This window comes from Verrucomicrobiota bacterium (assembly GCA_021413925.1).
Taxonomy (GTDB): domain Bacteria; phylum Verrucomicrobiota; class Verrucomicrobiia; order Chthoniobacterales; family UBA6821; genus UBA6821.
Map to the genome: position 1 here is coordinate 113,474 of JAIOPL010000013.1, position 56,074 is coordinate 169,547.

Genomic DNA, 56,074 nt, shown 5'->3' on the forward strand with positions numbered 1-56,074 from the left:
GGAACGCCTCCCAATCCTACAAGCCAGTCACTTTCAGCCAGGCAATCCCCAACGCACCCAATGTCTCCGTGCCGAACAACCTCCAGCCCAGCATCGCCTGGAACTACGAGGGAGGATTCCGCGGGAACCCTCGTCCATGGCTTGCATGGCAGAGCAGCTACTTCGTCCTGAACTTCTACAATCAAATTGGCTCTGTCAATCCCACCCCGAGCACAACCATCATCCAGACTATTGGCAACTCCTCGACGATCGGGTGGGACAACATGCTCCAGCTCGATGCCATCGGCCTCGCCGACGATCTGCGCGGCATACGCTCCACGCTTAAGCAAACGGGACCTGGAGACATCAAGCAGGGCGGCACAGCCAACATCCACAGCCTTGTCGATACCTACGGGTCGATGCTTTTCACGGCGGGTTACACCCTGCAACAGGGGAGCTACACAAGCGGACAGTTCCAAGGGAAGACCCCCCAGTACACCCCCGACTACCTCTTGCGACTCGGAGCCCTCTACAATTGGCGCGACCGAGTGAAGATGGGGCTGCTGACCACCTTCAGTGCCGCTGCTTACGCTAACGATAACAACACGCAGCAGTATCTGATGCCCGGCTACAACGTCTGGGACTTCACCTATGAGGTGAATCTTCTCAAGGACCGACTCAGTGTCATCGGCGGTATCAACAACCTCTTCGACCTCAAGTACACGACACGTATCACCCAGACCGGCATCGACCCAGCCATGCCGCGCAACTGGTATGTCGGCGTTCAGGTCCAGTTCTAGGCCCTCTTCTGTCTGAATGATTGCAATTCAGGAATTCAGCGGCACGGATTGCCCAAAAATCTCGCGCAGGGACCCGGCGCGAGAAATTCTCTTCGATCACTCGAAACATAACGGGATTCTCCGTGCTGCGCCCGAAAGCGCGGAAGTTGGAGTTTTCGGTGGATGGAGTTCATGAGCAAAGCAGCCCGCCCCTTTTTGACTTCTGGCTTTCCCCGCGCACCGAAGCGGAGCAAGGTGATATTTCATGGACCAGCAATCCCTCAAAGCCATTCTTGGCCAGGCGCAGGCCTTCTTTGCCTCCAAGGGGCTCCGCTTCACGAAGCAACGCGAAGCGCTCGTCACGCTCATCTTCCGCAACCACGAGCACTTCCGTCCGGAAGACCTGATCCCGAAGCTCCGTAAGAGCGATGGAGCCGTCTCACGCGCGACCATCTACCGCACGATCCTCCTGCTCGTGGAGAGCGGCATGCTGCGGGAGATATCTCTTGGGGGAGGAGAGCGTCTCTACGATCCCAACTTCCTGAAGAGTCCGCATCACAATCACCTCATCTGCGTGGATTGCCGAGAGATCATCGAGTTCGAGGATCCCAACATCGATGTCATGCAGAACTGCATCACCCGGCGACTCGGCTTCTCCCCGACACAAAAGGCGCTTCGCATCGAAGCAAGCTGCGACCGGCTGCGATTGTTGGGATCCTGTAAGAACTTCAAGGCGGGCAAGGCAGCCAAGGGTGCACGGAAACGGCTACCAAAAGCGCGCCGCCCCCTCTGAAAATAAAAGGGTAATCAGCTGCCCAAGAAATACTGCTGGCCTTCAGTCAGGATGAAATTGATACTGCGTCTCAATCTCGCCGACGCTTTGTTCTGAAGCAACGGGCACGGCCGTCCATGTCATCACTTTCCACACTCAAGCCCGGCCAGAGCGCCGTCATTATAAAGCTACCCGCCGATGAGCAGTTGGCGACGCGTCTTCGCGAGATGGGTGTTCTGCGTGGGACGGAGATCACCTTAGTTCGGTGCGCCCCGCTAGGCGACCCCATGGAGTTCCGCCTTCGGGGTTTCGACCTCAGTATCAGACGGGCTGATGCAGCGCAGGTAATGATGAAGCGCGATCCCGCGTCGAGCGGTGAAGCGACGCTGCGGCCCGTACAGCCGATTCCTCCAGCGCATGTCGTATCGCCGGCTCCGACAAAGACCGTTCTCTCCATTTCACACGTTCAGACTTCGGAGCCAGTTAGGGGATCAGGGACGGAAGTGCATCCCAAATCCTACGCTGTTGTTGGCAACCCGAATTGTGGAAAGACCACCCTCTTCAATGCCATGACGGGACTTCGCCAGAAGGTGGCCAACTATCCGGGCGTCACAGTCGAGAAGAAGTCTGGGCAGTTCATCGGCCAACACGGAGAGAAGGTCGAGCTGCTCGACCTGCCAGGCAGCTACAGCCTAGGTGCCCATGCCCCCGACGAGAGGATCACACGGGACGTGCTTCTGGATCTCCGGCAAGACACGCCACGCCCCAAGCGTATCCTTTGCGTTGTGGATGCCTCACACCTCGAGCGCAATCTCTACTTCATCACTCAAGTCTTGGAACTGGGGCTGCCGACCATCATTGCGCTGAACATGATTGATGTCGCGCAGGCACAAGGGACGCCGGTGAATGCGGAGCGTCTCGCAGAGGAGCTCGGCGTCCCAGTGGTCCCCGTGCAGGCGACGCGCCGGGAGACGCTTCTCCCGCTGCGGTTAGCCTTGAGTCGCGCTGACATTCCACGCAGCGCCTGGAAGCCTGATTTCCCTTCAGCCTGGACTCGGGCAGCAGATAAGGTTGCAGCATGCTGGCCCGGTCAGGTGCGAGATAATGGCAGGGCGCTAGGTGAATCACAGGCTCGGATGAAGGCGGCGATATTACTTGCCGCCACGGATTCGGATACCGCCTCCGTGGCAGCAGAACTGGGAGCTGGCTCCGCATTGAGCGCTGCCATCGGCCAGCGCGCAGCTCTCGAAAGGGAGCTGCCGGAGTGGCGTGAGACCGTTGTGGCGGAGCGCTACGAGCAGATTGGCAAGCTCTGCCATGCCGCCCAAGGAGGAATGACCGCCATGAGCGACAAGCTCACCCAACGGCTCGATGACCTTCTGACGCACAAAGCATGGGGGTGGCTCATCTTCGTCGGGATGATGGTGCTGATGTTCGTCTCGATTTTCACCATCGCCTCCTATCCGATGGATTGGATCGAAGCTGGATTCGGAATGCTCTCGGGCGCCGTGCAGGAGGCCATGCCCCCCGGTGACCTCCGCGATCTCCTCACCGATGGAGTCATTGCGGGAGTCGGCGGTGTGGTGGTCTTCCTACCTCAAATCCTGATTTTATTCTTCTTCATCGGCCTGCTTGAAGACACCGGGTACATGGCGCGGGCTGCATTCCTCATGGACCGAGTGATGAGCAAGGTCGGCCTCCACGGAAAATCTTTCATCCCCCTTCTAAGCTCCTATGCGTGTGCGATTCCGGGGATCATGTCCGCGCGAACGATCGAGAATCCGAAGGACCGCCTTGTCACCATTCTGGTGGCGCCGCTCATGAGCTGTTCAGCCCGTCTCCCCGTCTACGCCTTGATGATCGCGGCCCTGCTTCCCTCTGAGTCCGTCTGGCTCAAGGGAGCCATCATGATGGGCCTCTACCTACTCGGTACCACGGCGGCGCTCTTCTTCGCATGGCTCTTCAAGAAGACCATCCTGCGGGGCGAAACCCCGATCTTCTTAATGGAGCTCCCATCTTACCGGCTTCCCTCCCTCCGGCAAATCGCGGCGCAGATGGTGCAGCGGGCCGGCCTCTTCCTGAAACGTGCCGGAACGGTCATCCTCGGTATAGCGATCATCCTGTGGTTCCTCGCTACCTTCCCAAAGATGAATTCCCCAGTGGGAATGCCAGAGCCAACCAAGACAGAGCAACTCCAACACAGTTATGCCGGCCGGATCGGCCATGCACTCGAGCCTGCGATTGCACCACTCGGTATGGATTGGAAGATCGGCATCGGACTCGTGGCCGCACAGGCCGCCCGCGAGGTGTTCGTCGGCACCATGTCGATCGTCTACAACGTCGAGGGGGGTGAGGATCAGCAGGATGGCACTCTGGTGGAAACCCTCCGGGAGGAGAAACGCCCCGATGGAACGCCGACATTCACGCCCCTTACATGTCTTTCGATTCTTGTTTTCTTCGTTCTCTCGATGCAGTGCGTCAGCACGCTGGCGGTTGTGCGCCGCGAGACGAACAGCTTCCGCTGGCCCCTCTTTCAGTTCTGCTACATGACGGGAACGGCCTATGCGCTTTCCTTCCTAGTCTACCAAGGCGGCCGTTTGATGGGCTTCCACTGAGCGAAAGCCGGGGATGGATCATCGGGAATAGCTGGATCGGGAAACCCTATAACCTATGCCCTATCTCCAATCCCCTACAGGTGCTAACCTGTAACTGTGACACCAGAACTCCAGACAGCATTAGCCCTCGGCATGGTCGCCGCCGCCGCCGCGTTTTTTGTCACCCGCTGGTTCAAGGCGCGCAAGAAGCCGGGGTGCGGCGGAGGCTGCGGGTGCGCCTCAAAGAAAATTTAGACCGGAGCTTTAGTCGATTTCTTAGCCGGTGCTTTTTTCTTAGCGGGAGCTTTCTTGGGCTTAGCTGCCTTCGTCGCCTTCTTCTCCACGGCCTCAGCCACGGCGTCAGTCGTGAGGTTGGGCTTGAGTGGTTTGCCGAAGCGACCGCGCTTTACGGTTGATCCTTCCCCTTCGGCACCCCCGGCTTTAGGAGCCTTTGGTTCCCTAGGCTCGAATTCGAAGCTAACCTTTTTCCCATCCAGTTTGAGGTAGGCGGCGAACTTGCGCCCTTTCTTGGAGACGAATCCAGCGATGAGGTTCGTTCTGCCGGTCTCGGCTAGCTTGACGATTTCCTCTCTTGGGATGGAGCGCTGGAGGATGGTCTTGCCGGTGCGGAACTCGCATGACTTCTCCGCGCCGATCGACTGGTCGCACACGTAACTGGTGACGCCTTCGCGGATGGTGCCTTTTTTGCAGACAGGGCACGGCGCGATGGCCTCGGAATTGCGGATGGCCGCCTCGGCAGCGGGATCTCCCTCGCGTTCGCCGAAGACGAACTTGAGCTTGAACTCCGGATCAAACTCCAGCTCTGCGGAGAAAGGTTTTCCGAAGCGGCTGCGGAAGCCGTCCAGCGGGCCGACGGCTTTTTTCGTGAGCAGCTCGGTGATCTCGGGGCGCTCCAGCGGCCGGCCTGCAAGAGACTTCCAGAGACTCAGGTCACAGTTTCGGCATTTGAACTGGCGTACGTTCTCTTTGAAGGGGCCCTTGCCGCACTTGGGGCAAACGACCTCCAGGTCAGGGAAGGCCCCCTCGGCATCGTCGGTGAAGCCCTGGGCCTTCGTGATGATGTCGCGCGTGAAGACGCGGATCTCCTCCATGAACTCGGGGCGCTGGAACTCTCCGGCCTCCATCTGCTTGAGCTTGTGCTCCCAATCGCCCGTCAGCTCCGGCGAAGTCAGGACAGCCACACCCATGTGCTTGAGCAGGTTGACTAGCGCCATGCCCTTACTGGTGGCGGTGAGGTCGCGTCCCTCGCGCAGGACATAGCCGTCGCCCAGGAGTCCCTCGATGATTGCGGCGCGCGTGGCCGGAGTGCCAAGGCCGCGCAGGCTCATGGCCTCGCGCAGTTCCTCATCCTCGACCAGCTTACCCGCGCCTTCCATGGCGCTGAGCAGGGTCGCTTCATTGTAGCGGGCCGGGGGACGCGTCTGTGTCTCATGCACCTGAACGGAGTCGGTACGGGCGGGCTCGAGCGCGCCAGATGCTCCATTGGCAGCTGCAACCGGAACTAGAGTCTTCGCATCTTCCTCGCCCTCGGCGACCGCATGCTTGCCATAGACGGCCTGCCATCCTGGATCAGTGAGCACCTTCCCCTCGCTCTTGAAAGGCTCTTCCTCCACGCGGGTGATCCGGGTGGTGACATCAAATCGGGCGGGAGGATAGAAGACCGCTACGAAGCGCTGAGCGACCATCTGGAAAAGCTTGGCCTCGACCTCGTCGAGGCCGGCGATGGAGGCGCCGGTCGGGATGATGGCATGGTGGTCGGAGACCTTCGCATTGTTGAAGACCTTGCCGGTCTTGATGACCCAGTTCTGGGTTAATGCATGCTCGGCGTGCTTGCGCAGTTCCTTGTCCTCGAACGACTTGAAGGCTGCTTTTACTGCAGGCATGCTATCCTCGGGGAGGTAGCGGGAGTCAGTTCGGGGATAGGTGAGCACCTTGTGATGCTCGTAGAGGCGCTGGGCCAGCTGGAGAGTGCGCTTGGCGCTGAAGCCAAAGCGGCCGTTGGCCTCGCGCTGGAGGGTGGTCAGATCGTAGAGGAGGGGTGAGGCCTGGCTGGTTGATTTTTTGGTCTCTTCGATGACACCCGGTTTGCCTTCGCACTTGGTGCGGATCGCCTCCGCAGCGGCGTGATCCCAGAGGCGTTCGGCCTTCTTGTCCGCAGAGTCGGCTTCCCCTTCGGATTTCTTGAAACTCTCGTCGAACCAGCGGCCGGGATAGTTTCCGGCAGCCACGGAAAAGACTCCGTGGACCTCAAAGTAGGTCTTCGGCACAAAGGCGCGGATCTTCTCCTCACGCTCGACTAGGATAGCGAGAGTCGGGGTCTGGACGCGTCCTACGGGCGTAAGCTGGAAGCCACCCTGTCCGGAGTTCACGGCGGTGAGTGCGCGGGTGCTGTTGATCCCGACAAGCCAGTCACTCTCGGAGCGGCAGACGGCTGCTGCGGCCAGCGGCTGCATCTCAGCATCATCGCGCAGATGGGCAAAGCCCTCCTGAATTGCTTCCTTGGTCATCGACTGGAGCCAGAGGCGCTTCACCGGCTTCTTGCAGCCGGTCAGTTGGATGATGTTGTGGAAGATGAGCTCTCCCTCGCGGCCGGCGTCGCAGGCATTGATGACCGAGGTGACCTCGGGCTTCTTGAGCAGTCGCTTGACCACGGCTAGGCGATCCGCGGAGCGCGCAATGGGTTGAAGCTCAAACTCCTCGGGAATGATAGGCAGGGACTCCAGTTTCCAAGAGAGGCCTTTGCCCCCTGTCATTTTGTTCGGAAGGCAGAGCTCCACTAGGTGACCGACCGCCGAGGTGATGATGTAGTCGTCCACCTCGAAGAACTCGGCCTTAGCTGCCTTTCCCCCCAAGGCTCTGGCCAGATCGGCGGCGACGCTGGGCTTCTCGGCGATGACTAGGGTTTTGGACATGGCTGGGTGCAGAAGTTAAAACGTTGAATGGTGAATCGTTAAAAGGGGAAGGCTGCGGAGTTGGGAGCAAAGCAGGAAAAATCGAATCGGGAAAAAGAAAATGAAGAGCCACGAAATCAGCAAGAGAACGACAGACCGGGCCTTTGTAACATTTTAACGGTTCAACTCCTGTAACGCGCAGTCCTTATTTATCAGATCAGTTTGATGAAGCGGTTGCCCGGTTGGGCCCGGACATGGCGTCCTAGCTCAAGGGCGAGCAACCTAGAAGAGACCGTCGCCGGTGGCAAACCGGATCTGGCAATGATCGTGTCCACGGGGGTCGGATCCTCTCCGATCGCCTCGTAAACCAGGAGCTCCTCGCCGGTCAGTTCCACCTTCGGACGGCTGCGGGAGAGCTCCGGAGGTACCGCAAAGATCATGGGAAGATCTGACAGTATGTCGGCTGCATCGATCACGAGCTTGGCCCCCTGCTGGATCAGACGGTTTGAGCCGAGCGTGCCAGGATGATCGATCCGACCCGGAACGGCATAGAGTGAACGGCCTTGATCCCCGGCCTCCCTGGCGCTGATCAGGGCGCCACTGTTCTGGCCTGCCTCCACGACCAGCAGGCCGAAGGAGCAGCCGCTGATGATCCGGTTCCGCTTGGGAAAGGTCTGCTTGGTTGGGGTGACACCCATGGGGAACTCACTGATCACAGCCCCGTGGTTCTCAACGATCTTCTCAACCAAGGGAATATTCTCCTCAGGATAGATATGGGAGAGGCCGCTGCCCAGAACCGCAACCGTGCGGCCATTAGCTGCTAGCGCTGCCTGATGGGCCGCCGTATCGATGCCGCGTGCCAGACCGCTGTAGACCGTCAGTCCTGAGTAGGCTAGCTGGTAGCCTAGCTTCTTGGCCGACTCCAAGGCGTAGTGGCTTGCCTTCCGCGTGCCGACGATGCCGATGCCATTCCGTTGGTCGCGTTCCTCCAGCTTGCCAAGGATGTAGAGGACGATTGGGGGATCATGGATCTCCTTGAGAAGTTCGGGATACTCGGAGTCGGCTTGGGTCAGGACCCGGGCTCCTGCCTTCTGAACCAAAGCAAGCTCGGCATCCAGATCGGCGTGTTCTTGCCAGGAGTTGATGACGGAAGAAACTTCAGGCCCTATCCCTTCCACACCGCGCAATTCCGAACCGGTGGCCCCGAGGATCGCGGAGAGGGACCCGAACCGGTCAGTCAGCCGCCGCACCCGTACGGGCCCCACCTGGGGAAGCATATTCAGGATGATCGCGGCCTCGGTGTCAGTCATTGGTGGAGAGAGGCTATTGGGTATTTGGGCTGTTGGACTATTGGCAATTCAGTACGCCTGCCAAGTTATGCGCAGACGTTCGTCTGAAACGAAAAATTCAAGGGACCAGACATGGTAGATTAATAAACCTGAGCCAACAGCCCAATAGTCCAACCTGCCAACAGGCTAACGCAGCTCCTTCAGGACGGTCGTGAGGTAGACTGGTTCGGGGTGGGTCTTGCGGTATTTCGTGATCTCGCTGCGGTTGAGCACCTGGAAGCCGTAGCGTTCGAAAACCCTAGCTCCACGCCGTGCTTCAAAGGTCACCACCTGACCATAGACCTGGCGCACGTTCTTGCAGCGCAGATGCTCCAGATAACTGTTCATGAGCTTTGTGCTATGGGCCAGTCCTTGCGCTTCTGGCAGAATATTGAAGTGGAAGTGGGCGCTACGACGGGGAGCCTTAGGAACTTCCTTCCACGAAGTGCGTAGGATCCAGCCGATGAAGTCACGCGTAGCCTTGTTGTAGAAGGGGTACTTGGCCATCCCGCGGGTGAAAAGGTGGATGTTGTTGAAGAAATTGAAGAGCTGCTGGCGGAAGGGACGGTAGGAACCGAGCAGATAGCCCTTCACAATGCCCTCCTGCTCAAGCACGAACGAGGACTCCGGCTCGATGTCCGTGTAGTACCGGGTCAGGTAGTCCGCGAAAATCTCGCGATCCTGGAAGACCGGGTCGATCGCCTTACCTAGAAATCCGGTCTCGCAGCAGAGATGGCGCACGGCCTCGCGATCACGTGACTCGTAACGGCGGATAGTCACTGCGGATTGACGTGCGGGTGAAGGGGGGGCGGTGACGGGCGATGCTACGGACACTCTAAGGGTTGTACGAGGCGATCACCTTCCGGTAAATCGCAAAGAGACGAGCAAAGACTTCCTTCCAGCAGTAGCGGCCTTTCACGAAGGCGGAGGCCCGCAGGCCCGAGGCCGCAAGATCCTGATCCGCAACCGTCCGAATCGCCCCGGCCAGTGCCTCCGCATTGTTGTCCACCGACCAGTTGTGCAGGCCGCTGAAGTTGATCGCGTCCATGTAGCTGCCGCGGATCCCGACCACGGGTGTTCCGCAGGCCTGACTCTCGAGGGTCACCAGTCCGAAGGTCTCTTTGACCCCGGGATGCACGAAGAGATCCGCCGCCCTGTAGATATCAGCCAGCTCCTGGGATCCGTTGCAGTAACGAATCCAGCTTACGGCCTGCGTCGCTTCTTCCAGATGATGAAGCGCATTGCGGAGCATGCCGTCGCCTACCACAACCAGATGAAAACGTCTCGGATCGCTCTTGTGAAGCAGCGCGAAAGCCTCGAAGAGCTTGCGGACGTTCTTGTCGGCATTAAGCCTGCCGACATAGAGCAGAACCTGTTTGTCGGAGGGCCATCCGAGGGCCTGGCGAGCTGCATGTCCGCGCTCTCTGTCGGGAAAGAAGATGTCCGTGTCGACGCCTAGTTCAAGAGTCTCGACGTTCTCCATGCCCCACATGCTAAGGAGTTCGGAGAGGCCGGCACTTGGGACTAGCGTGCGCTCGAAGCGGTTGTAGAGCGTGACAGCGTACTTCTTGCCGATTTCCTCGGCCATCATCACGGAGATGGAGCCGAAGTACTTGGCCACGGAACGAAGCACTGCGTCCGGAAAATGCGAATGGTAGAAGCCGACCGTGGGGATGCCGAGCGCACGTCCCGAGGCGAGGGCCTTCCATGCAATCTGATAGGGATCGCCCGATTCGATCAGGTCCGGCTGTTCCCGCTCCAAGGCCTCCTCCACAAGGTTGAGATTGATGAGCGCGCGATAGCGTGCCGTCCGCGAAATCAGCGGCGATTCGATCGTGTAGATCGTCTGGAGTCCCTCAATTCGGCGCTCGGTCTTTTCGCCCGGAATGATCAGCACATGGCGATCACCGGCCGCTTCCAAGTGAGCCGCCTTCTCCGCTACATAACGCCTCACCCCCCCCGAGAACGGGGAGTAGAATTGGGTGAGGTCGCAAATTACCACTGAAAATGAGGAAGGGCAGGAGCCCCGCTTACAGACCCGCTAGCCAGCGTTCCGCGTCGATTGCAGCGGCGCAGCCCATGCCCGCTGCTGTGATGGCTTGGCGGTAGACGGAGTCGGCGCAGTCGCCGGCGGCGAAGACCCCGGGGATGTTCGTGCGGCTACCCTCGCCGAGAATGAGGTATCCAGCCTCATCCATGGTGAGCTGTCCTTGGAAGATTTGCGTGTTCGGTGTGTGGCCGACCGCCACAAAGACCCCTGCGCAATCCAGCGTGCTGACTTCATCGGTCACGATGTTCTTCAGGCGCACGCCGGTGACGCGGTTTTGCGTGACATCGAGAACCTCTTCCACAACGGAGTTCCAAACGGGTGTGATCTTGGGGTTGGCGAGAGTCCGCTCGGCCATAATTTTGGAAGCGCGGAGTGCATCGCGTCGGTGGATCAGATAGACTTGGGAGGCGAACCGGGTGAGATAGCTGGCCTCTTCACAGGCCGAGTCTCCTCCTCCCACGACCACGAGCGGCTGGTTGCGGAAAATCGGTAGAGCCCCGTCGCAGGTAGCGCAGTAAGTGACCCCCCTGTTCTCGAGTTCATGTTCCCCGGGGACGCCGAGGTGGCGGTGTCCCGCGCCGACAGCAACGATGACGGTTCGGGTCTCGATTGTTTTTCCATCGACCGTGACTTTCAGCGGGTTGGAGGAGAAGTCGACCGACTCCACGCGACTCAAATACTGGATCCGTGTTCCGAAGCGGGTTGCCTGTTCCTGCATCTCCATCATCAGCGCCGTTCCCTCGATGCCGTTCTGGAAGCCGGGGAAGTTCTCGACGCTCGAGGTGGTGGTGAGCAGGCCGCCCGGCTGCTGGCCCGTGATCAGAAGAGGGTTGAGATTGGCGCGCGCTGTATAGATCGCGGCGGTCCATCCGGCGCAACCGGATCCGATGATGACGACTTGTTCCATCCGGTGATGTTAAAACCTGAAACCTGAAACCTGAAACCTGAAAATGGGAAATCTCTGTCAGAGACTTTCCTAAACTTCCGGAGCGAAGGGTTCCGGCCAGCCTTTGGGTAGGCGGAGAGGTTTCCCCTCCGGCATCTTCACGAAGGCTAGCGCTTGCTGGCACGTGATCAGCAGGGCCCCGTCGCGCGGGCGCTTGATCTCGAAGTGGCACCAGAAGCGGGCAGGGGTGGCCTCACCGAGGCGTCCGTGAACTTCGAGTTCGTCTCCTAGGATTGCGGGCCTCTTGTAGTCGATCTCGGTGCGCACAACCACGGGGTAGACCGAGGTTCGGGCCATCCGCTCCCAATCCATGCCCAGCTTTACGGCGAGCAGTGTGCGAGCCGTCTCGATGAAGCGAAGGTAGGCAATGTTGTGGACGACTCCACCCGCATCCGTGTCGAAGAACATGACCTGAACGGGTGTGACGATGGAGGGGGGAGAAGACATGGAAGGATGAAACTGGAGACCTGAAACCTGAAGGCGTGTTAGCGGTTCCTTAGGCGAGTTGTTCCTGAAGATGGCCTTCCTTGAGGAAGAGCTGACGATCGCCGAGAGCGGCTAGAGCCGGATCATGGGTCACGGCGACAAAGGTCCGTCCATCCTGCCTCGCCAGCCCGAGAAGGAGCTCGATGATCCCGGCGCCCGTCACCGCATCGAGGTTCCCCGTGGGCTCGTCGGCAAAGAGAATGCTGGGATCATTCACCAAGGCGCGGGCGATGGCCACACGCTGCTGCTCGCCGCCGCTGAGTTGCGAGGGGAGATGGTCGAGGCGTCCCGAAAGTCCTACCCGGTCGAGCAGGCTGCGGGCGTGAGCGTCGTTTTTTCTGCCGCCCAGCATCGAGGGAAGTAGTACGTTCTCTAGGGCAGTCAGTTCCGGCAGGAGAAAATAGGATTGGAAGACGAATCCCATGCGGCGGTTGCGCAGCAGGGCCTCACGATCGCCCTTGAGAGCAAAGAGCTGTTCGCCTTCGAACTCGACGCTTCCCTCCCTCGGATGCTCCAGACCAGCAAGGATATAGAGGAGCGTCGATTTGCCTGCACCGGATGCGCCGCGGAGAAAGACCACCTCTCCTTTGGCCACATCCAGATCGACCCCCTTGAGAACCTGAAGCTTAGCCTCTCCCAAATCGTAGGTTTGGCAAAGCCCTCGGGCCCGAAGGTGAATGATGGAGGAAGCAGTAGTCATGAGATCAATCCCCGAAGACAATCGCACGGGAGCCGTGAACCACGACGCGATCATCGACATGGAGGCGGACACCACGGGCCAAGGCGAGTCGCTCGCAGTCGCGTCCGAGACGCCGCATGTCAGAGGGAGAGTGGAAGTGTTCGATCGGGATCATCTCCTGATGGATGATCGGGCCGGCATCCAGCTCTTCGGTGGCGTAGTGGCAGGTGGCACCGATCAGCTTCACGCCGCGGTCGTAGGCACGCCGGTAGGGATCCGCTCCGGCAAAGGCGGGTAGCAGGGAGTGATGGATATTGATAACGTGGTTGTGATGCTCCTCGCAAAACCAAGCTGGGAGCACCTGCATATAGCGGCAGAGGACGGTCAGATCCCCCGAGACATCACGGATGGCATCGCTGATCGTGCGGAAAGCCGTATCCCTGCCCGCCTCTTCTGAGGGAATCGGAACATGGAGAAACGGCAGCCCCTCCTTCTCTACCGAGGAGCGCAACGAATCATGGTTCGAGATCACCAGGGGCACTTCGATGTTCATTTCTTTGGAGCGCCAGCGCCAGATCAGGTCCGCCAAACAGTGATCCTCCTTGCTGACCATCAGGACAGTCCTCACCGGCTTAGAACTGTCGCGGATGGAGCATCGCGCCTTGATCGACTCTACGATTGGAGCGAAGGCGGTGCGCACCGTTTCCAGCGTGACACCCTCCGGCACCTCGAAGGCAAAGCGGGCCAGGAACCAGTTATTGATCGTATCGGTGTACTGGTTCACCTCGACGAAGTTTCCCCGTTGCTCGGCAACAAAACCGGTGATCTTTGCCAGTAGCCCCACCTGATCAGGGCAATCCAGCGTCATCAGCAGCGTGGTCGGAGAAGGCATGGAGAGGAAAATATGAAGGATGAAGGATGAATTATGAAGGGTTTTCGGAAGCCCTCGACTCTCGACCTTCGTCGCTCGACGGATTAGCCTTTTGTCATGTCCAACATCCACATTGCGCGCAACCACCAGTCCCTAGGCTCGTTCAGCGAAGAGGCCGTCAGGGAAGGAATTCATTCCGGACGCTTCTCGTCGGGTGATCTTGCCTGGCGAGAGGGGATGGCTGAGTGGAAGCCGCTCGGCGAGATGGCCCCTCAATGGGGAATGGAGATTCCGGCTCCTTCGCTTGATACAGCAAGTCTGGGCGAGACACCCTTTGCTGCAATCCCTGTCGAGGGAAGAGGCCCTGCTTGGGAAGAGCGTGCATCGCTTGGTTTTTTCGCCGCCCTTTCCCAGACGATCGGCGATGTGCTTTTACGCCCGACACAGACCTTCGCCTCCATGAAGCAGACGGGCGGGCTGGCCAATCCGCTCCTCTATTTCGTGCTGCTCAGTAGCGCCATGTTTGCCGTCTCCGCCTTCTACCAGATCGCGATCACAACCATGAATCCGGCACTCTTTGCCCCGAAGATCCCCCATGCTACAGGCCTGCCCACGGGATCCTCCTTCTCGGTAGCACTGATAGGATCGGTGCTACTCTCCCCGGCGCTCTATGTCGTGAGCGCCTTCATTTCCTCGGGAATCACCCATCTTTGCCTGAAGTTGCTGGGCGGTGCCAATCGGCCGTTCGAAACCACCTTCCGAGTCATCTGCTACGCGCAGGCCAGCGCGGCGGTGCTCAATATCATCCCGATCTGCGGTAGCCTGATCGGCGTGATTTGGGGCGCTTACGCAATTATCATCGGGCTCAAGGAAGCGCAGTACACGGAAGGTTGGAGGGCGACGCTCGCTATCACCCTGCCAGGTTTACTCTGCTGTGGACTCCTTCTCTTGCTGGGTACGGCAGCGGGATTCGGGATCGCCGAGTTAAGCCATCAGATGGGCGGCAGTATGCCGACGCTGCCTAAGCTTCCCTAATTCATAAGTCCTTGCTGGTTCCCCGATTCTTCTGGCGGCCGCTCTTTCCGGGGGAGCATGATCCGGAGCTGACTTGGGGTTTGGTTATCGCACTCGGTGGCATCCTGGCCATCGGCTGGCTTATCAGCGGACTCCCCACGCCGCTATGTCCGCTCCATATGCTGACAGGTCTCCCCTGCCCCACCTGCGGCATGACCCGGGGGCTTAGCTGTCTACTTCACGGCAATCTCAAGGGGGCCATGCTGTTCAATCCACTCCTGACGGCTCTCGTTTTTGGAATAACTCTCTATCTCCTTTATTGCGTGGTGGTTGTCTCTGCAGGACTGCCGCGTCTGCGGTGGGAGCCACTCTCTAAAAAGACCGCGCTTGCTGTGCGAGTCGGCGTGGTGGCACTGATAGCGGGGAACTGGATCTACCTGATCATCAGGGAATGGGCCCTCTAATTGAATCTGATGGGAGCAGACACCTCCTCCTGAAGTGCGCAGAAGAGGTTGATTGCACTCGGACCCAGCATTCGGTTCATGGCGCCGAGAGCCAGCTCTTCGCTGTTACAGTCACGGCTGAGGTGACCGAGCAGGAGATGACCTAGGCCATCATGACGGATCCCCGAGACGGTTTCCGCCGCCGCGGTGTTCGAGAGATGGCCGTGGCGGGACTGGATCCGTTGCTTGATCGACCAGGGGCGCTTCGTGTCTTTTTCGAGGAGTTGCTCATCGTAGTTAGCCTCGATCAGGAGACCATCCACCCCGCGTAGCGATTCAGTAACGAGCGTCGTTGCATGACCAAGGTCCGTGAGGAACCCAAAGGAGTGGGTCCGTTCTCGGATCACGAAGCCGACCGGCTCCACCGCATCGTGCGGTATGAGAAAAGAACGCACGGTTGTGCCCTCCAAGTCGAACTCGGCACCGCTTTCAAAGATCTTCCATCCGTTGAAATCGAGGACTTTGTCCCGGAGAACCGCCGCCGTCTGGCGGTTGCAATAGATCGGGGTGGCATGCTTCTTGGACCACTGGGCGAGTCCCTTGGTGTGGTCGCCGTGCTCGTGGGTCACTAGGATCGCGCAGAGGTCGCGCGGTTCCACGCCGCAAGAGCTTAAACGGAGAGTCAGCTCCTTGGTGCTCAGGCCCGCATCAACCAGGAAGGAGGCCGTTTCGGTCCGAACCAGTGCGGCGTTGCCATTGCTGCCGCTGGCCAGAATCGTGATCTCGAGCATGGGATGAGAATGAATCCGACGGGGCGTACTCGCTAGGACTTTTGACTGAGATCTAGAAAAGCGGCAGCGACTTCCTCCACGGAGATATCCGTCACTTCGCGACTGGGCGGATGCAGGACCACATACGGCACCTTCCAGGGGCCCCAATGTTCTGGATCGGAATCGCCGAAGAGGCAGACCATCGGTTTGCCAAGAGCGGCGGCCAGATGCATGGCGCCGCCATCGCTACAGACCATGGAGTCGCAGAGGGAGAGAGCCGCAATCAGGTCTTCCAGCCGTTCCGTGGGAACGGGATGCAGTGGTAGGCCCGCCGTGGAGGTCAACACGTCACGGGCCTTCTCATCGTCGCCGGGGTGGAGAGGGTTGTCGGCTGATCCGGGAGACCAGAGCAGGAGAAATTTGGCATCCAGTTTCTCATGCAGCATGCGGGCCAGTTCGGCAAATCGCTCGGCAGGCCACCGCTGGGAAATCTTTCGCGAGCTGAGATGCAAGGCGATTACGGGGCCAGAATGCCGGTTCCACTCCCGGGGCAACGAGTGCTTGAGCTTTGTCACCCGGGCTTTGTCCGGGGTCAGGCGAGCCTCCGGTGCTGCGAACTCCAACCCCATACGGACAAGCTGGTGGCAGCATTGCTCGACATGGTGTTCGCCGCCCACCGCATCCTCCGCGTCGCGGACCAGAATCTTCTTGGCACCGATCCATCTGGCGAAACGGAGCGAGCTGCGTTGAGGGCCGCCCGGCAGGAGAATCCAGTCGAAGCGTTGCTTGCGAAGTTTCCAGATGGTCTTGAGACGGCTCCAGAAGATGCCGATGCGGCTCTCGCCATGCTCCAGATGCTTCGCCTTCGTGTAGGAGAAGAGCGCGTCAATATCAGGATTCCCTGCCATCACGGCCAAATTATATTTTGTCACGAGTGCGGCGATGTAGGCCGTCGGAAGCTGTGCTCTGAGGGCACGGATCAGTGGGGTCGTGCAGACCAAGTCCCCGATATTGTCCCGGCGGATGATCAGGATGCGCGGTGATTTTTCTGGGGAGTCCATGGTGAGGCAATCGTGGTGCGCCCGGCAGGAATCGAACCTGCTACCAAGGGTTTAGAAAACCCCTGCTCTATCCGATGAGCTACGGGCGCAAAGTCTCAGACCGCCGCAGGCATTCCCTGCTCCATGGGAGCTAGGTCGATGGCGCGAAGGAGGTCAAGATCTTCATTGGTTCCGGGGTTGGCCGCCGTCAAGAGTTTGTCACCGTAGAAAACGGAGTTCGCGCCGGCGAAGAAACAGAGGGCCTGGCCCTCCCGGGTGAGGCGGGTGCGTCCCGCAGAGAGTCGGATGCGGGCCTTGGGCAGCATGATGCGGGTGGTGGCGATCAGGCGCACGAGCTCGAAGACATCAACAACAGGCTGATCCTCCAGCGGGGTGCCGGGCATCGACATGAGGCAGTTGATCGGCACGCTCTCGGGCGGGGGATTGAATCCGCAGAGGACCTCCAGCATCCGCAAGCGGTCACGCTCGGTCTCGCCCATCCCGATAATGCCACCGCAGCAGACGGCCATGCCGGCCTTCTGGACGGAGGAGATGGTGTTGAGCCGGTCGTCGAAGGTATGGCTGGTGACGATCTGCGGGTAGAATTCCGGAGAGGTGTCGATGTTGTGATTATAAGCGGTGACTCCCGCTTCCTTGAGCTGGCGAGCTTCCTCATCTCCCAGCTGACCGAGTGTGACACAGACCTCCATGCCGAGTTTGCTGACCTCGCGGACGGTCTCGAGCATCGACTCGAAGCGGCTGTCGCCTGACTTGACACCCTTCCAGGCGGCGCCCATGCAGAATCGGGTCGTGCCGCTTTCCCGTGCCTGTTTGGCTAGAGGCAGGATCTCGTCGCAGCCCATCAGCTTTCCGGCCTTCACACCGGTATTGTAGCGGGAGCTCTGGGCGCAGTAGGAACAATCCTCACTGCAGCCGCCGGTCTTCACGCTCAGCAGGGTGCAGAGCTGGACATTGTCCTCGTCCCAGTTCTGGAGCTGGACGGAGCGCGAGCGCTGGATCAGGTCGAAGAATGGGGAGCGGTAGATTTCCTCCAGCTGGGCAATGGAGACGGGGTGGGCGGGGGAGTGGTGGGTTTGAGTGCTCACGATCCGGTCAGTTTAAGGGAGTAGGTGGAAGCGTTGAAGCGTAAAAAAGTCGAAAAGGTCCTCGGAGGTGTCTGCGGAAGAAAATCCTGAGGGAGCAACCGTTTTTTCAACACACCTTTTCACTACTCTTCTCCATGTCTGTCACTTGCCAGCTGTAAGTGGGTAACCCGAGCCTTGTAAAAAGGGATCCCCTTACCAAGTGAGCCCTTCCATAAAGTCGGCTTTGCCGCCATGGGTTCCACGGGGGGCCTCTGGCTTCTTGGTTTTGCCTGCACGGGGCTCCTTGGCGATCTTGAAGTCGATCTGCTGTTTGAAGTTATCGACGCGGGCTACCTGGACGCGGAACTCGTCACCGGCCTTGAGGATTTTCCGGGAATTCTTCCCGACAAGGCGGGAGCGGGGCCCGTCGAAGATGTAGAAATCGTCGTCCATCGAGGAGACGGGCACGAGGCCTGTCATCATCGCCTCGGGCAGTTCGACCAGCAGGCCGTAGTTACGGGCCTCGATCACCCTGGCATCGAAGGAGGGGGCGACGCCTCCCTCGGTGGCCGCCTCGGCTAGCTTGCTGAAGTACTCCAGCTTCTTGAGCCGAACCGATTCCTTCTCGGCGTCGGCGGCGGTGCGCTCGGTCGTGGAGAGGTGCTCGCTGACTGGGCCGAGATCGATGGAGAGGGGGCCGTGCTGCTTCGGGTCGAGGTCGCGGGCGAGCGAGCGGTGGGTGAGTAAATCGGCGTAGCGGCGGATGGGGCTGGTGAAGTGGCTATAGTCCGACTTCGAGAGGCCAAAATGACCCAGAGGATCGGGCGAGTAGCGTGCGCGCTTGAGGCTCTTGAGCAGACCGATCTTTAGCGCGCTGGCGTAAGGTTTCCCCTTCAGACCATCGAGCAGCTTTTGTAGCTCGGCCCTATTGCTCAGATCGCCCGCCTTCACGCCGTAGGTGGCGGCTAGCTCCCGGTACTCGTCGAGCTTTTCGGGCTCGGGTTTCTCGTGGATGCGGTAGATGTTCGGCTGGCGCTTGTTCTTGAGATGGCGTGCGACCTGCTCGTTGGCCAGCAGCATGAGCTCCTCGATGAGCTGGTGGGAGATATCGTTCTCGACAAGTTCGAGCTTCACGGGATGGCCCTCCTTATCCAGCCAGACCTTCACTTCGGGCATCTCCAGGTCGAGGGCTCCGGCGGCAAAGCGCTTCTTCCGGAGTGTGGAGGAGCAGTCCCACGCCGCATGGACACGGCGGCTCACTTCGTCAGTCGGGGGGGATTCGAGCAAGGCAAGCGCCTGCCGGTAGGTGAGGCGCGCGCAGCTCCGGATGACCGAGCGTCCGAAGCGGACCTTGCCCACACTGCCGTCCCGGTTGATATGCGCGAAGACACTGAAGGCGAGGCGGTCCTCGTCGGGGCGAAGGCTACAGAGTCCGTTGGAGAGGTTTTCCGGAAGCATTGGGATGACCCGGTCTGCCATATAGACGCTGTTGCCCCGCGTGCGGGCCTCCTTGTCGAGGCCGGTGCCGTGCTTCACATAATGGGAGACGTCGGCGATGTGGACGGCCACATCCCAGCCGTTATCAGTGGGCTGGACTTCGATGGCGTCATCGAAATCACGGGCTGTGTCCGGATCGATCGTGATGATGCTGCGGTTGCGAAGGTCCTCACGGCCCTCGAGATCGCGAGCCGTGATGGCGCTCCCAAACTTTTCCGCCTCAATGCTGACAGGGGCGGGGAATTCGCGCGGCAGGCCGTGCTTATGGATGACCGAGAGCATGTCGACGCCCGGCGCGTCGGCGGCCCCGAGCACCTCGACGATGTGTCCCTCGGGGTTGCTCTGGCTGTTCTCCCAGCGGTCGAGCTGAGCGACCACTTTCTCACCAACTTTCGCCCCCTCGGGAGTGGGGACATAGAGAGTGCGGGGAAAGCGCGGGTCATCGGCGACGACATGGTAGAAATTCGCCGTCTTCTGCAGCGTGCCGACGATGGGAGCGCCGACTCTCTCGACGACGCGGATGATGCGGCCCTCCTGGCGTCCGTCGCGGCGTGGGCGGCCATGGTAGCGGGGTTCCTGAATAAGGCGGGCCACGACGCGGTCGCCATTCAGCGCGGTTCCGAGATTATCCGAGGAGATGAAGAGATCCTTGCCCCCCTCCTGGTCTGCCAGCACATGGCCTGATCCGCCGGCATGGATCTGCAGCTTGCCCGTGAAGAGATCGGCGGTCTCTGGCAGGATATAGTGATCTTGGCGCACACGGACGATACGACCCTCCCTCTCCAGAACGGCCAGGGTGTGGTCGAGAAGGGGGAGATCGTCGCGATCCATCCGGAGGGCGCTGGCAATTTTCGGAGCCTGAAGAGGCTCTCCTTCCCCTTCTAGGAGGCGGATCAGATCGTTGACAAGGCGCTCGTTCAAGCGCTCCCCTCTTTGCGATGAACGGGATGATGGTGGCCGCTTGGCTCCGTCCTGCTTCCTAGGCTTGCCAGACTTCCTAGGTTTTTCGCCGGAACGCTGGCGAGAGGATCCCTGCTCGACTCGGGCCTTTTCCTGTCGCGGCATGGCCGGTCTTTCGCCCCGCGGCTTCCCGGATGCGGGTTTGACGGAAGGTTGCGGATGTTTCGCTTTCTTGGGGGAGCGCGGGCTGTTCTTGGGCACGCCTCACCTTCGGGTGCTTTCACGGAGCAAACAAGAAAATGCTTGTACGGGAAGAGAGTCGGCAGAAAGTAGCGAGATGAACTTCCTCCCGATTGCTACCGCGATATCCCGCAAAAAAGCCTCCGCCTTCACCCTGATCGAACTGCTTATTGTGATCGCCATCATCGCGATCTTAATGGGTCTTCTCTTCCCTGCAGGCCAGTCGGCCATGAATTCGGCTAAGAAGACAACCGCCAAGAATCAGATTGTGCAGATTGCCACGGCGATCACTGCTTACGAGACCGAGTACGGCCGGTTGCCATCAAATACAGGAACAACTGTCGGAACAAACTTGGCATCCATTCTCTGCACTGCGAATGACACAGTGAACAACCCCCGCGGACTGATTTTCCTAGAGGCTAACGCTTGGAAAAACGGGAAAGGAGGCACCAACTCATTGGGGTTCTGCGATCCTTTCAGTGCCACAAATGTTTACTCGGTGGCATTGGACACCAATTATTCAAATATTCAATCCAACGTCGACCTGCGTGGTGGCTTTGGAACTACCAACCTGACAAAACATATCGGAGTCTGGTCGACGCCAAAAGTTGGCAATACAAACGTCCTCATCAATTCCTGGGACTAATTTATACGCGGGTGTGGTTCAATGGTAGAATGTGGGCTTCCCAAGCCTGAGACGAGGGTTCGATTCCCTTCACCCGCTCCAAGACAAACCCGTTATTTGGTTTGTTGAGCCTAGTAGTAAATGACGTGGGGTTCGATTGATTGACAGCACTTGCCTCCCGGCAAGCCGTGCAGCCCTTTCAGGGTCCTGCGGTCGCAGGATCTACCGCGCCGCTTCCCATCGGCTTGGTTCGGTCGTTCCCACGACCCTCGCCCTAAAGGGTTTACCTTCAGTCAATCTACACCGTGCCTCCCGGCACTCGGTGTTCCCTTCACCCGCTCCACTTTCCTCGGAGGCAAAACGCCTCTTTTGAGCTCATAAATACAGCCTCCACGGGCAATCAGTAAAAAGGCAGCACTTGTATGAAGTTGCCTGGATTTACCTTTAGTTTGTCAGGATTTGTCAGGAAAATATTGCCGGCCCGGTGAGTGTTGGAATGGCTCGAGCTAGCCTAGAGTAGCTCCGGTTGGGCACTATTTTTTCAACCACTGATCGACCGGCGTGGAGAGAAATTCCTTCAAAGGTATCCCGTCACCTCCCACGAGTAGTGAGCGCAGCGGAGTGAATTGTTTCTGGAATGAGGCCATCCCGTTGAGAGCTTCCCTCCGCTTCCCGCTCTTCACCTCGATCGCGACGATATTTCTTCCCTGTTGAATCACGAAGTCCACCTCCATGTTTCTGTCACGCCAGTAGGTGACTTCAATATCCTTGCCCAGCGTGTCGCCAAGCAGATGGGCCCCCACAGCTGATTCTACCAAACGACCCCAGGCATTACCGTCCTTTCTAGTTTCCTCAAAGTTCATGCCCGAGGTGACGGTCATGAGTGCGGTATTGAGCACCTGGAGTTTGGGGCTCGAACCCCGCTGACGAACTTTTCCATGCGAGAATTTTGAGAGGCCGGCGACCATGCCTGCTCCTTGGAGAAGCTGGAGGTAATGAGCCAGCGTCACGGTGTTTCCGGCATCGGTCAATTGACCGAGCATCTTCTGGTAGGAAAGGATCTGCCCTGAGTAATCGCAGGCCAGTTGAAAGACCCGCCGAAGGAGGGCCGGTTTGTCCACCCTTGTCATCAGCAGGATGTCTCGTGAGATGCTCGTCTCTACCAGCGAATCCAGAATGTATCTGCGCCAGCGATCCGGTTGGGAGATCAAGGGGGCGGCTCCGGGATATGAGCCGTAGTAGACGAACTGCTCCACTCCCCATCGGAACGCCTGATGTATTTCAGAAAACGACCAATGGGGAGCTGCAATGACCTCGAACCTTCCGGCAAGACTCTCTGTCAGTCCGCTTTGGATGAGCAAAGGGGAGGAACCAAGGAGCACCACGCGCAGGCGCACCTTGTTATGGGTATCGGCATCCCAGAGCGATTTGACCGATTCCGACCATCCCTGCACCTTCTGGACTTCATCCAGGATCAGCAAGGCATAGCCATTTCTAGCCATCAGACGCCCTATTTCCCACTGTTGGGCAAGCCACGCGGATCCCTTCAGCGCAGGTTCATCCGCAGAGGCGTAATGGGAGGGCAAATCGAGCTTCTCCATGACCTGCCTTGCCAGTGTGGTCTTCCCAACCTGTCGAGGACCTGCCAGCACCTGGATGAAGCGCCTTTTCTCGGACAGTCTTTCTAGGAGGGTATCGTGGATGAATTGGCGAATCATACAAATTACTCAGTAACATGAGTGAAAATACTCACAAGAACTATCAATGCTCTATTTCTCTGTCGGAATGCTACGCCCCCTCACCCGCTCTAAGGCGCGTGCTTTTGGCGCCGGACTGTGTTCTCAGCGCGCGCGCTATTTTCCATAGAGCGCTTCGGTTTTCGGCCCTTGTGCGCCCATCAAAATCACAGCGACTTGTTGTGATGGATACCGAAATCAGTTTTTTAGCGGAATTTCAGACGCCTTTTCCTTGGCCTCTATCAACTTCAAGCCCTGCTTGGAATACATGGCAACATACATCTTCCGGATGTCTGCATTGCTGGTCTGGACCACTTCTTTGGCCGTCATGTGCGGATGTGATGGCTGCAGATCACTGAGGATCCGTTTAACGATCGGGTCCTTTGTGGGGTCTGGTGTGGATTTGGAAGTCGGATTCGAGGCCTTGGATTTCGACCTGGCATAGGCAGGTGTCGCAGCAATAAAAATCGCGGCTAAAAATGCCAGGAGCCGCTTCATTAAGCTGGGGCTACTTTTTCAAGGAGTCGCGGATTTCGGTTAGGAGCTCTTCTGTTTTCGTCGGATTTGCGGCTGCGGATTCGGTTCTTTTCAGCGTGTTGATGGCCTTCACAAGAGCGAATACACAGGCGCTGATGATCACAAACTCGATCACCGTGTTGATGAAGCTCCCGTAGGCTAGGATAGCAGCCCCATCTTTCTGGGCATCGGCAAATGTGGCGTAGTGTTTGCCGTTAAGGGGAAGATAGAGGTCCTTGAAGTCAATGCCCTTCAGGACCAGTCCGATCGGGGGCATGATAATGTCGCTGACCAGGGCGGCGACGATCTTGCCGAAGGCGGCTCCCATGATAACGCCGATCGCCAGATCGACGACATTCCCGCGACTGATGAATTCCTTAAACTCCCCGAGGAACTTCGTGGAGTTAGCGACGACTTTTTTGGGTTCAGGGATCATGTGAAAAGGGTGAAGGCTAAAGGCTAAAGGCTGAAGGAAAAAATCCTAAGGATTACCTTTCTCTTCCCTAACGGGCATGCTGGATCAGCTCCACTTCGTAACCCTCAGGGGCGTCGATGAAGGCGATGATCGAGCCTGAGGAGGTGTGATGGGGCCCGTCACTGAGCGGGTAGCCCTTGGCTGCGGCCTCCTTGGCAAAGGCCTCCAGATCCGTGACCTCGAAGGCGAGATGGGTGAGGTCCGGCCCGACCACCACGGGGCCGCTGGCGTTATATTCGCAGATCTCGATTTCCTCGGTGCTTCCGGGGGCTTTCAGAAAGACCAGCTTAGAACCGCGTCCGCTCTCGCTCCGGCGGACTTCCTGCAACCCGAGGACGTCGCGGTAAAAAGAAACCGTCTTCTCAAGTTCCTGAACGCGATAGCGGGTGTGGAGGAGTTTGGTGATCATTTTTTAGAGGATGTGACCTGAAGCTTGAAACCTGAAAGAAAATAATTGGTTCGGCATGAGGGGCCCAGCGACTGGGAACATCCTTGTCTATCAGGCGGATCTTTTCCACCCTTATGGACAGATGTCGTTTCTCCAATCTGTTTACGCAAAACTTCGCCGTCATCCGAAGAGGATCGTCTTCCCGGACGGAAACGATCCCCGCGTTATTCGGGCGGCTCGAATGTTCAACGACCAGGGGCTTGGTGTGGCGGTGCTTATCGGCAAGCGCGACGAGATCCAGCAGTTAGCGGCCTCCCATCACGTCTCGCTGGAAAAGGTGGCCATCGTGGATCCGGAGACCTCCTCGGAGATGCCGCGTTTCTTGAAGATGGCGGCGGTGCTGGAACGTTACAATGGAATGGCCGAGGGGGATCTGCGCAATTTGCTGATCACCCCGAATTACTTTGCCTGCATGATGTTGCAGCATGGGCTGGTGGACGGCTTGGTGGGCGGGGTGGGATCGTACTCTGCTTCGCTCTTCCGCCCCCTGTTGCAGCTCATCAAGCCCCTGCCCCACGCGCCGGTTGTATCGGGCGCGATGATCATCGAGGTGCCGCGGCACGAGTTCGGCGATGAGGGGGTACTCTTCTTCGCCGACTGCGGCGTGGTGCCCGAGCCGACGGTGGATCAGCTCGCCTCGATCGGTGTGCAGACGGGCCTTCTGGCTAGGCAGGTTTTTGGAACGACTCCGCGCATCGCTTTCCTCAGCTTTTCCACACATGGCAGCTCGTCCCACGCCTCAGCGACCAAGATGTCAGCTGCCGCCGCGCTGGCCAAGGAGCTCGCGGTGCGCGTCGGAGGAGCCGCCGGGTTGGATTATCCGATGGAGATCGATGGAGAACTGCAGGGGGACACGGCGATCGTGCCCGCTGTCGCGCAGATCAAACTGCCCGACAGTCTGGTAGCCGGAAAAGCCAATGTCCTGATTTTCCCCGATCTGAACTCCGGCAACATCGCCGCCAAGCTGGTCCAATACCTCTCCGGTGCCAAGGTCTACGGCCAGATCGTGACCGGCCTCTCACGGCCTGCCGCGGAACTCTCGCGCGGAACTCTGAGCGAGGACATCGCCGCAGTTGCCGCGATCATCGGCCTGCAGGCCATTGAGTACCGTAAGCTCTATCCTCTGGAGGTTAACGGGCTATGACCCCCGCAACGCGCCGAGTCCACTTCCTCGGTATCTGCGGCACCGCAATGGGCGCAGTTGCCGTCGGCATGAAGGAACAAGGCTGGATCGTGACGGGCTCCGACAACCAGGCCTATCCGCCGATGAGCGACTTTCTGGCCGAGCGCGGGATCGATGTTTCTGCCGGATTCCGTCCGGAGAACCTTCCCAAGGAGGAGACGCTTATCGTTATCGGCAACGCCATCTCGCGTGGCAATCCCGAGGTCGAGGCAGTCCTCAACCGCAAGCTGAACTACGTCTCCCTGCCCGAAGTGCTCCGCTCCCATTTCCTCCGCGGTCGCCACAATATCGTCGTCACCGGCACCCACGGAAAGACCACTACGACATCGATCGCGGCCTGGATCATGGAATATGCGGGACTGAATCCCTCCTACCTGATCGGAGGCTTGCCCGCAAATCTTGGCCAAGGGGCCTGTCTCCGGGATCCTTCCAACTCCCGGCATTTCGTGATCGAGGGGGATGAATACGACACCGCCTTTTTCGACAAGCGCTCGAAGTTCCTCCACTACCTTCCGGAGTTGGTCGTGGTGAACAACATCGAGTTCGACCACGCCGACATCTTCGAGAATCTGGAGGCGATAAAACTGAGTTTCCGCAGGCTTCTCAACGTGGTCCCTTCGGAAGGCCTGGTCTTGATCAATGGCGATGATCAGAACTGCATCGATGTGTCGCAGAAGTGCCAGGCACCGATCGTCGAGGTCGGGTTTTCAGAAAACGCCGGGAACCGCATCCTGCATCCGTGGCAGAAGGATGGACGCAGTGGCTTTGAACTCTTCGGCGAGAAGTTCGAGATTCCCATGTCAGGGGAGTTCAATATCCGCAATGCCGCGATGGCTGTCTCTGCGGCACACTTCTACGGAGTTCCCACGAAGTTGATCCGTGAGGCCCTGCTCGCATTTCAGGGGATCAAGCGACGTCAGGAAGTGCGCGGCGTGGTCGGCGGCATTACCATCATCGATGACTTCGGCCATCATCCCACGGCCATTCGTCAGACCCTCGAGGGGCTTGCTCGCCAGTATGCAGGATCGCGCCTGTGGGCTCTCTTCGAGCCGCGCTCGAACACGACACGACGCGCCATCTTTCAGGAGGAGTTTCCCAGGGCTTTTGCCGCCGCGCATGGCGTGGTCATCGGCGAGGTGAACCGTGCGGCCGAATTGGAATCCACGGAGCGGCTTGATGCAGAGCGCCTGGTCGCCGATCTGCAGCAACTAGGGAAGCCCGCCTTCCATGAGCCTTCAGCTGACCGGATTATTGAGAAACTCCGTCCCCAGCTCCAGAAGGGGGATGTGCTTGTGGTCTTGAGCAACGGCGCCTTCGATGGCCTCCATGTCAAGCTACTGACGGCGCTGGTTTAAGGGCATCTTTTCTGTGTTCTTGATAAGATAGCTCAGGTTATTCACAGAGGTTCTCCTCTGGGTTTCATGAGCTGATTGCCCGTAGAGCCTGATTTGATGCCATGTTACGGAATCGCCATGGAAAAACCGCTGATCAGGCCGTGATCAGAGAATGTTCCACGGCATGAAGAGAGATTCGAAGAGGTAAAAGCCGCTTGATGATCTGATCGAAGCGATCTGTTCCACGGATTTCCGAGGACCAGATGAAGCCACTACACACAACTTATTCACAAGACATCCCCAAAGGCGGATATCAAAGGAGAAGACCCATGGTGGAGACCAATGGTCAAGACTTCTGGCTTGGCGGATGCCGCCCGCTCGGAAAGCATCGTGCCATGGGCAAAAAACAATCCAAACCGCAGTCGGACACCCGGAACCTGACCCTCCTGGGAGGCGGCCCCCTCCAGCAGCTTTCTTCACCGGAAGAGGCCGTTCTGGAAACCTTTGAAAGCCCTTCCAAGCGGGATTACGAGGTGACGTTCTCCACGCAGGAATTCACCTCCCATTGTCCCGTCACGGGCCAGCCGGATTTTGCCGAGATCATCATCCGCTACACTCCTGATCGGCGCTGTATCGAGAGCAAATCGCTCAAGCAGTACCTCGGCGCCTACCGCAACCAGGCGGTCTTTGCTGAAGGAATCACTAACAGGATCTTGGATGACATCGTCCAGGCGATCTCGCCACGTCGGGCCAAGGTGATCGGGGATTTCTTTCCGCGGGGCGGCATCGGCATCCGTGTCGAGGCGACCTACGAAGGCTCGAAAGCGAAGACAGGGCGCCGGTGAAGGTCGTTGTCCTGGTGAGTGGCGGACTCGATTCCATCACGGCCCTGCATGATGCGCTTCGCGCTCACGAGGTGGTGGCCGCTCTCAGTTTTGACTACGGGGCGAAACATCACGCCCGTGAGCTCCCAATGGCTGCGTGGCAATGCAACCTGCTCGGCATTTCTCATCGCATCGCACCCCTCGGATTCGTCGCGGGGGAATTCCGGTCCGATCTCCTGAGTGGCGGCGGTACCATACCGGACGGTCACTACGAGGAGGAATCGATGAAGAGTACGGTTGTCCCTTTTCGCAACGGCATTATGCTCGCGATCGCCGCCGGATTTGCCGAGAGTCGGGGAGCGGAGGGGGTCGTCATTGCGGCCCATTCCGGGGACCATGCCATCTACCCTGATTGCCGGGAGTCGTTCATGGAGCCTATGGCACGGGCGATCCGCGAGGGAACCTATGCACGGATTGAGCTGCTCAGACCCTTCATTGCCAAGGACAAGGCGGGGATCGTACGGCAGGGAGCGGAACTCGGTGTCGACTTCTCCCATACCTGGTCCTGCTACAAGGGCAATGAGGTGCACTGCGGCACCTGTGGCACCTGCGTCGAACGACGCGAGGCTTTCCTGCTGGCCGGAGTTCCGGATCCGACAATTTATGCTTCCACGGAACCGCTTCCGCCAAAACCCTCGCATCTATGAGAATCTCGGAGATCTTCCACTCGATCCAGGGAGAGGGCTTACTGCTGGGTGTCCCCTCCGTCTTTGTGCGCACCTCCGGCTGCAATCTGCGCTGTCGCTGGTGTGATACCCCGTATGCCTCGTGGAATCCCGAGGGTGAGGAGATGAGCTTGGAGGAGATCCTTCGGCAGGTTCGAGGCTACGACTGCCAGCATGTCGTGCTCACTGGCGGGGAGCCGATGGTGGCATCCGGCATCCGGGAGTTGGCCGCAGCACTCCGCGCTGAGGGTAAGCACATCACAATTGAGACTGCGGCGACAATTCCTCCCGATGTCGACGGAATGGGAGTGGTATTTGATTTAGGCTCTTTGAGTCCCAAGCTTGCTAACTCCACTCCTGATGCGGAAGTCGCTGGTCCTTGGAAAGAGCGCCATGAGAAGACCAGACTCCAGCCGGATGTGATCCGCAAGTGGTTGGAGGCCGGTCCGTGCCAGCTGAAGTTCGTGGTTTCTCAAGTCGAGGATCTCCCAGAAATCGAGGAGTTGCTCAATGAGGTGGGCGCTGTTCCCGGATTCACTCGGGATCGTGTCCTGCTCATGCCTCAGGGAACCGATGTCGAGACCCTGCGTCAGAAAGGGCCATTGCTTGCCGAGATGTGTCTCGAACATGGATTCCGTTTTGCGCCGCGAATTCACATTGAGCTCTTCGGCAACACCCGTGGGACTTAGATCTCCTAGGAAACCGCATGACATCGGGGTTTGAAAATTTCTCTGACCTGCTACAGTTCTTACTTCATGCAAGCGCTACGACTCATTCTTCTCATGGCCATGATGGTCGGCGTTCTCCGCGCTGAGAGCTCGATTATCGTCGACAATCAGACCGGTCGTGTACTCGAAGGTATCGCTGAGAACAGGAAGCTGCCCACCGCCAGCCTGACGAAACTGGCGCTTGCGATGGTGACCATCGACTGGTCCCAGATCAAGAAAGGGAACCTGGATGAAACTGCCATTGTTCCCGAGCAGGCCATCACTTCCACCGGCGGGATCAATCCTCTCGGTCTCCAGGCCGGAGATGTACTGACGCTCCGCGATCTACTCTATTGCTGTCTGCTGGCTTCCGACAACGTGGCGGCCGTCACGCTGGCCGATCATATCGGACGTAACCTGCCTAACCCCACCGGCCTTGATCCCGCGGGCAACACCGTGGCCAACATGAATGCCCTCGCCCGTCAGCTTGGGATGCGGCACACCCTCTTCCTTAATCCCCACGGTCTGGATACACCCGAGGGCCAAGCTCGTCCCTACTCCACCGCCGCTGATCTGGCCCGGCTCACCCGCTACGGCTATTCCAAATCGGGTCTCGCGTTCTATGTCTCCCAGACCTCACGCGAGATCCATATCCAGCGCGGCGCAACAAATCTCGCCTTTCAGATCGCCAACACCAACAAGCTCCTCGGCACCGACCACATCGACGGGGTGAAGACCGGCCGCACCTCGAGTGCCGGCGACTGCATCATCCTGACTTCCGAGCATACACCCGACGTGGTTCATCAGGGTGACACCATCCTGACGACTCCCCGCCGTATTATCGTCGTTCTGCTGGGTGGGACGAATCGCGAGCAGGAAGGGCTGGGCCTTATCCAGCACGGCTGGGCACTCTACAACGACTGGGCCGTTAAGGGCCGTCCGGCCAAGTCTTCCAACTGCCTCTAACGCCGATGTCTTCCAAGCGCATCGGCGTCCTCACCAGCGGGGGCGACTGTCCCGGCCTGAACGCGGTCCTGCGCGGAGTCTATTCCGCAGCCACGGAGTTGGGCTGGGAGGTTCTCGGTTTCCGTGACGGCTTCGAGGGGATGCTGGTCGAAGGGGGAGATACCATGGTGCTGAATCGCGAGAACACGGCCGGAATCATGCAGGTGGGAGGAACGATCCTCGGTACCACCAACAAGGGACATTTCACTTCCAAGATTGCCGGGGGCGAGCGGTCCATGATTCCCGAGGAGGTGATCGCCAAGGCTTCCAAGACCTGCCGCGAGCTGGATCTCTCGGCCATCATTGCCATCGGTGGGGACGGCTCGATGAGCACGGCCTTGCAGCTCTACCGTGCCGGCTTCCCCATGATCGGCGTGCCAAAAACGATCGACAACGATCTCGAGGCCACGGCGATGACCTTCGGCTTCGACTCCGCCGTGGCTTGCGTCACCGACGCGCTCGACCGACTTCACACCACGGCAGCTAGCCACAAGCGTGCCATCGTCGTCCAGGTGATGGGGCGCCATGCCGGATGGATCGCTCTCTGGGGAGGCCTCGCGGGAGCCGCCGACGTCATCCTGATCCCGGAGATCCCCTTCTCTCTGGAGAAAGTCGCCGAGGTGGTTCAGAAACGCGATGAAGCTGGATTCAAGAGTACCATGATCGTGGTGGCCGAAGGGGCGCGCACCTCGCATGGCCAGCAGTTTCGCAAGCAGTCCGCCAGCGGCGAATGGAGACTCGGCGGTATCGGGGAAATGCTTGCCCAGGAAGTCGAGGCGCGCAGTAAAAAGGAGACCCGCGTCTGCGTGCTCGGCCATCTGCAGCGTGGTGGCGACCCCACGACATTGGACCGTATCTTGGGCATTAGCTTTGGCGTGAAGGCTGTCCAGCTAGCCCGGGAGGAACGTTTCGGAACCATGGTGAGTTACCAGAATTACGAGGTGCTCGACGTGCCGATCGCTGAGGCGGTTCATCATCTCAAGAAGGTTTCTCCGGACTGCCAACTCGTGGGGACAGCCCGCGCCTTGGGAATCAGTTTCGGGGACTAGGAATTCTCTATCAACCTGCGAATGCAAGCCGACGATCTCCGAAGCGCGATCCGCTCGATCCCCGACTTTCCAAAGCCGGGCATTCTCTTTCGCGACATCTCACCCGTGCTCGAGAGCGCGTCGCTTTTTCACGCCTCAATCGATCTCCTTGCTGCAGAGTGCGTGGATCTTGCACCTACAAAGGTTGTCGGCCTCGATGCGCGGGGGTTCATCTTCGGTGCCGCCCTGGCCTACAGGATCGGCGCGGGATTCGTTCCCGTCCGTAAGAAGGGGAAGCTCCCCTTCCGCACCATCTCCCATGCCTACGATCTCGAATACGGTTCCGCCGAATTCGAGATCCACTGCGACAGCATCCTTCCCGGTGAACCCGTCATCCTCGTGGATGACCTGCTTGCCACCGGGGGAACGGCCCGTGCGGCGCTTCACCTGCTGCGGCAGCTCGGGGCGAATGTCCTGAGGACGCTTTTCGTCGTGGAGCTGGAGGGTCTTGGCGGCCGTGATCAACTCGCCCCGATGGAAGTTTGCTCCCTCGTTCGGTTCAAAGAGTAATCGGAAGGCAGAAATTACGATGGAATGAAAAATGACTCTCCGCGATTTGACGGGGCGCCTATGAAGATGCCCCATCCAAAACAAATCTCTTCCATTAATGCAATAGAATGACACGTTGTCCCTAAATATGTTCGGCGGAAACATCATGAAACTCCTCGCCCTCTTTGCCTCGCTCCTCGCAGTCTTACCGGCTCGTGGCGACTCCGGTGACGATACTCTGAAGTCTTTCCTGTCCAAGTCAGACCTCGTGGTGATGGGCAAGATCACGTCCGAGCCGATTGGCATCATTTCCGAGTCGGGCGTTCCCAATTACATTTGTGAGTTTCGCGTTCAGGATGTTCTCAAGGGCGACGGCAAGCTGAAGGACCAAGTTCTCAAGGTCAACATCATGCGTTTCGAGATGGATGCTAAAGACAAGCATCCATTGATTAAGAAGGATGGCGAGTGCACTCTCTTCTTGAAGAGTGCCACACCGAACACTCCTGCGTGGGTCACGGCAGACTTTTGGTTTGGAGTGCAGCATCCGAGTCCTTGGATGGCGCGTTCCCTCAAGCGATTGGCCACAGAGAAATGAAGTCGAACAATACGATGGAGCTAACCGAGTCCCGCGCTGGCACGCGTGCCTCGGTAGCTCATCTTGAGCGTTAGGAAAAGAATACTTCCCAATGCACTTGCTCAGATTTCCACGAATCACAGCGCTAGGGATCGTTTTTTTTAGTTTTCTGCTTCTGATTTGGTCAACAGGTGATTTGGACAGGCCCTTTTCATGGGATATGGTCAGCCGCTACTTCAACATTTTGTTCGCAATTATTTTAGCACCATCCTTCGCACTGTTTTTTATGCTCCCCGGAATGTCAAAGTGTAGGAGTTCATCTATCGCGAGTATCACAGTATGGATCATCTTGGCGGCTTTTGTTTTAACTTTTGTTGTTACTGCTATAACTGTGCAAGCTTTGGCCTCGACAACTGCGTTAGCCGGACTTTTTTATTTTCTTGGAGTCGGCATCCAGACTGCCCTCTTGCTATTGCTGTTATATACTTGGATTCGAGAAGCATTCTTTCAACCAAAGCGATTCTGACTTTGGAGAGCCTCAAAAGGAAACAATCCGAACAAAATCAGACCAGCCAACCTCGCTGCGCTCGGCGGCTGACTTCGAGCGTTCGGAATAAATATGCCTATTATTTCCCTATTTTTTGCAGTTTTCATTCTTGCCGGTGGAATCATGGCAGGATTTGGAGTTCGCAATATTGTTCACGCCTACGACAGTAGAAGTTGGCCTCATACAAATGGGACTGTTATATACTCGGAAGTCGAGCGTCGCTCCGGCAGTAAACGTGGCTCATCCTATTCTCCCGGAATCAAATACTCATATTTTATCCAAGGACAACAATACGAGGGAGATATAGTTGCCTTTGGCATGAAGAGCGTTTCAGCAGGACGGGGATTTGCTGAGCGATTTGTAAAGAAGTATCCAAAAGGGAAAGATATCAAAGTATTCTACGATCCCTCAGTGATGTCCACATCGGTCCTGGAGCCCGGCTTATCGAAGCGTAGTTTTATTCTTTTTGCTTTTGGGATGTCTTTTATGATTTTCGGAATTTGCTTTGCGACAGTTGCTTGGCTTTTCAAATAACAAATACATTCGAACAATGCGATCCACCGAACACTTACCCGCGTCACGGGCAGGAGCCGGTGATCGGGGACGTTAGCAAAACAATATGATAAACCTAACACGCATCATCGCAATTTCACTCGGCATTTTCCCTATTGCCCTTCTGGCACAACCGACTTCTCCAGAGGAATTCATTGCAGCCTACCGCACGGCGATGCAAGAAAGAAGCGCCGAGAAGCTCAACCCCCTCACTTATTCCGAAGGCATGAGTGAAGCAGACAAACAACAAGCTACCCAAGTCCAACAGATGATATTCACAGACAAGGAGATCGATTCAATTACCCTCGTACCCCTGCCAGCGGATTTTTCGACCGTGTTTATCCAGCGGGGCAAGAAAATCGAGCCGACATATACGCCAATTGGACTTATCCAGACCAAATATAAAGACGCGGGCAATGGGATGAACTCTACAAGTGCACCGTATGCTGTGATTGACGGAAAGTATTTTCTCATTTCCAGCAAAAGCACCGACCTGGGATGGAGCGGCCCTCCTGATAAGACCATCACTTTCATGGTCATGGGGCGAGGGCAGAACAAGGTTCAGATAAAGGCGAAGTGGAATGCCAGCGGAGTTGATCAAGAGCGCATATTCAAGTCGCCATCATCAAATTTCATGGGACAGTTTTTTGAGGAAGTAACGGTCACGAGCGCTGAGGATGATACGGATGTCACTCTTACTATTCTTGAAGACGGAAAGAAGATCTTTCAGTCTGAACCACTAAAAGGCAAAGGAACCCTTGAATACAAAAGAGAAAGCTAACGAGCGCATGCACCTAATCCCTACCCACCGTCACGCCGGATGCTGGCTCCGCTTCACTGCGCTGGCATCCGTCGCGCCAGCGGTCCGGGATAGGTGATGTGGGACGTTCTGCGATAAAATGAAAACCATCATATTTGCGATTTTATCCGCTTATCTGATGTCGACAATTCTTGTTGAGGCAAAGGACGCTTCGGTTCCGTCTAGTCAGCCAGATTTATCAATCTTAACTTCCATAGACCACATCCAGAAGTTCATTGCGGGAAAAACAAAACAAGATTATTCGAAAATGAAGCTAACAAGGATTTCATCAGAATATTGCAATGGAGTTCCACGAAAAGGCGCTGCCTATGTCTACTATTTTAACAGTACTACACTCGGAATTATGAGTGCATTATGTATTTACCACTTTGCTGATGGTGTGATCATTGAAACGGCTACCGGAGGGTAAGCCGATCGCGATTTCTACTCATACAACTTAAACCAAAAATTGCAGTACAAGACGAAGGAGCTAACCGTCCACAGCGCGGCTGTTTCAAGGGAGGCCAAGAATGATTAAATTACAATCATGCCAAAGCCATGCGCCGCTTCCAGTGGTCGGCAGCGCATCTCCACGTTCGGCGACAGCGGAGCGTTCCGTCACATTCACCGTCAAATAGACATGAAAAGGATCATCGGTTTCCTGTTCATTACGTTTGCGTCGTTGGTTCTGGCAGCCGACGCAGTTCCGACAAACAAGTATTCACTCTCGGTTGGGCGTGTTTATGAGTCGAAGCCTGAGCGCCCTGAATGGGTGTTCATCTTCGGCGGCACGAGCGCCATTCGTGGTGGCGAGACCGTGTGCCTGAGTCCTGAGACGTTGAAGAAGCTTTTCAAAGGTTTGCCGCGTGGTTCGACCTTGGATTGCTGGCCTACGTGCGATGGGGAGTCTGAGGCGCTGGCAGGTCATCTGGACGATTTGAAGAAGATTTGCACGGAGGCCGGCATCGTGTTCACCATTCATCCCGCAGGATGAGCGTGATGCTGCCGAACAAGATCACTGGACCGAATGCGGGCGGGCCGCGTCAGTTTCGAATTCGGATGTCACTGGCCGCCCGCGGCGGACAGTTCTGTCGTTAGAGCCTTGAAAGGGTTGTCTCCAAAATGATGCTATTGCCCAACTGCGGAGCCATTGTGACCGCAGTGCTCGGCTGCCTCGGTCTGCTATTCCCGAGTGCCGTGGGCCGCGTTCTTGGCATCGAGCTGAGTCGGACAATCTGAAAATCATCCTCGGTTCGCCCACGAAACCAAGGACTCGGTTTTAAACATCCCTTTTATCCCCTTGGCTGGCCCGGCCGTTGCTCCGCATCCGTTACGGATCCCTGTAAAAATCTTCAACTTCTTCACCCATCGGTGATCGTGTTCCTCATGCAATCTTTGGGTTAATTTGCCCCCCGGATCACCCAAGGGCCTATTCCCGAGATCCGATAACCTATCCCCTATCCCCAAAATCAACCCGGCCCCGGCGGCCGAGGAATTCCCATACCAGCCAGGCGATCCCCAAGGCCACGGTTGCGGCGGTGATCACATCCGATGGGTGGTGGGCGCCGAGCAGAATGCGGGAGATCGCAACGGCAGATGCCACAACGATGGCTAGCAAGCCCCACTCTGGGGCAGCAAAAAGGAAAACTCCCGCGAAGCCGAAGGCGGTAGCCGTGTGGCCCGAGGGGAAGCTGTTGAAGTCGGCTTCGCCGATCAGCCATTTCTCACCGTTTTTAGGTCCATACCATCCCTGTTCCGCAACAGCCCTGGGGCGGGTTCTGCCGGTGGTCAGACGTGAGAGATTTATCGTCATGCCCGCTAGCGTGGAGGCAATCATTGCCGCGAGGATCATGCGCTGCCAACGGACATTGCGCAGACGCCAGGCCACTAGGAAACCAATGCCTCCAAGCACCATCAGCTCTGGCCAGTCTCCGTAGCGACTCAGCAGCTCCGCTACGGGTTTGTGTTTCCAGTGACCGTGATGGGAAGCCTGCACCAATTTGGAGACGGGATCATCCAGCAGGAAAGATCCTGCAATCGCCACAATCGCGATCAGAAGGTAGAATGAGACCTTCAGCAGAGAATTTTTAGGAATCGGAAAATTCATGAAAGGAAAACAAGCAGCAGTTCGGTCTGTGCCGGGCTTCCGGTCAAGTCCGGAAGAGTAGGAAAGGGATAGTTTTGATAGTTTGACTTGCCCGTGCCGATTTTGCAGTTACGGAAGAGTGATGTCACGACGCCGATTTTTGCCCCTGCTTTTCATTTTGCTTTCCGGATGTGCCCTGGATGATGCTCAACAACCCCAACAATCAGAGAGCAGGCCTGCTTCGAGCCAACCTGTTGTGGTCGCCCCTGATGCCGCCCGATCACTCTGGCCCGCGGATGCCCCGCCGATCCATGCCGTCTCGGCGATTCTCATCGATGCCCGGACCGGCCGGACGCTCTACCAGAAGAATGCCGATGAACTGCGTCAGGTCGCCAGCACTCAGAAGCTCGTGACGGCCCTGATTGTCGCCGAACAGGATCCGCTCGACGCACCGGTTCGCATCGCCCGAGAGGATGCGGCGGTAGAGCCGACAAAGGTCGGGATCCGGGCTGGTGAGAGCTATCCGCGCCGTCAGCTCCTGAGTGCCATGCTGGTCCATAGCGCGAACGATTGCGCCGCCGCGCTCGCCCGTTCTCATGCCGGAAGCCTTGGTGGCTTTGCCGGGGAGATGAATGGCTTGGCCGTCCGCTGCGGGGCCACTTGTTCCCATTTCGTGAATCCTCACGGACTGCCAGCCTCACAGCACTCGACGGCGCGAGATATGGCGCGCATCGCCTTCCGGGCCTATCGCAATCCGGACCTTCGCGATGCCATGGCGATGAGGTCCTACTGCTTCCGCTATGCTAGTGGCCGGCTCTGCAATCTCGACCCCACGAACAAGCTCCTTCTGCACGATCCCTACTGCAATGGGATGAAGACCGGGTTTACCGAATCAGCAGGCAAGTGTCTTATCACCAGTTATAGCAAGGGGGGGCGAGACTTCATTCTGGTCCAGCTCGGAAGTCGTGCTCGGTATATCTTCGACGATGCCCAGCGGATGATGCAATGGGCGCAAGTCCATTGAAAAAAAGCGCCCTCGTCAGCGGTTCCTTAGGGAACTATCCTGCACAATCCTCGTGACCAGCATGCCTTACAGGGGATAAGGTCAAAAATCCATGCCATCCCGGAAAAAGACTCCTGCCAAAACTACCAAATCCCCCGGAAAAGAGATCTCCATCGGTTCCGTGACCCTTGGTGGCAAGGAGCCGCTCTTCATTCTCGGTCCCTGCGTGATCGAGGGGGAGAAGCCGCTTCTGCGTTCAGCGCGGATAATCAAGGCGATCTGTGATGATCTCGGCGTGCAGTTCATCTTCAAGGCCTCCTATGACAAGGCTAACCGCACCTCCGGCTCTTCCTACCGCGGGGTCGGGGTTCTCGATGGCTGCCGGATGCTTGCTGAGGCTGGTGAGGCGATCGGGGTGCCTATAACCACCGACATCCATACTCCCGAGGAGGCGGAGATCGCGGCCGACTTCATCGATCTGCTTCAGATCCCCGCATTTCTCTGCCGTCAGACCGACTTGATCGAGGCGGCTGCAAGGGCGGCGGTCTCTGCTGGACGAGCCGTGAATGTGAAGAAAGGACAGTTCCTTGCCCCATGGGATCTAGCCCCGATCGCCGGCAAGCTGAAGGCGGCGGGATGCAAGCACTTCTGTTTCACCGAGCGCGGCACGACCTTCGGCTATAATAACCTGGTCGCCGACATGCGCTCTCTCTACTGGATCCGGGAGCAGGGCTTCCCCGTGATCTTCGACGCCACGCACTCCGTCCAGCGTCCGGGCGGCGGCGGCGGCCATACGACGGGTGACGGGCATTTGGCTCCCGTGCTGGCACGTGCCGCCATGGCCGCTGGGGTGGATGGGATCTTTATCGAGACCCATGAGAATCCCGCCAAGGCCCCTTCGGACGGGCCGAACCAGATTTCCCACGCGCATCTCCCGGCCGTTCTCAAATCCCTTATCGCGATCCGCCGTGCGCTTGTCTGATCCCAAGTTTTTCCGCTTTGTGCCGGTTGTTCTGCTCCTGTCGGTGACAGGAATCCTGGTCGCTGCGCCGGATTCAGCATTCCTGGGCAGCAACACCACCGCACCTTCACCCGTTGCCGCCAAAGTGAAGGGACAGGGCCAGAAAATCGATCTCCCCATCCCGGTGGGTGAGCCGGTCAAGGGGATCAAGATCCCCCAGTACGACGAGAACGGCAAGCTGACCATGAACCTGATCGCCGAGACGGCCCGCAAACTGGACGAGAAGCAGGTCGAATTTGGGAAGCTGAAGATCGAGTTCAATGAGAAGGAGGAGAAGACCATTATCGTGGAGATCCCCCATAGTATCCTCGACATGGAGTCCAAGGTGCTTGTCGCCGACACGGAGACGACAATCCGCAGGGAGGATTTCGAGATCATCGGACAGGGCGCGGAGTTTGACACCCTCGCACGATCTGGCACTTTCAAGGGCCGGGTCCATGCCTCCTTCCGCAACGGGGAAACAGCCAACCTACCATGAACTTCCCACGCTCACGCCCATTCCCTCTCCACGCTCACATCCGAATCTCCTTTGTTCTGATGGGCATGGGAATCCTTGCCGCCGGCCAAGTGGCTCTGTTGCAAGCGCAGGTTGCAGGGCCTGTTGGACCTATTGGACCGGTTGGACCGGTTGCAGGGGCTCCGTCAGGCCCGGCGGCCGGTATCTTCGGAATGGCCGGGAATGAGGAGCGCCCCAAGAACGCACGCACGATCATCGACAGTGATGACGGGGCCAATTTCGAGAATGCCAGCAACTCCGCCGACTTTATCGGGCATGTCATCGTGCGCGACCCCCAGTTCGACCTCACCTGCGAGAAGCTGCACGTGGTTCTCAGAGCTGACCGCAGGGGACTTCAGCAAGTCATTGCCATGGGCAATGTGATCGTCACCCAGCAGAAGAAAAACGACCGCGGCGATCTCGTGAAATCGGTCGGCAAGTGCGGCAAGGCGACTTACGACCCCGCTACCGGTGACGTGACCCTGGAGGAGTGGCCGCAGATCCAGCAAGGCATCAACAACCAGGTCGCCACCCAGAGTACAACGGTGATGATCCTCAACTCCAAGGGCCGCTCACGCACGATCGGTGCCAGCCGCACCATGATCATCGATCAAGGTCAGGGCGATAAGCCCGCCACCCCCTGATTTTCCCCGAATACGCATGAGCCTAGAAACTGATCCCAAACAAGTCGTCGCCGACGCAGCCTCCGCAGCAAGTTTGGCTGACGAGCCCATCCTGCGCACCGACGGGCTGATGAAGATCTACGGCGGCCGTTCCGTCGTGAACGGTGTCGATATCCACGTGCGCAAGGGTGAGATCGTCGGACTGCTAGGCCCCAACGGCGCGGGCAAGACGACCACCTTTTACATGATCGTCGGGCTGGTCCGCCCCGATGGTGGCCGTGTCTTCTTTCACGGGAAGGACGTCACGCATGACCCGATGTACAAGCGCGCCCGGCTCGGCATGGGCTATCTGCCCCAGGAAGAGTCCATCTTCCGCAAGCTCACCGTGAGGCAGAACATCATGGCGATTCTGGAGACCACCTCCCTGTCCAAGAAGGAGCGGGACGAGCGCTGCGACGAGCTGCTCGAGCGATTCGGCATCACCCATATCGCCAAGAACGAGGCTCTCACCCTCTCCGGCGGCGAGAAGCGCCGCCTCACCATTGCCCGCTCGCTGGTAACCAACCCGAAGCTCCTCATGCTGGACGAGCCTTTCAGCGGCGTGGATCCCATCGCCGTATACGACGTGCAGCAGATCATCTCCGACCTACGCGACATGGGGCTGGCCATCCTGATCACCGATCACAATGTACGCGAGACGCTCGCGATCACCGACCGCGCTTATCTCATCTACGAGGGGCGCGTCGAGAGCCAGGGGGACAAGGACTTCCTGCTGCGCGACCCCATCAGTCGCAAGCTGTACCTCGGCGAATCCTTCGCAATGTAGCCATGGCCCGGACCAAGGATCCATTGCTCAAGTCTCTCACGGTCGGCAAGTTCTTCGCCGATCACGGACCGGCGCTCGAGCTCGAGCTCATGGGCGACTCGGCCGGCATGGAGCGACCCATCGCCGAGCCCACTATCAATAGGCCAGGCCTTGCCCTAGCCGGCTTCTTCAGGTACTTCGCCTCCAAGCGCGTCCAGGTCGCCGGGCACGCCGAGCTCAGCTATCTCCGCAGCCTGCCCGCCGAGGAGCGCGCGACCAGGATCGAGTCTCTTTTCGAGCAGCGGATCCCCTGCCTCGTGATCGCCAGGGGACTTCCTCTCCCGATCGGCCTGCTCGAGTTTGCAGCCAAATCAGAAACCCCCGTGTTCCGCACGCCCCTGGTGACCATGAAGTTTATCAACTCAGCCACCATTGCTCTGGAGGACGAGTTCGCCCCCGTGGCTTCCGAGCACGGCAGCATGGTCGATATTATGGGAATGGGAGTCCTGATCCGCGGCGCCAGCGGGATCGGCAAGAGCGAGTGCGTCCTCGGACTCATCGAGCGTGGCTACAGCCTGGTCAGCGACGACATCACCCGCTTCCGCAATCTCGAGGGGCGCGAGCTCATTGGCAACAGCAAGGAACTCACCCGCTTCCACATGGAGGTACGCGGCATCGGCATCATCAATGTGGCCGCCATCTTCGGCGCCGGATCCGTCCGGCCCGAGAAACGGCTCGACCTCATCGTTACTCTAAAGGATTGGCACGACGTCGAGGAGATTGATAGGTTGGGACTCGACCGGGATACCTATGAGATCCTCGGCATTCCCATCCCGCATGTCACCATTCCCGTCAGACCAGGCCGTGATCTCGCCCGACTCGTGGAAGTCGCGGCCCTCAATCAAAAACTCAGGGGAATGGGCCATGACACGGCCCGGGAATTCAACGACCGCCTCCTGCGCGCGATGAAACCCGCCAGGGATCACTAAGAATATTTTCACGGAACTCTTTCAAGATATGACCACTCAAGCAGACGACTCCAAGGCCACCAAGGATCTCACCATAGAGAACCGGAACGGTCTCCATGCCCGCCCCGCAGCTCTCTTCGTGAAGACTTCCAGCCGCTTCCGCTCCGAGGTCTGGGTTGAGAAGGATGGAGAGCGCGTCAATGGCAAGAGCATCATGGGACTCATGATGCTGGCCGCTGGCAAGGGATCGGTTCTGCGTGTCACCGCCGAGGGCGACGATGCAACGACGGTGATGACGGAACTGGAGCAGCTGATAAGGACCCGCTTCGGCGAAGAATAAGAGGCGGCTTGGGATTTCGGCGCAGTGCGTTGTTCGCCTGCACTCGCAGTATAAGATATACAGCTTCGCTTGGCGGCCTAGCGCTGCATCCAAACTTCCAAGCCCTGGAAGTCCTCAAATGAAAACGAGACTCGGGCCTTCATAATTCTGCCCCAACAGCCTTCAGTCTAAACCGCTTCAGCCTTTTTTCATCATCACCGCGGCCCATTTGCCGCGCTTGAGTGTCTTGATGTGGCGGAGTTTTGAGAAAGTCTTGAGGATGGCTTTTTCTTCCACAGCTAGGATGCCGGAGAGGATCAGGACTCCGCCGGGTTTGATGGCTGTGATGATCATCGGGGAGGCCGCTGTGAGGACAGTCGAGTAGAGATTTGCCGTGACGATGTCGTAGGCGCTACCCATCTCACTGGCATTCCACTTGAGGACGTCGGCCTTGATAAAGCGAGGTGCGGTTAGCTTGTTGAGTTTAGCATTCTCCTTGGAGATACGGACGCAGGCTTCATCGAAGTCGCAGCCGAGGACTTTCCCGGCGCCGAGTGTTTCGGCGGCAAGAGCCAGGATTCCCGAGCCACAACCGAGGTCGAGCAACGACCACGGCTTGCCAGCTATGCGCAGAGGAGCAGAGGCCTGAACGAGAAGCTGGAGACAGCGGGTCGTGGTGGCATGGTCTCCGGTGCCAAAGGCCATGCCGCTGGGAATGAGCAGGGGCAGACCTTTGCCGGTATTGTGTTCCTTCGCGAAGAGAACCTTATCGCGATAGATGCGCAGCATTCCGCTGATGCGGAGAGGATCGATCATCTTGGATGCAGGAGGCTGCCATCCCTTGGCGTCAAAAGGGCGCAGGGTGCCACCGAATGCCTTGATCAGTTTCTTGCCGTTAGTGGCATCGGTGTAGAGATCGAGCTTGATAGAACGGGAGGCGGGGAACTTCTTGATGACCAGGTTCTGCTCACCGGCAAAGCGCAGTCGCTCGACCCAGGCGTCCTCCCATTTGACAGAAGAGAGACGTGTCCAGAGGTGGGTGATAGGGAGCATGATGAGATAGGATGAATTCTGAACCAAGCTCGTGGGAACGAGCACGGAAGACAACGACAGAGTCGTTGTCCGAAGGGTGGCACCGTCCGCCGGGAGGCGGATGCCATCAAACCTGAAACTTGAAAGCTGAATCTAGCCCCGTGTCTTTTTTGTGTTTCTTGTGCCTTTTGTGGCAAATGCCTTCACACCGAACGTTGATTTCGTGCGTTCCTGATTTTTGAAATGCTGATAAAGGTCATTTCTAGATGGATTTCTACCAACGCTTCCTTCGTCCGATCTTCTTTGCCCTGGATGCCGAGCAGGCCCATGACGCCGTGATGAGTCTTCTGGAGGCTGGATCGCAGCATCCCGGTCTGCTCCGGTTAACCGCAGGCAAGCCCATGGCTACAAGCCCCCGATGCCCCCGCTCCATAGCGGGAATCGAGTTTCCAAATCCGATCGGTCTTGCTGCCGGGATGGACAAGAACGGAATCGCTCTTCCCGCTTGGGAGGCCCTGGGATTTGGTTTCATGGAGATCGGTACGATCACCGCGCTGGCCCAGCCGGGCAATCCGAAGCCCCGTCTCTTCCGCTATCCCGAGCAACATGCCCTGATCAACCGGCTGGGATTCAACAACGAGGGAGCCGAGTCGGTTGCAACGCGTCTGGAGGGACTTCGAGCCGCAGGTCGCTGGCCGCGCATTCCCGTGGGACTGAACATCGGCAAGTCGAAAGTGACGCCTGCGGAGCAGGCCCATGAGGATTACCTGGCCTCCTTCAAGCGCCTGCATGGTCTGGGCGATTATTTCGTGATCAATGTCAGCTCACCCAATACTCCAGGTCTGCGCGATCTGCAATCGACCGAGGCTCTGGGCCGGATCATACGCACACTGCGTGATTGGGAGGGGACCCCACGTTGCCCGCTCTTCGTGAAGGTGGCCCCCGATCTTGCGGAGGAGGATCTGATCGCAATCGTCCAGCTTGCCGAGACGGAGCAACTTGCTGGCCTGATCGCCACCAATACCACGCTCGACCACTCTGGGATTCCTCATTCCCAAGATCAGACAGGAGGGCTGAGCGGGGTTCCTGTTCGTATCCGCTCTCTGGCCGCACTGCGCACGATCCGTCAGCAAACAAAAATTCCGGTCATCGCCTGCGGCGGAGTCAGTGATGCCGCCTCGGCCAAGGAGCGCCTGGATGCCGGAGCCGATCTCTTGCAAGTCTATACCGCCTTCATCTACCAAGGCCCCAGCTTACTTAGGAATCTAGCCGCCAGCTTTTAATCTTTTTTCTGGCAGTTGTCCCCCACGAGACACCTTTTATCTTTTAGCCTTTAGACTTCAGCCTTCATACTTTTCATCCATGTCCCACGCACCCGACACCACGCTTCTCTTAGGCCACTCGCCCGATCCCGACGACGCCTTCATGTTCTATGCCATGGCGGCCGAGAAGATCGACCTGATGGGCTACCGCTTCCAGCACATCCTCCAGGACATCCAGACTTTGAATGAGCGCGCGATGCGCGGTGAACTCCACCTCTCTGCCGTCTCGATCCACGCCTATGCCCACCTGCTCGACAAGTATGCCCTACTGCCGTGTGGCGCCAGCATGGGTGACGGCTACGGGCCGATGTTCGTGGCACTTCAGAATCAAGGGCCTGCTGCCGATGCCTCGCTTGAGGAGAAGAAGACCTGGCTCCGATCCAAAAAGATTGCTATCCCAGGCCTCATGACCAGCGCCTATCTGAGCGCACAGCTCTTTCTTGGACCTGTTTTCAACCATGTGGTCGTTCCTTTTGACGAGATCTTCGACGCGATCCGCTCTGGTTCCGTCGATGTCGGCCTGATTATTCACGAGGGACAGCTCACCTATGCCAACGAGGGCTTCGAGAAAATCGCCGACATGGGCGAGTGGTTCAAGGCCGAGACGGGTCTCCCGCTTCCGCTCGGCGGCAATGTCATCCGCAAGGACTTCGACTCCGATCAGCGCCGTGAGCTCAACATTATCATGAAGGAAAGCATCCGCTACGGCCTGGAGCATCGCCGCGCCGCCGTCGACCACAGTATGGCCCATGCACGCGGTATGGAAGTGCCCCTCGCCGATGAATTCATTGGGATGTATGTTAACGACTACACCCTCGATTATGGCGAGAGCGGTCGTGCGGCGATTCGGGAGTTCCTGGGGCGGGCAGCAGACCAAGGACTTGTCCCTCGTCTCGACAAACTCGAGTTTGTGAGTTGAGCCTTTTTATTGTTGCCAAGTGGCTCTCACTCTGAAATCTTCCACCCCCCATGCCAAAAGCAATCGCACGTAGCAAAACCAAGAAGTCCGTGGCCAAACGGTTTAAGATCACCGCCACGGGCAAGGTCGTTCGTTCGAAGGCTGGTCGGCGCCACTTGCTCGAGTGCAAAAGCTCCAAGAGCAAGCGTAAGCTTGGCAAACAGGTAGTCGTTGAAGACTGCGATGTGAGCCGAGTGAAGCTGAATCTGCCTTTCGGCCTGCGATAAAAGGTTAAAAAAATACGATCCGAGGATCTGGCCGGAAGATTTCCGGCCTTCCCGGGCGGGTGAGATCCCGGATCGAACAACACAAACAGCCAGCCCGACGAGGTCCACCGTGTCACAGCGGTGGAAATAAGAGATGCCAAGAGCCACCAATTCACCCGCCAGTCGCGCACGTCGCAAGCGGGTCATCGTAGAAGCCAGCGGATACCGCGGCCGCCGTTCCAAGCTTTACCGTTATGCGAAGGATGCACGGATGAAGGCCAAGTACTGGGCCTACCGTGATCGTAAAACACGCAAGCGCAACGTCCGTTCCCTCTGGATCGTCCGTCTGAATGCAGCTGTCCGCGCTCAGGGACTGAGCTACAACCGCTTCATCGAGGGCCTGAAGGCCGCCAACATCCTGCTCGATCGCAAGGTCCTCTCGGACATCGCGATCACGGATGAGGGTTCCTTCACCCAGATCGTCGCCAAGGCCAAGGCTGCCCTCGAGGCAAAGCCTAAAGTCAAGGCGCCGCAGGCTGTCGCAGCCTAAGGCCGGTTACCGGGATTTCCCTAAGTGGAGACCCAGACACCAGCGCTTAGCAGCCAGATTGACCAGCTTCGCATCGAGGCGCTCTCCGCTATTGCGGAGGCGTCCGATGCTTTAGCTCTTAAGGAAGCTCGCGTCCGCTACCTCGGCAAGACCGGATCGGTCTCCCTGCTGAGCGAAGGGATGCGCACTCTCTCCAAGGAAGAGCGCCCTGTCATGGGTAAGCTTCTCAATGACTTGCGGACTGCTGTCACAGTAGCGCTCGATGAGAAGGAATCGGCTCTCACCGCGCAGGCCGATACAGCCGCTCTATCGGCAATCGATGCTTCCCTGACAGGGACAGGTCCCGAGGCCGGATCACTCCACCCGCTCACCCTCCTGGTGGACCGTGCCGTACAAATCTTCCGCAGGCTAGGATTTGCCATCGCCGATGGTCCTGACATGGAGACCGAGTGGCACTGCTTCGACGCGCTGAACACCCCCGCTGACCATCCGGCCCGGAACGAGCAGGATACTTTCTATCTTCCCGACGGACGTCTGCTCCGCACGCATACGTCGTCCATTCAGATCCGGACCATGGTGGCGAGTCCTCCCCCGATTCGCATCATCGCCCCTGGCGCCGCCTACCGCCGCGACGAGGTTGATGCCACCCATCTCGCTCAGTTCACCCAGATGGAGGGACTCTATGTCGCTCCGGGCGTGAGTTTGGCCGATCTCAAGGGAACCATCGAATTCTTCTTCCGCGAGCTTTTCGGCGCCGGCACCGAGATTCGTTTTCGCCCCCATTTCTTCCCCTTCACCGAGCCGAGTTACGAGATCGATCTCCGCACCGAGGCCCTTGGCGGGAAGTGGATGGAACTCGCAGGATGCGGAATGGTCGACCCCGCCGTCTTCGAGGAAGTGAACAAAAAGCGCGGCGACAACGCCTACGATCCCGAGAAGGTGAGCGGCTTTGCCTTCGGCTTCGGTCTCGACCGGCTCGCCATGAATCTCACGGGCGTCTCCGACATCCGGATGCTGACCGAGAACGACCTGCGCTTCCTTTCCCGATTCACCGCCTAATTTCACAGCCTAAACGCCTATGAAGATCTCCCTTTCCTGGCTGCGGGACTATCTCCGCACCGACAAGCCGGCCGCCGAGATCGCCCGCATACTGACCGACGCCGGCCTCGAGGTCGGTTCGATCGAGTCGACAGGCGTTGCCATTCCAAAGGTTGTCGCCGCCCAGATCCTTGAGTCAATCCAGCATCCAAATGCCGACCGACTCAGCGTCTGCAAGGTCGATGATGGCAGCGGCACGCCGCGCCAGATCGTCTGCGGAGCCAAGAATTACAAGGTCGGTGACAAGGTGCCTCTCGCCCAGCCCGGCGCCGTGATGCCGGGTGATTTCAAGATCAAGGTTGGCAAGCTGCGTGGCGTCGAAAGCGAGGGGATGATGTGTAGCTCGAAGGAGCTCGGACTCGGCGAAGGAGCTGATGGGCTACTCATCCTTTCTCCCGAGACCGCAATCGGAACCCCGCTTTGCGAACTTTTCCCTGCCGAGGAAGTCTTTGAGATCGAGATCACGCCGAACCGTCCCGACTGGCTAGGTCATGTTGGTGTGGCCCGTGAAGCCGCCGCTTTCGGCTGCGGGGAACTGATCAGTCCCACCCCCGCCCTTCCTTCCACGAAAGAGGATGCTTCCGTCGCCGCCATTGCCGCTCCTGCCGCCGCATCCTTCTACAGTATCCACCGCATCGACGGGGTGAAGGTTGGGCCTAGCCCCGAGTGGCTCCGCAAACGTCTGGAGTCCGTCGGCCTCCGCTCCATTAACAACATCGTCGACATCACGAATTTCGTGATGTTCGAGACGGCTCAGCCTCTGCACGCCTTTGATGCCGGTAAGATCGAGGGGGCTCTGACCGTCCGCTTTGCGAACGAAGAAGCCCTCACCTCGCTCGATGGCAAGGAATACAAGCTCACCGCTCACGATCTTGTGATCGCCGATGCCAAGGGCCCCCAAGCAATTGCCGGCATCACCGGAGGTGTTGAAAGCGGGGTTTCTGAAACGACCACATCGATTCTTTTGGAAAGCGCCCTCTTCGAGCCGACCGTGATCCGCAGATCGAGCCGAGCACTCGGTATCTCGACTGACTCCAGCTACCGCTTCGAGCGTGGCGTCGATGCCCAGGGAGCGCTGGCGGCTTCCGCACGGGCTGCGGCCCTGATCGTGGAGTTGGCAGGAGGAATGCCATCTGCGGAACTCGTCATCGCCGGATCGCTTCCCGCAACGCGTGTGGTGGCACTACGCTGCGATCGTGTGCGCTCGCTTCTCGGCATCGATCTGGAAGACGACTCCATTGCCATACTCCTCACGAAGCTGGGGCTGAAAAAGATCGCAAGTGAGGCTGCTTTGGGATTTGAGATTCCCTCCTGGCGGAATGACCTGACCCGCGAGGTCGATCTGATCGAGGAGGTCGCTCGCCTGCATGGGATCAACTCCATCACCGCAAAATGTGCTGGTATACCTGCTCATTCGAGCGATGCCGACAAGGCTTATGACTTCGCCCACGGTCTGCGACGTCGCCTCTCGGGCGGAGGATTTCACGAAGCCCGTAGTGGAACCCTGACCGGCAGCCGCGATCAGGAAGCCTTCTCCACCGGAGGCGTGATCGCCGTCCGCAACCCGATGGGTGAGGAGCACTCTACCCTGCGAGCCAGCCTGATACCCGGACTTCTGGAGGCCGTTTCGCGCAATCTGCGCCATGGAACTAATTCGATACGACTCTTCGAGATCGGCAAAGTCTACCAGCAGGAGCAACCCGAGGAGTCGATGCAACTCGGTCTTGTCATGACGGGCCGCACAGCGCCGGAGAATTGGCGTGGGAAGGAGGAAGGGGAGCGGTCCCTGGATCTCTATGATCTCAAGGGCGTCATCCAACTGCTAGGTACTCGTCTGGAACCGATCACCTTCCGCGCTGCAACTCATGCCTCGTTACCTCTGGCTCTCGAGATCCTGATCGCGGGCAAACCCGCCGGCATTCTCGGCGTTCTTTCTCCATCTGCCACGCGCGAGTTGATGGTCGGCGGGCATCAGGGTCAGATCGTTGTAGCCGAGCTCGACCTCCACGCACTCCAGGCTGCTAGCGGTATTGGGCTCTCCAAGGATCCGAAGAAGCATGGTTTGCTTCACAAGTTCCCGGCGGTTCGCCGCGATCTGGCCCTACTGATGGATGCGGCCACTCCCTACACCGTAGTCGAGCAGGCGGTTCTGGCAGCGCAGGAAGAGTTGCTCTCGGCCGTCACTCCTTTCGATGTCTTCAGCGATCCCGAGGGCGTCAAGGTGCCGCTTGGCAAAAAATCTCTGGCCATCGCCTTGACTTTCCTGCATCCCGAAAGAACCTTGACCACGGAAGAGGTGAACGCGGCGGTCACACGCATCGTCGCCCAGCTTCGGGAAGCGGCGGGAGCCGAGGTCCGCGGCTGAATCTTCGAACCATAAACATGGTTATCGTTCTCTCCACATTTTGAATTTGCCCTGCGGTGTTCGGGATTCGGTCTGTATGCTCCCGATCCGATGTGATCAAACCGGAGGCTGACCGGGCGGAACAATGACAGGCCTTCACTGGAGGTCAGCGGTCCGCACGGAGGTCTCCACCCTAACCTATATTGGGAACGGGATCGCGACCTAACGGCATCGCGGGGCATCTCTTTCCTCGTCCTTCGGGCGAGGAAGGTGTATAGACTGAAGACTGTTAGACTATTAGGTCTGAGCAAACAGGGGCCTTCGGCCCCCGGCACCATATGAACTGTGAACAAAAGAAAAAGCAGATCTGGTTTCCAGCCAAGCGCTACGGATGGGGTTGGGGGATCCCCTGCTGCTGGCAGGGATGGGTGGTTCTAGGGGTTTGGATCCTGCTGATGAGCCTAGCGGCGTGGGGTTTGCTTCCCCGGCACCCCTGGCTATTTCAGGGTGCTGTCTGGACTTTAGCTGGGGCCTTGATCACCGTTTGCTGGTGGAAGGGGGACAAGCCGTATTGGCGCTGGGGTAAGGATTGATTTTTGAAGCGCCTCGGGCGAGGCTTCAGGTTCATGTTTTTCGGAACCCTCAAAGTCATCAGCATCCTTCTCGAGGTGGTGCTGCTTTTTAACCTCCTCATCGTCGTCCATGAGTTGGGTCATTTTTTCGCCGCCAAGTGGCGGGGTCTGAAAGTGGAGAAATTTGCTATCTGGTTCGGCAAGGCGCTCTGGTCCAAGACAATCAACGGGGTGGAATACAGACTCGGCAGCATTCCTGCCGGAGGATTCGTGGCCATTCCCCAACTCGCACCCATGGAGGCCTTGGAAGGTGAGACCAATGAGAGGGGTGAGGCCTTGCCGCCGGCACGCCCCCTCGACAAGATCATCGTCGCCCTTGCGGGTCCCGCCGCCAGCCTCGGACTAGCTTTTCTGATTGCCTGCGTGGTTTGGTATGTCGGCCGCCCTGTCAGCGAGGCCGAGACGACCAACATGATTGGCTATGTCCTTGAGGGAGGACCCGCCGCCAAGGCTGGACTTCAGCCGGGAGACAGGATCCTTGCCGTCAACGGACATACGGTCACTCGGATCAATGGCATGGGCCGGATGAGTGACAGCGTTGCCTGGAATCTAGCCATCAGCTCGGCTCCCGTGGTGCCTATCCGGTTCGAACGCGCCGGCAAGCAATCGCTGGTCGAGGTGGAGCCCTTTGTCGAGCCTACCAAAGGTTGGGGGCGGAAGAACCTGCGCCAGATCCAGATTATTCCGGCCATGACCCCGTTGATCGCACGGGTCATTCCTAACAGCCCTGCCGAGGAGGCGGGTCTTCGCGCAGGGGATCTCGTGATTGCGGCAAATGGTCAGACACTCTACAGCGGCCAGACTCTTGCAGAGGTTCTGAGCGCCACCAAGGGAGCCCCGGTGACTCTCACGATCCGGCGGGGAGGAGCTGACTTCCCCATTTCCATCACCCCGCGCATCCCTGTGGGAGAGAAGCAGGTCCGACTCGGCATCCAATGGGATCAGCGCGGGCTTGTCAGGCTGGTCCATCCGGATCCCATCACCCAGATCAAGTCGAGCCTTCTGACCATGTGGGAGACCATCTCGGCCGTCACGGCCCGCCATTCCGAAATAGGCGTCCAGCAGCTCAGCGGGCCCGTCGGGATCATGAGGATCTACTACCTTCTCTTCCAGAGCCCGATGGGGTGGCAGCTGGCCCTCTGGTTCAGTGTCGTTCTGAACGTCAACCTAGCCGTGATGAATATGCTCCCACTGCCTGTTCTCGACGGCGGGCATATCCTGCTGGCCTTTATCGAATGGATTTGCGGGCATCCGATCCATCAGAAGACACTGGAGATTGTCCAGACCACCTTTGCCATGCTGCTGATCGGAACCATGCTCTATATCTCCTTTTACGATGTCAGTGACTTAGTGAGGGGACAAAAATCTGGAGCGGCAGCTACGGGTGACAAGACAGCGGAGATCATGACCTTCTCGCCAAAATCTCCTGCTGCTAATGTTGCGGCCCCATCGCCGGTTTCCCCGGTCAAGCCATGAGAAGTGCGGGTGATGCCGCTGTCAAAACGGGAGTGCCGCTCAGCTACGCGGCCGATCTCTTCTCCTACGCACGACGTCCCAGTCGGGAAGTGATCATCGGGGGCTTGGGATTTGGTGGGGCCAATCCGATCCGGATCCAGTCGATGATCACCAGCGACACGATGGATACGGAGGCCTGTGTCCGGGAAACGCTGCGACTGGTCGAGGTGGGATGTGAAATGGTTCGCATCACGGCACCGACCGTGAAGGATGCCGCCAATCTCCAAAAAATTCGTGCGGAGTTGAATGCGCGCGGTTGTACCGTTCCTCTCGTCGCGGATATCCATTTCAAGCCGGATGCCGCGCTTGAGGCTGTCAAATGGGTGGAGAAGGTGCGGATCAATCCCGGCAACTTCGCCGATTCCAAGAAATTCAATGTGCGCGACTACAGCGACGCCGAGTATGCGGCCGAGTTGGAGCGGATCCGTAAACGCTTTACCCCGCTGGTGAAGCTCTGCATTGAGCGTGGCGTGGCGATGCGCATCGGGACCAACCACGGCTCGCTCAGCGACCGGATCATGAACCGCTTCGGCGACTCACCTCTCGGCATGGTGGAGAGTGCCCTGGAATTCGCCAGGATCGCCCGTGATCTCGATTTCCACGCGCTGATCTTCTCCATGAAGGCCTCGAATCCGAAGGTCATGATCGCCGCCTACCGGTTGCTGGTGGCGAGGCTGAATGCGGAAGGGCCCGACTGGAACTATCCCATCCATCTCGGTGTGACGGAGGCGGGTGACGGCGAGGATGGGCGGATCAAGAGCGCTATTGGCATCGGGTCACTCCTCTCGGATGGAATCGGCGATACCATCCGCGTCTCCCTCACCGAGGATAGTGAGCATGAAATCCCCGTGGCGCGTGCCTTGGTGGCTCCGTTTGCAGCACGAATCGCCGCCGTCTCCCCAGTTTCCGGAATCAAGGCCAACTGGCCGCTATTCGACTACCAAAGGCGTGCTGCTGAACGGATCGTCCTGGAGGGCATCACTCGGCCGATCGCTCTAGGAGGAACAGAAACGGTCGCTGTTACTGTGCCGCGTCGCGTCGATGAGGCCGTGGCTCACAAGCGTGACGCTCTCGGCGACTATAAGCCGGAACTGATCCTTGAAGACTTGTCAGTGGTGGAAGTGGACCCCCTCTCTCCCGAAGAGGTCGCCGCAGTGAACGCGGTTTCGGAGCCGCGCCTTATCACCGTGCGCGATGGAGTGTCTCTGGATCCCATCGTTGCCTTCCGACTGCTTGCTGCACAGGTGAATTCGCGTCATCCCATTCTGCTGAAGGATATATTCACTCCTGCTTCAGGCGGGGAGTTTCTGGATCACCTCCTCACCTCCGCGACCGTCCTGGGATCGCTCCTCTGCGACGGCATCGGAGATGCCATCCTGCTGCGAAGCGAAGAGGCGCCCGGTCAGTCACTGCGCCTTGCCTACAACATCCTCCAAGCCGCTGGCGTCCGCATCTTCAAGACCGACTACGTAGCCTGCCCTTCCTGCGGCCGCACCCTCTTCAATCTCCAGGAGACCACGGCTCGTATCAAGGCCTCGACCTCTCATCTCAAGGGTGTCCGCATTGCGGTCATGGGTTGCATTGTTAACGGCCCGGGAGAGATGGCAGACGCCGACTTCGGCTATGTCGGCGGAGCTCCTGGCAAGGTGAACCTCTATGTCGGCAAGCAAGCGGTGAAGTTCAACATTCTCGAAGTGGAAGCTGTCGATCGCCTGGTGGATTTAATTAAAGAGCACAACAAGTGGGTTGAGCAACCGGCTTAGGCTCTCTTTCTCTAGCGCGAGGCCGGCAGTGGCACAGGACAGATACCGCCGGCGGGGAAGACCGGTTCGGGTGGGGGAGTGCGGAACCACGATTTGATCTCGGTCATCATCCGTCTGACATGTCGGTAGGAGCGGACGCAGATCATCTTGCGATAGCTCTTCCAGGGATCGCCCCACTTGAGGATTTCGATCGTCACACGTCGGACGCCCCAGGCACGCATTTCCCTCTTCGTGGGCTTATACAGATCGATGGTATTCACACCAGAGAGAGCGAAGCCGTAGTCATCCACTTCATAAAGCTCACCCGTGGCCCTGATCCGGAAGATCGTGCCGCAGGGCCAGCGCGCCCAGTCCGCCGCCGCACTATTCACTATGCCGCGACGCAGCGTCGTGCCGATCGCTGTTTTGTCTCCGTAGCGGATATGGTCGCTCTCGCTATGGGTGTATGCAGTCGTTCGGACTTTCTGAACAGCGGCACGTTGGAGTGGCGGTTCATAGCGCGGAAGCGGATGAAGACAGCCCGCCAGCATCAGAGGAAGAAGCAGGCAAAGAAATAAGCAGAGACGCTTCATTAGAATGTTTCTTCGCAGAAAATCAGCGAAAAGGAAAGTTTCGCGCAGGCTCGCCCAAGAATCGTCAGAAGGAATTATTGAATGATAAAAGGCCGTCTCTGATTGGGGATGCGTCCTAGCTACTTATGCGATCTTGCCCTCATCGCTTGTCTTTTTCCTCCGCGTCTCTGCGCGAGTCCTTTTATGGTTGAGATGATTTCACCAAGACACGCCAGATTAACTAGGACGTTTTAGTGCTTGGCGTAAGTATTTCCGAGAATGAAGGCGGCAATATCCCGGCTCGATGAGGGCTTGGAAATAGAGCGGATATTCTTCTTCCACCGCTTCCAGGTGACACCATGATCCGCGAAAACTTCCTCAACCGAGGAGGCAATCGCCGCAGGATAGTGGGCTGCCAAGCGGCCGACATCATGACGCTCGATCATTTCGATGTTCCCCTCTTCCTGACCGGGGACAACATGGCTGACAAGGATCGGACAGCTGGTCGCGATAGCCTCCTGGACGATGGCTCCGCCAGCCTTGCCGATGTAGAGATGATGGGACGAGAGCAACTCGGGTACCTGATTGGTCCATCCGATCAGGTGGTTCTGAATTCCGTCGATCAGCCCAGAGGCTTCGATCGCGGCGTGCAGGGCCTTCAGTCTCCCCGTCACGACGGTCAGTTCCGTGCCGGGAAGCTCTTGTAGCTTGCGGATCACCGCGAGAGTATGCGCGACGCGTGAGGAGGGGAAATACAGGAGCTTGATGGATCCCTGAATCGTGGGTTCAAGCGGCTGCAGGGAGGCGATCCGAGGCGACACCGGAAATCCGAGCGCCTGAATAATCCCGGGATCGACGCCGCCGCGAACGAGGACCTGGGCCGTCTCCTTATCGGCCACAATGAATGCCTCGCTACCGGCACGGAACCAGGAACTGTTGATAGCAATGGAATCGGTGACAACCGTTAGCAGGGGAACCTTGGACGGTGTATGACCGCGCTTCCGCAGTTCCCTCAGGAGGAATGCGTAAAGAGGGTAGGTGGAGACAATCGCATCCGGCTTGAACTCCTCGACAATCCGACGGAGCGCCTCACGCAGGTTGCCGGCGAGCGGAAGAGTCGACTCGAGATTGCCCGGTGTTTCAAGCAACGAAAAGATGGCGCTCCAAATAAAGGGGAATTTATTGATGGCCAGTCCATAGCCCGACTGGAGGACTTTAGTGATCCCGGGCATGGTCTCTTGGTAGACATCCACGACCCTTGCCTCGACTTCGGGATGCTCATGCAGGGCCTCAGCCAGACAGTAAGAAGCGGTGTTGTGGCCTTCGCCAAATCCGGCGGTGAGGATGAGGATGCGCATGAAGAGAAAGGTGAAGCTTGAAACCTGAAACCTGAACGAAATGCAATCAGGAGAAAAGGATCCAACTTGGGGTTATCTTGTACCTTGTGTTTCGCTGATTGGGAAAGTTAGTAAGCGGATCGCTTTGGGATTTCTTCTTCAGGTCTCAGCCTTCAGGTTTCCAATCTTCTTTTCACTTCGTGAAGAGATAGTGCGAGACGATCCACTCCTCTCCCCCCCGATAACCCCAGAGCTCGGCGCAGGACATGAAGAAGGTGCGCCAGTAGGCCCTCCACTTGGCCGCCTCGGCTCGCCCGTAGGTTTTTTCCAGAATCGGCGTGATAACCTTCTGGTTCGCATCCATGGACTGCAACCAAGCTTCCGAAGTCCGGGCATAATGGGTGCCGTTGACCCTCCAGTGACGCTCGATTTTAAGGTCATCCTGAAAGTAGAGAAGCAGATCATGGGAGGGCATGGTCCCTCCCGAGAAGAAGTAGCGGGTGATCCAGTCCGAGGGGTCCTTACCCTCGAAGTGATAGGAATGCTCCCGATGGGTGAAGATATGGACGAAGAGTTTGCCCTCCGGCTTAAGCCAGCCGGCAATCCTCTTCATGAGCTCGCGGTAGTTCTTCATGTGTTCGAACATCTCCACCGAAACAGCGCGATCATAGGTGCCGGGTTCGGGAGGCGAAAAAGTATTCATGTCCGCCGTGATGATTCGGACATTGAAGAGTTCACGACGATGGGCTTCAGCTTCGATATGGAGGCGCTGCGTGTAGGAGTTGGAAACGGCAGTGATGGACGCGTTGGGATAATGCTCCGCCATCCAGAGGGTCAGGGAGCCCCAACCGCATCCGAGTTCGAGGATCTTCTGCCCATCTTTGAGTTCCGCGCGCTGACAGGTGAGTTCCAGCATCGCCTCCTCGGACTCCGCAAAGGTCGTGTTGGCGGTCGGCCAGTACCCGCTGCTGTACTTCAGCCTGGGGCCGAGGACATTGAGGTAAAACTCGGTCGGAACCTGATAATGCTGCACGTTGGCATCGACGGTATTGATGGCGATCGGAGAGGCATCCAGACCCGCGCGAAAAGCCTCGAATCTGGCATCCCTCTCCTCCAAGTCACCACGCTCCTCCTCCCTGAGTTTGGCTGCCAGAAGACGGCGGATACCGTGACGAACGAGAGCATCAGGAATGAAGCCACGGGCGAGAAGGGAGTCGAGACTGCTCATTTCAAAATCAGAAAGGGGAAATTATGCCACATTTTTTCTCTTAAACCACGGAACAAAAGCACTCGTGCTCTTCTGGTACCGGCGGTAAGCCTCTCCGCGGGAACGGAGAGACTGCTCTTCAGTGTACGGAATGCCGGTGACGCGTAGGAGGAAAAAGAGCATCAGGGCCGGAGCGAAGATCGTGGTCCAGCCCCAGGCCGCCGGG

At 58.2% G+C, this 56,074-nt stretch carries 58 protein-coding genes and 2 tRNA genes (2 of these 60 cut by a window edge); 37 read left to right on the forward strand and 23 right to left on the reverse strand.

The genetic code is table 11. From position 1 onward, the window contains the following. From K8R57_06380 to K8R57_06395, 4 genes are all read left to right on the forward strand, one after another. On the forward strand, window positions 1-779 hold the 3' end of the coding sequence (locus tag K8R57_06380; GenBank protein ID MCE9587924.1) for a TonB-dependent receptor. The gene continues 1,504 nt to the left of window position 1, outside the view; the window shows 779 of its 2,283 coding nt (coding positions 1,505-2,283); its start codon lies beyond the left edge, outside the window; the stop codon is at window positions 777-779. Between the two features lie 244 nt (window positions 780-1,023). After that, the gene (locus K8R57_06385) at window positions 1,024-1,551 is read left to right on the forward strand and encodes a transcriptional repressor (protein MCE9587925.1); all 528 of its coding nucleotides are present in this window, start codon (window positions 1,024-1,026) and stop codon (window positions 1,549-1,551) included. A 116-nt stretch (window positions 1,552-1,667) separates the two neighbouring features. Continuing rightward, a complete protein-coding gene (gene feoB, locus K8R57_06390; protein MCE9587926.1) occupies window positions 1,668-4,145 on the forward strand; it encodes a ferrous iron transport protein B in 2,478 nt (825 codons plus the stop codon). Window positions 4,146-4,277: 132 nt separating this feature from the next. Continuing rightward, complete coding sequence (locus tag K8R57_06395) at window positions 4,278-4,379, forward strand: FeoB-associated Cys-rich membrane protein (protein MCE9587927.1); 102 nt, start codon at window positions 4,278-4,280, stop codon at window positions 4,377-4,379. On the opposite strand, the gene K8R57_06400 is transcribed toward K8R57_06395, so the two are convergent. The 8 genes from K8R57_06400 to purU form a co-directional block, all read right to left on the reverse strand. Further along, window positions 4,376-7,057, reverse strand: coding sequence for a DNA topoisomerase III (locus tag K8R57_06400; GenBank protein MCE9587928.1), 2,682 nt, complete (start codon window positions 7,055-7,057; stop codon window positions 4,376-4,378). The genes K8R57_06395 and K8R57_06400 overlap by 4 nt on opposite strands. A gap of 191 nt (window positions 7,058-7,248) precedes the next feature. Further along, window positions 7,249-8,346, reverse strand: coding sequence for a DNA-processing protein DprA (gene dprA / locus K8R57_06405; protein ID MCE9587929.1), 1,098 nt, complete (start codon window positions 8,344-8,346; stop codon window positions 7,249-7,251). A gap of 165 nt (window positions 8,347-8,511) precedes the next feature. Next, window positions 8,512-9,198, reverse strand: a complete 687-nt coding sequence (locus K8R57_06410) for a GNAT family acetyltransferase (GenBank protein MCE9587930.1) — start codon at window positions 9,196-9,198, stop codon at window positions 8,512-8,514. A gap of 1 nt (window position 9,199) precedes the next feature. Then, window positions 9,200-10,318, reverse strand: coding sequence for a glycosyltransferase (locus K8R57_06415; GenBank protein MCE9587931.1), 1,119 nt, complete (start codon window positions 10,316-10,318; stop codon window positions 9,200-9,202). 76 nt (window positions 10,319-10,394) lie between these two features. Next, window positions 10,395-11,321, reverse strand: coding sequence for a thioredoxin-disulfide reductase (gene trxB / locus K8R57_06420; GenBank protein ID MCE9587932.1), 927 nt, complete (start codon window positions 11,319-11,321; stop codon window positions 10,395-10,397). A gap of 69 nt (window positions 11,322-11,390) precedes the next feature. Beyond that, window positions 11,391-11,768, reverse strand: a complete 378-nt coding sequence (locus K8R57_06425; GenBank protein ID MCE9587933.1) for an acyl-CoA thioesterase — start codon at window positions 11,766-11,768, stop codon at window positions 11,391-11,393. An 88-nt stretch (window positions 11,769-11,856) separates the two neighbouring features. Then, entirely contained in the window at window positions 11,857-12,546 is a 690-nt protein-coding gene (locus K8R57_06430) for an ABC transporter ATP-binding protein (protein ID MCE9587934.1), read from the reverse strand. Between the two features lie 4 nt (window positions 12,547-12,550). Next, window positions 12,551-13,417 (reverse strand): formyltetrahydrofolate deformylase, encoded by an 867-nt coding sequence (gene purU, locus K8R57_06435; protein MCE9587935.1) that lies wholly within the window; start codon window positions 13,415-13,417, stop codon window positions 12,551-12,553. A gap of 96 nt (window positions 13,418-13,513) precedes the next feature. Here purU and K8R57_06440 point away from each other — a divergent pair, with 96 nt between their 5' ends. Both K8R57_06440 and K8R57_06445 read left to right on the forward strand, forming a co-directional pair. Beyond that, a complete protein-coding gene (locus tag K8R57_06440) occupies window positions 13,514-14,431 on the forward strand; it encodes a YIP1 family protein (GenBank protein ID MCE9587936.1) in 918 nt (305 codons plus the stop codon). Window positions 14,432-14,442: 11 nt separating this feature from the next. Beyond that, the gene (locus K8R57_06445) at window positions 14,443-14,874 is read left to right on the forward strand and encodes a DUF2752 domain-containing protein (GenBank protein ID MCE9587937.1); all 432 of its coding nucleotides are present in this window, start codon (window positions 14,443-14,445) and stop codon (window positions 14,872-14,874) included. Here K8R57_06445 and K8R57_06450 read toward each other — a convergent pair. The 5 genes from K8R57_06450 to rnr form a co-directional block, all read right to left on the reverse strand. Then, window positions 14,871-15,644 carry an MBL fold metallo-hydrolase gene (locus tag K8R57_06450; GenBank protein MCE9587938.1) on the reverse strand — a complete coding sequence of 258 codons (774 nt, stop codon included), beginning with the start codon at window positions 15,642-15,644 and terminating at the stop codon, window positions 14,871-14,873. The two genes, K8R57_06445 and K8R57_06450, sit on opposite strands and share 4 nt — an antisense overlap. A gap of 32 nt (window positions 15,645-15,676) precedes the next feature. Beyond that, window positions 15,677-16,684, reverse strand: a complete 1,008-nt coding sequence (locus K8R57_06455) for a glycosyltransferase family 9 protein (GenBank protein ID MCE9587939.1) — start codon at window positions 16,682-16,684, stop codon at window positions 15,677-15,679. A 13-nt stretch (window positions 16,685-16,697) separates the two neighbouring features. Continuing rightward, window positions 16,698-16,773: transfer RNA gene (locus tag K8R57_06460), tRNA-Arg, on the reverse strand. Window positions 16,774-16,779: 6 nt separating this feature from the next. Next, window positions 16,780-17,769, reverse strand: coding sequence for a biotin synthase BioB (gene bioB, locus K8R57_06465; GenBank protein ID MCE9587940.1), 990 nt, complete (start codon window positions 17,767-17,769; stop codon window positions 16,780-16,782). Between the two features lie 192 nt (window positions 17,770-17,961). Next, window positions 17,962-20,310 carry a ribonuclease R gene (gene rnr / locus K8R57_06470; protein ID MCE9587941.1) on the reverse strand — a complete coding sequence of 783 codons (2,349 nt, stop codon included), beginning with the start codon at window positions 20,308-20,310 and terminating at the stop codon, window positions 17,962-17,964. Window positions 20,311-20,482: 172 nt separating this feature from the next. Here rnr and K8R57_06475 point away from each other — a divergent pair, with 172 nt between their 5' ends. Continuing rightward, the gene (locus K8R57_06475; protein ID MCE9587942.1) at window positions 20,483-21,031 is read left to right on the forward strand and encodes a prepilin-type N-terminal cleavage/methylation domain-containing protein; all 549 of its coding nucleotides are present in this window, start codon (window positions 20,483-20,485) and stop codon (window positions 21,029-21,031) included. A 7-nt stretch (window positions 21,032-21,038) separates the two neighbouring features. Beyond that, window positions 21,039-21,112, forward strand: a tRNA-Gly gene (locus K8R57_06480). 431 nt (window positions 21,113-21,543) lie between these two features. Here K8R57_06480 and K8R57_06485 read toward each other — a convergent pair. The 4 genes from K8R57_06485 to K8R57_06500 form a co-directional block, all read right to left on the reverse strand. Then, entirely contained in the window at window positions 21,544-22,728 is a 1,185-nt protein-coding gene (locus K8R57_06485) for an ATP-binding protein (GenBank protein MCE9587943.1), read from the reverse strand. A gap of 216 nt (window positions 22,729-22,944) precedes the next feature. Further along, window positions 22,945-23,244 (reverse strand): hypothetical protein, encoded by a 300-nt coding sequence (locus tag K8R57_06490; GenBank protein ID MCE9587944.1) that lies wholly within the window; start codon window positions 23,242-23,244, stop codon window positions 22,945-22,947. 10 nt (window positions 23,245-23,254) lie between these two features. Continuing rightward, window positions 23,255-23,698: a large conductance mechanosensitive channel protein MscL gene (gene mscL, locus K8R57_06495; protein MCE9587945.1), complete on the reverse strand. Its 444-nt coding sequence runs from the start codon at window positions 23,696-23,698 to the stop codon at window positions 23,255-23,257. A 67-nt stretch (window positions 23,699-23,765) separates the two neighbouring features. Beyond that, window positions 23,766-24,146: a VOC family protein gene (locus K8R57_06500; protein MCE9587946.1), complete on the reverse strand. Its 381-nt coding sequence runs from the start codon at window positions 24,144-24,146 to the stop codon at window positions 23,766-23,768. 121 nt (window positions 24,147-24,267) lie between these two features. Between K8R57_06500 and K8R57_06505 the strand changes: the two genes are divergently transcribed. The 13 genes from K8R57_06505 to K8R57_06565 all read left to right on the forward strand — a co-directional run bounded on the left by K8R57_06505 (window position 24,268) and on the right by K8R57_06565 (window position 35,006). Beyond that, a complete protein-coding gene (locus K8R57_06505) occupies window positions 24,268-25,329 on the forward strand; it encodes a phosphate acetyltransferase (protein MCE9587947.1) in 1,062 nt (353 codons plus the stop codon). After that, complete coding sequence (gene mpl / locus K8R57_06510) at window positions 25,326-26,723, forward strand: UDP-N-acetylmuramate:L-alanyl-gamma-D-glutamyl-meso-diaminopimelate ligase (GenBank protein MCE9587948.1); 1,398 nt, start codon at window positions 25,326-25,328, stop codon at window positions 26,721-26,723. Before K8R57_06505 ends, mpl begins: the two co-directional genes overlap by 4 nt. A 374-nt stretch (window positions 26,724-27,097) precedes the next feature. Then, the gene (gene queF / locus K8R57_06515; GenBank protein ID MCE9587949.1) at window positions 27,098-27,547 is read left to right on the forward strand and encodes a preQ(1) synthase; all 450 of its coding nucleotides are present in this window, start codon (window positions 27,098-27,100) and stop codon (window positions 27,545-27,547) included. Further along, window positions 27,544-28,233, forward strand: a complete 690-nt coding sequence (queC, locus tag K8R57_06520) for a 7-cyano-7-deazaguanine synthase QueC (protein ID MCE9587950.1) — start codon at window positions 27,544-27,546, stop codon at window positions 28,231-28,233. The genes queF and queC overlap by 4 nt, the downstream gene beginning before the upstream one ends. Continuing rightward, window positions 28,230-28,940, forward strand: a complete 711-nt coding sequence (locus K8R57_06525; protein MCE9587951.1) for a 7-carboxy-7-deazaguanine synthase QueE — start codon at window positions 28,230-28,232, stop codon at window positions 28,938-28,940. The genes queC and K8R57_06525 overlap by 4 nt, the downstream gene beginning before the upstream one ends. A gap of 66 nt (window positions 28,941-29,006) precedes the next feature. Further along, window positions 29,007-29,924 carry a serine hydrolase gene (locus tag K8R57_06530; protein ID MCE9587952.1) on the forward strand — a complete coding sequence of 306 codons (918 nt, stop codon included), beginning with the start codon at window positions 29,007-29,009 and terminating at the stop codon, window positions 29,922-29,924. Between the two features lie 5 nt (window positions 29,925-29,929). Further along, complete coding sequence (locus K8R57_06535) at window positions 29,930-31,012, forward strand: 6-phosphofructokinase (GenBank protein ID MCE9587953.1); 1,083 nt, start codon at window positions 29,930-29,932, stop codon at window positions 31,010-31,012. A 21-nt stretch (window positions 31,013-31,033) separates the two neighbouring features. Beyond that, window positions 31,034-31,561, forward strand: a complete 528-nt coding sequence (locus tag K8R57_06540; protein ID MCE9587954.1) for an adenine phosphoribosyltransferase — start codon at window positions 31,034-31,036, stop codon at window positions 31,559-31,561. Between the two features lie 145 nt (window positions 31,562-31,706). Next, window positions 31,707-32,135: a hypothetical protein gene (locus K8R57_06545; protein ID MCE9587955.1), complete on the forward strand. Its 429-nt coding sequence runs from the start codon at window positions 31,707-31,709 to the stop codon at window positions 32,133-32,135. Window positions 32,136-32,733: 598 nt separating this feature from the next. Beyond that, window positions 32,734-33,195 (forward strand): DUF3592 domain-containing protein, encoded by a 462-nt coding sequence (locus tag K8R57_06550; protein ID MCE9587956.1) that lies wholly within the window; start codon window positions 32,734-32,736, stop codon window positions 33,193-33,195. An 85-nt stretch (window positions 33,196-33,280) separates the two neighbouring features. Beyond that, a complete protein-coding gene (locus tag K8R57_06555; protein ID MCE9587957.1) occupies window positions 33,281-33,994 on the forward strand; it encodes a hypothetical protein in 714 nt (237 codons plus the stop codon). A 118-nt stretch (window positions 33,995-34,112) separates the two neighbouring features. Further along, on the forward strand, window positions 34,113-34,442 hold the full coding sequence (locus K8R57_06560; protein ID MCE9587958.1) for a hypothetical protein: 330 nt from the start codon (window positions 34,113-34,115) through the stop codon (window positions 34,440-34,442). Window positions 34,443-34,559: 117 nt separating this feature from the next. Then, on the forward strand, window positions 34,560-35,006 hold the full coding sequence (locus tag K8R57_06565; GenBank protein ID MCE9587959.1) for a hypothetical protein: 447 nt from the start codon (window positions 34,560-34,562) through the stop codon (window positions 35,004-35,006). A 456-nt stretch (window positions 35,007-35,462) separates the two neighbouring features. On the opposite strand, the gene K8R57_06570 is transcribed toward K8R57_06565, so the two are convergent. Next, window positions 35,463-36,119, reverse strand: a complete 657-nt coding sequence (locus tag K8R57_06570; protein ID MCE9587960.1) for a phosphatase PAP2 family protein — start codon at window positions 36,117-36,119, stop codon at window positions 35,463-35,465. Between the two features lie 121 nt (window positions 36,120-36,240). Here K8R57_06570 and K8R57_06575 point away from each other — a divergent pair, with 121 nt between their 5' ends. The 7 genes from K8R57_06575 (at window position 36,241) to K8R57_06605 (ending at window position 41,354) form a co-directional block, all read left to right on the forward strand. Next, entirely contained in the window at window positions 36,241-37,122 is an 882-nt protein-coding gene (locus K8R57_06575; GenBank protein MCE9587961.1) for a D-alanyl-D-alanine carboxypeptidase, read from the forward strand. A 91-nt stretch (window positions 37,123-37,213) separates the two neighbouring features. Further along, window positions 37,214-38,083 carry a 3-deoxy-8-phosphooctulonate synthase gene (kdsA, locus tag K8R57_06580; protein MCE9587962.1) on the forward strand — a complete coding sequence of 290 codons (870 nt, stop codon included), beginning with the start codon at window positions 37,214-37,216 and terminating at the stop codon, window positions 38,081-38,083. Beyond that, the gene (gene lptC, locus K8R57_06585) at window positions 38,076-38,600 is read left to right on the forward strand and encodes an LPS export ABC transporter periplasmic protein LptC (protein MCE9587963.1); all 525 of its coding nucleotides are present in this window, start codon (window positions 38,076-38,078) and stop codon (window positions 38,598-38,600) included. Before kdsA ends, lptC begins: the two co-directional genes overlap by 8 nt. Then, complete coding sequence (locus K8R57_06590) at window positions 38,597-39,262, forward strand: hypothetical protein (GenBank protein ID MCE9587964.1); 666 nt, start codon at window positions 38,597-38,599, stop codon at window positions 39,260-39,262. The genes lptC and K8R57_06590 overlap by 4 nt, the downstream gene beginning before the upstream one ends. A gap of 16 nt (window positions 39,263-39,278) precedes the next feature. Then, a complete protein-coding gene (lptB, locus tag K8R57_06595; GenBank protein MCE9587965.1) occupies window positions 39,279-40,067 on the forward strand; it encodes an LPS export ABC transporter ATP-binding protein in 789 nt (262 codons plus the stop codon). A gap of 2 nt (window positions 40,068-40,069) precedes the next feature. After that, entirely contained in the window at window positions 40,070-41,035 is a 966-nt protein-coding gene (gene hprK / locus K8R57_06600; GenBank protein MCE9587966.1) for an HPr(Ser) kinase/phosphatase, read from the forward strand. Window positions 41,036-41,063: 28 nt separating this feature from the next. Then, window positions 41,064-41,354 carry an HPr family phosphocarrier protein gene (locus K8R57_06605; GenBank protein MCE9587967.1) on the forward strand — a complete coding sequence of 97 codons (291 nt, stop codon included), beginning with the start codon at window positions 41,064-41,066 and terminating at the stop codon, window positions 41,352-41,354. A gap of 177 nt (window positions 41,355-41,531) precedes the next feature. On the opposite strand, the gene K8R57_06610 is transcribed toward K8R57_06605, so the two are convergent. Next, on the reverse strand, window positions 41,532-42,386 hold the full coding sequence (locus tag K8R57_06610; protein MCE9587968.1) for a 50S ribosomal protein L11 methyltransferase: 855 nt from the start codon (window positions 42,384-42,386) through the stop codon (window positions 41,532-41,534). Between the two features lie 245 nt (window positions 42,387-42,631). Here K8R57_06610 and K8R57_06615 point away from each other — a divergent pair, with 245 nt between their 5' ends. The 9 genes from K8R57_06615 to ispG all read left to right on the forward strand — a co-directional run bounded on the left by K8R57_06615 (window position 42,632) and on the right by ispG (window position 52,753). Continuing rightward, window positions 42,632-43,648, forward strand: a complete 1,017-nt coding sequence (locus K8R57_06615; GenBank protein ID MCE9587969.1) for a quinone-dependent dihydroorotate dehydrogenase — start codon at window positions 42,632-42,634, stop codon at window positions 43,646-43,648. A gap of 79 nt (window positions 43,649-43,727) precedes the next feature. After that, entirely contained in the window at window positions 43,728-44,606 is an 879-nt protein-coding gene (locus K8R57_06620; GenBank protein ID MCE9587970.1) for an ABC transporter substrate-binding protein, read from the forward strand. Window positions 44,607-44,656: 50 nt separating this feature from the next. After that, window positions 44,657-44,872, forward strand: a complete 216-nt coding sequence (rpmI, locus tag K8R57_06625; protein ID MCE9587971.1) for a 50S ribosomal protein L35 — start codon at window positions 44,657-44,659, stop codon at window positions 44,870-44,872. Between the two features lie 133 nt (window positions 44,873-45,005). Beyond that, entirely contained in the window at window positions 45,006-45,401 is a 396-nt protein-coding gene (gene rplT, locus K8R57_06630) for a 50S ribosomal protein L20 (GenBank protein ID MCE9587972.1), read from the forward strand. Window positions 45,402-45,425: 24 nt separating this feature from the next. Then, on the forward strand, window positions 45,426-46,460 hold the full coding sequence (pheS, locus tag K8R57_06635; GenBank protein MCE9587973.1) for a phenylalanine--tRNA ligase subunit alpha: 1,035 nt from the start codon (window positions 45,426-45,428) through the stop codon (window positions 46,458-46,460). A gap of 19 nt (window positions 46,461-46,479) precedes the next feature. Continuing rightward, window positions 46,480-48,864 carry a phenylalanine--tRNA ligase subunit beta gene (gene pheT / locus K8R57_06640; protein MCE9587974.1) on the forward strand — a complete coding sequence of 795 codons (2,385 nt, stop codon included), beginning with the start codon at window positions 46,480-46,482 and terminating at the stop codon, window positions 48,862-48,864. A 317-nt stretch (window positions 48,865-49,181) separates the two neighbouring features. After that, complete coding sequence (locus tag K8R57_06645) at window positions 49,182-49,436, forward strand: hypothetical protein (protein ID MCE9587975.1); 255 nt, start codon at window positions 49,182-49,184, stop codon at window positions 49,434-49,436. 33 nt (window positions 49,437-49,469) lie between these two features. After that, window positions 49,470-50,951 carry an RIP metalloprotease RseP gene (gene rseP / locus K8R57_06650; GenBank protein ID MCE9587976.1) on the forward strand — a complete coding sequence of 494 codons (1,482 nt, stop codon included), beginning with the start codon at window positions 49,470-49,472 and terminating at the stop codon, window positions 50,949-50,951. After that, window positions 50,948-52,753 (forward strand): (E)-4-hydroxy-3-methylbut-2-enyl-diphosphate synthase, encoded by a 1,806-nt coding sequence (gene ispG / locus K8R57_06655; GenBank protein MCE9587977.1) that lies wholly within the window; start codon window positions 50,948-50,950, stop codon window positions 52,751-52,753. The genes rseP and ispG overlap by 4 nt, the downstream gene beginning before the upstream one ends. 11 nt (window positions 52,754-52,764) lie before the next feature. Here the strand turns inward: ispG and K8R57_06660 are convergent, their stop codons facing one another. From K8R57_06660 to K8R57_06675, 4 genes are all read right to left on the reverse strand, one after another. Further along, a complete protein-coding gene (locus K8R57_06660) occupies window positions 52,765-53,325 on the reverse strand; it encodes a 3D domain-containing protein (protein MCE9587978.1) in 561 nt (186 codons plus the stop codon). 230 nt (window positions 53,326-53,555) lie between these two features. Continuing rightward, entirely contained in the window at window positions 53,556-54,662 is a 1,107-nt protein-coding gene (locus tag K8R57_06665; protein MCE9587979.1) for a hypothetical protein, read from the reverse strand. A gap of 172 nt (window positions 54,663-54,834) precedes the next feature. Next, window positions 54,835-55,869: a cyclopropane-fatty-acyl-phospholipid synthase family protein gene (locus K8R57_06670; protein MCE9587980.1), complete on the reverse strand. Its 1,035-nt coding sequence runs from the start codon at window positions 55,867-55,869 to the stop codon at window positions 54,835-54,837. A gap of 21 nt (window positions 55,870-55,890) precedes the next feature. Next, window positions 55,891-56,074: the final stretch of a DUF1295 domain-containing protein gene (locus K8R57_06675; GenBank protein ID MCE9587981.1), read on the reverse strand. 611 nt of this gene lie beyond the right edge of the window; 184 of the gene's 795 nt are visible here — the last part of the coding sequence; the start codon falls outside the window, past its right edge; it ends in the stop codon at window positions 55,891-55,893.

Bases quoted from the DNA above. Each gene is read 5' to 3' on its own strand.
- K8R57_06385 (MCE9587925.1), top strand. From the start codon at position 1,024: ATGGACCAGCAATCCCTCAAAGCCATTCTTGGCCAGGCGCAGGCCTTC.
- feoB (MCE9587926.1), top strand. From the start codon at position 1,668: ATGTCATCACTTTCCACACTCAAGCCCGGCCAGAGCGCCGTCATTATA.
- K8R57_06395 (MCE9587927.1), top strand. From the start codon at position 4,278: ATGGTCGCCGCCGCCGCCGCGTTTTTTGTCACCCGCTGGTTCAAGGCG.
- K8R57_06400 (MCE9587928.1), bottom strand. From the start codon at position 7,057: ATGTCCAAAACCCTAGTCATCGCCGAGAAGCCCAGCGTCGCCGCCGAT.
- dprA (MCE9587929.1), bottom strand. From the start codon at position 8,346: ATGACTGACACCGAGGCCGCGATCATCCTGAATATGCTTCCCCAGGTG.
- trxB (MCE9587932.1), bottom strand. From the start codon at position 11,321: ATGGAACAAGTCGTCATCATCGGATCCGGTTGCGCCGGATGGACCGCC.
- K8R57_06425 (MCE9587933.1), bottom strand. From the start codon at position 11,768: ATGTTCTTCGACACGGATGCGGGTGGAGTCGTCCACAACATTGCCTAC.
- K8R57_06430 (MCE9587934.1), bottom strand. From the start codon at position 12,546: ATGACTACTGCTTCCTCCATCATTCACCTTCGGGCCCGAGGGCTTTGC.
- purU (MCE9587935.1), bottom strand. From the start codon at position 13,417: ATGCCTTCTCCGACCACGCTGCTGATGACGCTGGATTGCCCTGATCAG.
- K8R57_06440 (MCE9587936.1), top strand. From the start codon at position 13,514: ATGTCCAACATCCACATTGCGCGCAACCACCAGTCCCTAGGCTCGTTC.
- K8R57_06450 (MCE9587938.1), bottom strand. From the start codon at position 15,644: ATGCTCGAGATCACGATTCTGGCCAGCGGCAGCAATGGCAACGCCGCA.
- K8R57_06455 (MCE9587939.1), bottom strand. From the start codon at position 16,684: ATGGACTCCCCAGAAAAATCACCGCGCATCCTGATCATCCGCCGGGAC.
- rnr (MCE9587941.1), bottom strand. From the start codon at position 20,310: ATGCCGCGACAGGAAAAGGCCCGAGTCGAGCAGGGATCCTCTCGCCAG.
- K8R57_06475 (MCE9587942.1), top strand. From the start codon at position 20,483: ATGAACTTCCTCCCGATTGCTACCGCGATATCCCGCAAAAAAGCCTCC.
- K8R57_06485 (MCE9587943.1), bottom strand. From the start codon at position 22,728: ATGATTCGCCAATTCATCCACGATACCCTCCTAGAAAGACTGTCCGAG.
- K8R57_06490 (MCE9587944.1), bottom strand. From the start codon at position 23,244: ATGAAGCGGCTCCTGGCATTTTTAGCCGCGATTTTTATTGCTGCGACA.
- mscL (MCE9587945.1), bottom strand. From the start codon at position 23,698: ATGATCCCTGAACCCAAAAAAGTCGTCGCTAACTCCACGAAGTTCCTC.
- K8R57_06500 (MCE9587946.1), bottom strand. From the start codon at position 24,146: ATGATCACCAAACTCCTCCACACCCGCTATCGCGTTCAGGAACTTGAG.
- K8R57_06505 (MCE9587947.1), top strand. From the start codon at position 24,268: ATGTCGTTTCTCCAATCTGTTTACGCAAAACTTCGCCGTCATCCGAAG.
- mpl (MCE9587948.1), top strand. From the start codon at position 25,326: ATGACCCCCGCAACGCGCCGAGTCCACTTCCTCGGTATCTGCGGCACC.
- queF (MCE9587949.1), top strand. From the start codon at position 27,098: ATGGGCAAAAAACAATCCAAACCGCAGTCGGACACCCGGAACCTGACC.
- K8R57_06525 (MCE9587951.1), top strand. From the start codon at position 28,230: ATGAGAATCTCGGAGATCTTCCACTCGATCCAGGGAGAGGGCTTACTG.
- K8R57_06530 (MCE9587952.1), top strand. From the start codon at position 29,007: ATGCAAGCGCTACGACTCATTCTTCTCATGGCCATGATGGTCGGCGTT.
- K8R57_06535 (MCE9587953.1), top strand. From the start codon at position 29,930: ATGTCTTCCAAGCGCATCGGCGTCCTCACCAGCGGGGGCGACTGTCCC.
- K8R57_06540 (MCE9587954.1), top strand. From the start codon at position 31,034: ATGCAAGCCGACGATCTCCGAAGCGCGATCCGCTCGATCCCCGACTTT.
- K8R57_06545 (MCE9587955.1), top strand. From the start codon at position 31,707: ATGAAACTCCTCGCCCTCTTTGCCTCGCTCCTCGCAGTCTTACCGGCT.
- K8R57_06550 (MCE9587956.1), top strand. From the start codon at position 32,734: ATGCCTATTATTTCCCTATTTTTTGCAGTTTTCATTCTTGCCGGTGGA.
- K8R57_06555 (MCE9587957.1), top strand. From the start codon at position 33,281: ATGATAAACCTAACACGCATCATCGCAATTTCACTCGGCATTTTCCCT.
- K8R57_06560 (MCE9587958.1), top strand. From the start codon at position 34,113: ATGAAAACCATCATATTTGCGATTTTATCCGCTTATCTGATGTCGACA.
- K8R57_06565 (MCE9587959.1), top strand. From the start codon at position 34,560: ATGCCAAAGCCATGCGCCGCTTCCAGTGGTCGGCAGCGCATCTCCACG.
- K8R57_06570 (MCE9587960.1), bottom strand. From the start codon at position 36,119: ATGAATTTTCCGATTCCTAAAAATTCTCTGCTGAAGGTCTCATTCTAC.
- K8R57_06575 (MCE9587961.1), top strand. From the start codon at position 36,241: ATGTCACGACGCCGATTTTTGCCCCTGCTTTTCATTTTGCTTTCCGGA.
- kdsA (MCE9587962.1), top strand. From the start codon at position 37,214: ATGCCATCCCGGAAAAAGACTCCTGCCAAAACTACCAAATCCCCCGGA.
- K8R57_06590 (MCE9587964.1), top strand. From the start codon at position 38,597: ATGAACTTCCCACGCTCACGCCCATTCCCTCTCCACGCTCACATCCGA.
- lptB (MCE9587965.1), top strand. From the start codon at position 39,279: ATGAGCCTAGAAACTGATCCCAAACAAGTCGTCGCCGACGCAGCCTCC.
- hprK (MCE9587966.1), top strand. From the start codon at position 40,070: ATGGCCCGGACCAAGGATCCATTGCTCAAGTCTCTCACGGTCGGCAAG.
- K8R57_06605 (MCE9587967.1), top strand. From the start codon at position 41,064: ATGACCACTCAAGCAGACGACTCCAAGGCCACCAAGGATCTCACCATA.
- K8R57_06610 (MCE9587968.1), bottom strand. From the start codon at position 42,386: ATGCTCCCTATCACCCACCTCTGGACACGTCTCTCTTCTGTCAAATGG.
- K8R57_06615 (MCE9587969.1), top strand. From the start codon at position 42,632: ATGGATTTCTACCAACGCTTCCTTCGTCCGATCTTCTTTGCCCTGGAT.
- K8R57_06620 (MCE9587970.1), top strand. From the start codon at position 43,728: ATGTCCCACGCACCCGACACCACGCTTCTCTTAGGCCACTCGCCCGAT.
- rpmI (MCE9587971.1), top strand. From the start codon at position 44,657: ATGCCAAAAGCAATCGCACGTAGCAAAACCAAGAAGTCCGTGGCCAAA.
- rplT (MCE9587972.1), top strand. From the start codon at position 45,006: ATGCCAAGAGCCACCAATTCACCCGCCAGTCGCGCACGTCGCAAGCGG.
- pheT (MCE9587974.1), top strand. From the start codon at position 46,480: ATGAAGATCTCCCTTTCCTGGCTGCGGGACTATCTCCGCACCGACAAG.
- K8R57_06645 (MCE9587975.1), top strand. From the start codon at position 49,182: ATGAACTGTGAACAAAAGAAAAAGCAGATCTGGTTTCCAGCCAAGCGC.
- rseP (MCE9587976.1), top strand. From the start codon at position 49,470: ATGTTTTTCGGAACCCTCAAAGTCATCAGCATCCTTCTCGAGGTGGTG.
- ispG (MCE9587977.1), top strand. From the start codon at position 50,948: ATGAGAAGTGCGGGTGATGCCGCTGTCAAAACGGGAGTGCCGCTCAGC.
- K8R57_06660 (MCE9587978.1), bottom strand. From the start codon at position 53,325: ATGAAGCGTCTCTGCTTATTTCTTTGCCTGCTTCTTCCTCTGATGCTG.
- K8R57_06665 (MCE9587979.1), bottom strand. From the start codon at position 54,662: ATGCGCATCCTCATCCTCACCGCCGGATTTGGCGAAGGCCACAACACC.
- K8R57_06670 (MCE9587980.1), bottom strand. From the start codon at position 55,869: ATGAGCAGTCTCGACTCCCTTCTCGCCCGTGGCTTCATTCCTGATGCT.